Annotated in this window: 65 protein-coding genes, 1 tRNA gene and 3 pseudogenes (1 of these 69 running past the window's edge); 15 read left to right on the forward strand and 54 right to left on the reverse strand. The window is 36.0% G+C overall.

Translation table 11 applies throughout. The annotated features are described in order from the left end of the window. Window positions 1–43: 43 nt before the first annotated feature. The 3 genes from CP355_RS01650 to CP355_RS01660 are packed head-to-tail and all read right to left on the reverse strand — an operon-like array spanning window position 44 to window position 2374. Window positions 44–949 carry an RluA family pseudouridine synthase gene (locus CP355_RS01650; RefSeq protein WP_098043754.1) on the reverse strand — a complete coding sequence of 302 codons (906 nt, stop codon included), beginning with the start codon at window positions 947–949 and terminating at the stop codon, window positions 44–46. Further along, window positions 933–1745 carry an NAD kinase gene (locus CP355_RS01655; RefSeq protein WP_025005485.1) on the reverse strand — a complete coding sequence of 271 codons (813 nt, stop codon included), beginning with the start codon at window positions 1743–1745 and terminating at the stop codon, window positions 933–935. The genes CP355_RS01650 and CP355_RS01655 overlap by 17 nt, the downstream gene beginning before the upstream one ends. Beyond that, the gene (locus tag CP355_RS01660) at window positions 1742–2374 is read right to left on the reverse strand and encodes a GTP pyrophosphokinase family protein (RefSeq protein ID WP_056945575.1); all 633 of its coding nucleotides are present in this window, start codon (window positions 2372–2374) and stop codon (window positions 1742–1744) included. Before CP355_RS01660 ends, CP355_RS01655 begins: the two co-directional genes overlap by 4 nt. Before the next feature lie 122 nt (window positions 2375–2496). On the opposite strand from CP355_RS01660, the gene CP355_RS01665 reads away from it, so the two are divergent. Both CP355_RS01665 and CP355_RS01670 read left to right on the forward strand, forming a co-directional pair. Beyond that, window positions 2497–3105 carry a CYTH domain-containing protein gene (locus CP355_RS01665; protein WP_098043755.1) on the forward strand — a complete coding sequence of 203 codons (609 nt, stop codon included), beginning with the start codon at window positions 2497–2499 and terminating at the stop codon, window positions 3103–3105. 85 nt (window positions 3106–3190) lie between these two features. Further along, a complete protein-coding gene (locus tag CP355_RS01670; RefSeq protein ID WP_087175626.1) occupies window positions 3191–3808 on the forward strand; it encodes a DsbA family protein in 618 nt (205 codons plus the stop codon). Window positions 3809–3816: 8 nt separating this feature from the next. On the opposite strand, the gene CP355_RS01675 is transcribed toward CP355_RS01670, so the two are convergent. From CP355_RS01675 to CP355_RS01700, 6 genes are all read right to left on the reverse strand, one after another. Then, entirely contained in the window at window positions 3817–4665 is an 849-nt protein-coding gene (locus CP355_RS01675) for a competence protein CoiA (protein ID WP_098043756.1), read from the reverse strand. A 76-nt stretch (window positions 4666–4741) separates the two neighbouring features. After that, the gene (locus tag CP355_RS01680; RefSeq protein WP_098043757.1) at window positions 4742–5482 is read right to left on the reverse strand and encodes an adaptor protein MecA; all 741 of its coding nucleotides are present in this window, start codon (window positions 5480–5482) and stop codon (window positions 4742–4744) included. Window positions 5483–5573: 91 nt separating this feature from the next. Beyond that, window positions 5574–5972: a transcriptional regulator Spx gene (gene spx / locus CP355_RS01685; protein ID WP_012211591.1), complete on the reverse strand. Its 399-nt coding sequence runs from the start codon at window positions 5970–5972 to the stop codon at window positions 5574–5576. Window positions 5973–6202: 230 nt separating this feature from the next. Then, window positions 6203–7936, reverse strand: coding sequence for a phosphoenolpyruvate--protein phosphotransferase (gene ptsP, locus CP355_RS01690; protein WP_098043758.1), 1734 nt, complete (start codon window positions 7934–7936; stop codon window positions 6203–6205). After that, window positions 7936–8202, reverse strand: a complete 267-nt coding sequence (locus CP355_RS01695) for a phosphocarrier protein HPr (protein WP_005718606.1) — start codon at window positions 8200–8202, stop codon at window positions 7936–7938. The genes ptsP and CP355_RS01695 overlap by 1 nt, the downstream gene beginning before the upstream one ends. A gap of 113 nt (window positions 8203–8315) precedes the next feature. Continuing rightward, window positions 8316–8498, reverse strand: coding sequence for a hypothetical protein (locus CP355_RS01700; protein ID WP_014919161.1), 183 nt, complete (start codon window positions 8496–8498; stop codon window positions 8316–8318). Between the two features lie 191 nt (window positions 8499–8689). On the opposite strand from CP355_RS01700, the gene CP355_RS01705 reads away from it, so the two are divergent. Together CP355_RS01705 and CP355_RS01710 are read left to right on the forward strand one after the other, a co-directional pair. Further along, window positions 8690–10876 (forward strand): ATP-dependent Clp protease ATP-binding subunit, encoded by a 2187-nt coding sequence (locus tag CP355_RS01705; protein WP_087175622.1) that lies wholly within the window; start codon window positions 8690–8692, stop codon window positions 10874–10876. A 146-nt stretch (window positions 10877–11022) separates the two neighbouring features. Beyond that, window positions 11023–11304, forward strand: a complete 282-nt coding sequence (locus CP355_RS01710) for a DUF1827 family protein (RefSeq protein WP_014563970.1) — start codon at window positions 11023–11025, stop codon at window positions 11302–11304. Window positions 11305–11369: 65 nt separating this feature from the next. Here the strand turns inward: CP355_RS01710 and CP355_RS01715 are convergent, their stop codons facing one another. Continuing rightward, complete coding sequence (locus tag CP355_RS01715) at window positions 11370–12941, reverse strand: peptide chain release factor 3 (RefSeq protein ID WP_098043759.1); 1572 nt, start codon at window positions 12939–12941, stop codon at window positions 11370–11372. Beyond that, window positions 12941–13813 (reverse strand): hemolysin family protein, encoded by an 873-nt coding sequence (locus CP355_RS01720; protein WP_098043760.1) that lies wholly within the window; start codon window positions 13811–13813, stop codon window positions 12941–12943. The genes CP355_RS01715 and CP355_RS01720 overlap by 1 nt, the downstream gene beginning before the upstream one ends. A gap of 106 nt (window positions 13814–13919) precedes the next feature. On the opposite strand from CP355_RS01720, the gene CP355_RS01725 reads away from it, so the two are divergent. After that, a complete protein-coding gene (locus CP355_RS01725) occupies window positions 13920–14381 on the forward strand; it encodes a hypothetical protein (RefSeq protein WP_087175619.1) in 462 nt (153 codons plus the stop codon). Here CP355_RS01725 and CP355_RS01730 read toward each other — a convergent pair whose 3' ends face one another. Beyond that, the gene (locus tag CP355_RS01730; protein ID WP_087175618.1) at window positions 14382–14864 is read right to left on the reverse strand and encodes a hypothetical protein; all 483 of its coding nucleotides are present in this window, start codon (window positions 14862–14864) and stop codon (window positions 14382–14384) included. A 9-nt stretch (window positions 14865–14873) separates the two neighbouring features. After that, window positions 14874–15686, reverse strand: coding sequence for a recombination regulator RecX (gene recX / locus CP355_RS01735; protein ID WP_087175617.1), 813 nt, complete (start codon window positions 15684–15686; stop codon window positions 14874–14876). Between the two features lie 121 nt (window positions 15687–15807). On the opposite strand from recX, the gene rlmD reads away from it, so the two are divergent. Continuing rightward, window positions 15808–17190 (forward strand): 23S rRNA (uracil(1939)-C(5))-methyltransferase RlmD, encoded by a 1383-nt coding sequence (rlmD, locus tag CP355_RS01740; RefSeq protein ID WP_098036854.1) that lies wholly within the window; start codon window positions 15808–15810, stop codon window positions 17188–17190. Window positions 17191–17596: 406 nt separating this feature from the next. Here the strand turns inward: rlmD and CP355_RS01745 are convergent, their stop codons facing one another. Continuing rightward, window positions 17597–18517, reverse strand: coding sequence for an alpha/beta hydrolase (locus CP355_RS01745; protein WP_087175615.1), 921 nt, complete (start codon window positions 18515–18517; stop codon window positions 17597–17599). Window positions 18518–18599: 82 nt separating this feature from the next. Between CP355_RS01745 and CP355_RS01750 the strand changes: the two genes are divergently transcribed. After that, complete coding sequence (locus CP355_RS01750) at window positions 18600–18884, forward strand: hypothetical protein (protein ID WP_098036844.1); 285 nt, start codon at window positions 18600–18602, stop codon at window positions 18882–18884. 37 nt (window positions 18885–18921) lie between these two features. Here CP355_RS01750 and CP355_RS01755 read toward each other — a convergent pair whose 3' ends face one another. From CP355_RS01755 to CP355_RS01790, 8 genes are all read right to left on the reverse strand, one after another. Beyond that, window positions 18922–20085 carry a hydroxymethylglutaryl-CoA synthase gene (locus tag CP355_RS01755; protein ID WP_098043761.1) on the reverse strand — a complete coding sequence of 388 codons (1164 nt, stop codon included), beginning with the start codon at window positions 20083–20085 and terminating at the stop codon, window positions 18922–18924. Next, window positions 20085–21296, reverse strand: coding sequence for a hydroxymethylglutaryl-CoA reductase, degradative (locus CP355_RS01760; RefSeq protein ID WP_098043762.1), 1212 nt, complete (start codon window positions 21294–21296; stop codon window positions 20085–20087). Before CP355_RS01760 ends, CP355_RS01755 begins: the two co-directional genes overlap by 1 nt. Then, window positions 21296–22456: a thiolase family protein gene (locus CP355_RS01765; protein WP_098043763.1), complete on the reverse strand. Its 1161-nt coding sequence runs from the start codon at window positions 22454–22456 to the stop codon at window positions 21296–21298. The genes CP355_RS01760 and CP355_RS01765 overlap by 1 nt, the downstream gene beginning before the upstream one ends. A gap of 107 nt (window positions 22457–22563) precedes the next feature. Beyond that, entirely contained in the window at window positions 22564–23463 is a 900-nt protein-coding gene (gene galU, locus CP355_RS01770) for a UTP--glucose-1-phosphate uridylyltransferase GalU (protein ID WP_025005470.1), read from the reverse strand. Window positions 23464–23525: 62 nt separating this feature from the next. After that, window positions 23526–24449 carry a YihY/virulence factor BrkB family protein gene (locus CP355_RS01775; protein ID WP_025005469.1) on the reverse strand — a complete coding sequence of 308 codons (924 nt, stop codon included), beginning with the start codon at window positions 24447–24449 and terminating at the stop codon, window positions 23526–23528. An 8-nt stretch (window positions 24450–24457) separates the two neighbouring features. Then, window positions 24458–25285: a type I methionyl aminopeptidase gene (gene map, locus CP355_RS01780; protein ID WP_003633294.1), complete on the reverse strand. Its 828-nt coding sequence runs from the start codon at window positions 25283–25285 to the stop codon at window positions 24458–24460. Between the two features lie 81 nt (window positions 25286–25366). Beyond that, window positions 25367–25885: a hypothetical protein gene (locus tag CP355_RS01785; protein ID WP_233186969.1), complete on the reverse strand. Its 519-nt coding sequence runs from the start codon at window positions 25883–25885 to the stop codon at window positions 25367–25369. A gap of 25 nt (window positions 25886–25910) precedes the next feature. Continuing rightward, window positions 25911–26267 (reverse strand): hypothetical protein, encoded by a 357-nt coding sequence (locus CP355_RS01790; RefSeq protein WP_098037111.1) that lies wholly within the window; start codon window positions 26265–26267, stop codon window positions 25911–25913. A gap of 204 nt (window positions 26268–26471) precedes the next feature. On the opposite strand from CP355_RS01790, the gene CP355_RS01795 reads away from it, so the two are divergent. Both CP355_RS01795 and CP355_RS01800 read left to right on the forward strand, forming a co-directional pair. Then, complete coding sequence (locus CP355_RS01795) at window positions 26472–26918, forward strand: flavodoxin (RefSeq protein ID WP_025005466.1); 447 nt, start codon at window positions 26472–26474, stop codon at window positions 26916–26918. Beyond that, window positions 26911–27450, forward strand: coding sequence for a GtrA family protein (locus CP355_RS01800; protein WP_087175940.1), 540 nt, complete (start codon window positions 26911–26913; stop codon window positions 27448–27450). The genes CP355_RS01795 and CP355_RS01800 overlap by 8 nt, the downstream gene beginning before the upstream one ends. A 24-nt stretch (window positions 27451–27474) precedes the next feature. Here CP355_RS01800 and wecB read toward each other — a convergent pair whose 3' ends face one another. Further along, window positions 27475–28617: a non-hydrolyzing UDP-N-acetylglucosamine 2-epimerase gene (gene wecB, locus CP355_RS01805; protein WP_098043764.1), complete on the reverse strand. Its 1143-nt coding sequence runs from the start codon at window positions 28615–28617 to the stop codon at window positions 27475–27477. A gap of 107 nt (window positions 28618–28724) precedes the next feature. On the opposite strand from wecB, the gene CP355_RS01810 reads away from it, so the two are divergent. Beyond that, window positions 28725–28913 carry a hypothetical protein gene (locus CP355_RS01810; RefSeq protein WP_025005464.1) on the forward strand — a complete coding sequence of 63 codons (189 nt, stop codon included), beginning with the start codon at window positions 28725–28727 and terminating at the stop codon, window positions 28911–28913. A 43-nt stretch (window positions 28914–28956) separates the two neighbouring features. Here CP355_RS01810 and CP355_RS01815 read toward each other — a convergent pair. The 4 genes from CP355_RS01815 to CP355_RS01830 all read right to left on the reverse strand — a co-directional run bounded on the left by CP355_RS01815 (window position 28957) and on the right by CP355_RS01830 (window position 32345). After that, window positions 28957–29029 (reverse strand) — tRNA-Arg (locus CP355_RS01815). A 51-nt stretch (window positions 29030–29080) separates the two neighbouring features. After that, a complete protein-coding gene (locus CP355_RS01820; RefSeq protein WP_025005463.1) occupies window positions 29081–30409 on the reverse strand; it encodes a PTS sugar transporter subunit IIC in 1329 nt (442 codons plus the stop codon). Beyond that, window positions 30406–31641: a DEAD/DEAH box helicase gene (locus CP355_RS01825; protein ID WP_098043765.1), complete on the reverse strand. Its 1236-nt coding sequence runs from the start codon at window positions 31639–31641 to the stop codon at window positions 30406–30408. The genes CP355_RS01820 and CP355_RS01825 overlap by 4 nt, the downstream gene beginning before the upstream one ends. Further along, window positions 31641–32345 (reverse strand): GH25 family lysozyme, encoded by a 705-nt coding sequence (locus CP355_RS01830; RefSeq protein WP_087175937.1) that lies wholly within the window; start codon window positions 32343–32345, stop codon window positions 31641–31643. Before CP355_RS01830 ends, CP355_RS01825 begins: the two co-directional genes overlap by 1 nt. Before the next feature lie 109 nt (window positions 32346–32454). Here CP355_RS01830 and CP355_RS01835 point away from each other — a divergent pair, with 109 nt between their 5' ends. After that, the gene (locus CP355_RS01835) at window positions 32455–33765 is read left to right on the forward strand and encodes an APC family permease (RefSeq protein WP_025005460.1); all 1311 of its coding nucleotides are present in this window, start codon (window positions 32455–32457) and stop codon (window positions 33763–33765) included. 17 nt (window positions 33766–33782) lie between these two features. Here the strand turns inward: CP355_RS01835 and hpt are convergent, their stop codons facing one another. The 8 genes from hpt to CP355_RS01875 form a co-directional block, all read right to left on the reverse strand. Beyond that, complete coding sequence (gene hpt, locus CP355_RS01840; protein ID WP_025005459.1) at window positions 33783–34352, reverse strand: hypoxanthine phosphoribosyltransferase; 570 nt, start codon at window positions 34350–34352, stop codon at window positions 33783–33785. Window positions 34353–34459: 107 nt separating this feature from the next. Then, entirely contained in the window at window positions 34460–35821 is a 1362-nt protein-coding gene (locus CP355_RS01845; RefSeq protein ID WP_087235415.1) for a hemolysin family protein, read from the reverse strand. Window positions 35822–35912: 91 nt separating this feature from the next. Then, on the reverse strand, window positions 35913–36569 hold the full coding sequence (locus tag CP355_RS01850; protein WP_087235416.1) for a nitroreductase: 657 nt from the start codon (window positions 36567–36569) through the stop codon (window positions 35913–35915). Window positions 36570–36642: 73 nt separating this feature from the next. After that, entirely contained in the window at window positions 36643–36909 is a 267-nt protein-coding gene (locus tag CP355_RS01855; RefSeq protein WP_025005456.1) for a hypothetical protein, read from the reverse strand. 126 nt (window positions 36910–37035) lie between these two features. Next, entirely contained in the window at window positions 37036–37518 is a 483-nt protein-coding gene (locus CP355_RS01860) for a PTS glucose transporter subunit IIA (RefSeq protein WP_025005455.1), read from the reverse strand. Window positions 37519–37537: 19 nt separating this feature from the next. After that, complete coding sequence (locus tag CP355_RS01865; protein ID WP_025005454.1) at window positions 37538–38035, reverse strand: hypothetical protein; 498 nt, start codon at window positions 38033–38035, stop codon at window positions 37538–37540. After that, on the reverse strand, window positions 38022–38831 hold the full coding sequence (locus CP355_RS01870) for a MurR/RpiR family transcriptional regulator (protein ID WP_087175934.1): 810 nt from the start codon (window positions 38829–38831) through the stop codon (window positions 38022–38024). Before CP355_RS01870 ends, CP355_RS01865 begins: the two co-directional genes overlap by 14 nt. A gap of 61 nt (window positions 38832–38892) precedes the next feature. Beyond that, complete coding sequence (locus CP355_RS01875; RefSeq protein WP_087175933.1) at window positions 38893–40773, reverse strand: alpha-glucoside-specific PTS transporter subunit IIBC; 1881 nt, start codon at window positions 40771–40773, stop codon at window positions 38893–38895. Between the two features lie 524 nt (window positions 40774–41297). On the opposite strand from CP355_RS01875, the gene CP355_RS01880 reads away from it, so the two are divergent. After that, window positions 41298–42104, forward strand: a complete 807-nt coding sequence (locus CP355_RS01880) for a Cof-type HAD-IIB family hydrolase (protein WP_087175932.1) — start codon at window positions 41298–41300, stop codon at window positions 42102–42104. Window positions 42105–42154: 50 nt separating this feature from the next. Here CP355_RS01880 and CP355_RS10455 read toward each other — a convergent pair whose 3' ends face one another. The 10 genes from CP355_RS10455 to CP355_RS01915 all read right to left on the reverse strand — a co-directional run bounded on the left by CP355_RS10455 (window position 42155) and on the right by CP355_RS01915 (window position 49549). After that, the gene (locus CP355_RS10455) at window positions 42155–42433 is read right to left on the reverse strand and encodes a CPBP family intramembrane glutamic endopeptidase (RefSeq protein ID WP_233185842.1); all 279 of its coding nucleotides are present in this window, start codon (window positions 42431–42433) and stop codon (window positions 42155–42157) included. Window positions 42434–42445: 12 nt separating this feature from the next. Further along, a complete protein-coding gene (locus tag CP355_RS01890; RefSeq protein ID WP_098043766.1) occupies window positions 42446–43276 on the reverse strand; it encodes a hypothetical protein in 831 nt (276 codons plus the stop codon). Between the two features lie 114 nt (window positions 43277–43390). Further along, the gene (locus tag CP355_RS10460) at window positions 43391–43600 is read right to left on the reverse strand and encodes a LytTR family transcriptional regulator DNA-binding domain-containing protein (protein WP_369823208.1); all 210 of its coding nucleotides are present in this window, start codon (window positions 43598–43600) and stop codon (window positions 43391–43393) included. Further along, window positions 43567–44169 (reverse strand): LytTR family DNA-binding domain-containing protein, encoded by a 603-nt coding sequence (locus CP355_RS01895; protein ID WP_233186970.1) that lies wholly within the window; start codon window positions 44167–44169, stop codon window positions 43567–43569. The genes CP355_RS10460 and CP355_RS01895 overlap by 34 nt, the downstream gene beginning before the upstream one ends. Window positions 44170–44177: 8 nt before the next feature. Then, window positions 44178–44339, reverse strand: coding sequence for a hypothetical protein (locus CP355_RS10465; protein WP_233186971.1), 162 nt, complete (start codon window positions 44337–44339; stop codon window positions 44178–44180). Window positions 44340–44411: 72 nt separating this feature from the next. Then, window positions 44412–44615, reverse strand: coding sequence for a hypothetical protein (locus CP355_RS10470; RefSeq protein ID WP_233185844.1), 204 nt, complete (start codon window positions 44613–44615; stop codon window positions 44412–44414). A 17-nt stretch (window positions 44616–44632) separates the two neighbouring features. Then, window positions 44633–45166: a hypothetical protein gene (locus CP355_RS10475; RefSeq protein WP_233185845.1), complete on the reverse strand. Its 534-nt coding sequence runs from the start codon at window positions 45164–45166 to the stop codon at window positions 44633–44635. Window positions 45167–45430: 264 nt separating this feature from the next. Next, entirely contained in the window at window positions 45431–45904 is a 474-nt protein-coding gene (locus CP355_RS10255) for a CPBP family intramembrane glutamic endopeptidase (protein ID WP_158227432.1), read from the reverse strand. A gap of 336 nt (window positions 45905–46240) precedes the next feature. Then, the gene (locus CP355_RS01910) at window positions 46241–47089 is read right to left on the reverse strand and encodes a patatin family protein (protein WP_098043768.1); all 849 of its coding nucleotides are present in this window, start codon (window positions 47087–47089) and stop codon (window positions 46241–46243) included. A 63-nt stretch (window positions 47090–47152) separates the two neighbouring features. Beyond that, window positions 47153–49549, reverse strand: coding sequence for a phosphoketolase family protein (locus tag CP355_RS01915; RefSeq protein ID WP_098043769.1), 2397 nt, complete (start codon window positions 49547–49549; stop codon window positions 47153–47155). A 296-nt stretch (window positions 49550–49845) separates the two neighbouring features. On the opposite strand from CP355_RS01915, the gene CP355_RS01920 reads away from it, so the two are divergent. The 3 genes and pseudogenes from CP355_RS01920 (at window position 49846) to CP355_RS01930 (ending at window position 51920) form a co-directional block, all read left to right on the forward strand. Continuing rightward, entirely contained in the window at window positions 49846–50610 is a 765-nt protein-coding gene (locus CP355_RS01920) for a DeoR/GlpR family DNA-binding transcription regulator (protein WP_098043770.1), read from the forward strand. 5 nt (window positions 50611–50615) lie between these two features. Continuing rightward, a pseudogene (locus CP355_RS01925) lies at window positions 50616–50968 on the forward strand (bacteriocin immunity protein). 133 nt (window positions 50969–51101) lie between these two features. After that, the gene (locus CP355_RS01930; RefSeq protein ID WP_087175926.1) at window positions 51102–51920 is read left to right on the forward strand and encodes a Cof-type HAD-IIB family hydrolase; all 819 of its coding nucleotides are present in this window, start codon (window positions 51102–51104) and stop codon (window positions 51918–51920) included. Between the two features lie 77 nt (window positions 51921–51997). On the opposite strand, the gene CP355_RS10345 is transcribed toward CP355_RS01930, so the two are convergent. The 9 genes and pseudogenes from CP355_RS10345 to CP355_RS01975 form a co-directional block, all read right to left on the reverse strand. Next, the gene (locus tag CP355_RS10345) at window positions 51998–52168 is read right to left on the reverse strand and encodes a hypothetical protein (protein WP_199161198.1); all 171 of its coding nucleotides are present in this window, start codon (window positions 52166–52168) and stop codon (window positions 51998–52000) included. A gap of 205 nt (window positions 52169–52373) precedes the next feature. After that, window positions 52374–52613, reverse strand: a complete 240-nt coding sequence (locus tag CP355_RS01940; protein WP_025005444.1) for a hypothetical protein — start codon at window positions 52611–52613, stop codon at window positions 52374–52376. Window positions 52614–52714: 101 nt separating this feature from the next. Further along, a complete protein-coding gene (locus tag CP355_RS01945; protein ID WP_025005443.1) occupies window positions 52715–53440 on the reverse strand; it encodes a GntR family transcriptional regulator in 726 nt (241 codons plus the stop codon). Further along, window positions 53440–54366 carry a nucleoside hydrolase gene (locus tag CP355_RS01950; RefSeq protein ID WP_087175924.1) on the reverse strand — a complete coding sequence of 309 codons (927 nt, stop codon included), beginning with the start codon at window positions 54364–54366 and terminating at the stop codon, window positions 53440–53442. Before CP355_RS01950 ends, CP355_RS01945 begins: the two co-directional genes overlap by 1 nt. A 119-nt stretch (window positions 54367–54485) precedes the next feature. Next, window positions 54486–55013, reverse strand: a pseudogene (locus CP355_RS01955) (potassium transporter Kup); the annotation flags it as partial. 9 nt (window positions 55014–55022) lie between these two features. Next, a pseudogene (locus tag CP355_RS01960) lies at window positions 55023–55792 on the reverse strand (IS982 family transposase). Between the two features lie 79 nt (window positions 55793–55871). Next, complete coding sequence (locus CP355_RS01965) at window positions 55872–56255, reverse strand: cupin domain-containing protein (RefSeq protein ID WP_061205015.1); 384 nt, start codon at window positions 56253–56255, stop codon at window positions 55872–55874. Continuing rightward, window positions 56255–57160: an ROK family protein gene (locus CP355_RS01970; protein WP_013682702.1), complete on the reverse strand. Its 906-nt coding sequence runs from the start codon at window positions 57158–57160 to the stop codon at window positions 56255–56257. Before CP355_RS01970 ends, CP355_RS01965 begins: the two co-directional genes overlap by 1 nt. A 114-nt stretch (window positions 57161–57274) precedes the next feature. Then, window positions 57275–57671, reverse strand: the end of a protein-coding gene (locus CP355_RS01975) for an MATE family efflux transporter (RefSeq protein ID WP_012845486.1). Its footprint extends 962 nt past the window's final position; the window shows 397 of its 1359 coding nt (coding positions 963–1359); its start codon lies beyond the right edge, outside the window; the stop codon is at window positions 57275–57277.

Consider the following 57671-nt stretch of genomic DNA (forward strand, 5'->3'; position numbering starts at 1 on the left):
GGTCCAGATGGACTTTTATTTTTATAAAGTGTTCAACTTGATTTTACAATCGGCGATTAACTAATTTTTGCCATAACTTCGACATGTCTTGTGGATCTTTGATTTCAATTACTCGCTTTTTTTCATTATCAAATGGATCAGGGAAAGCTAAATAAAAACAATTTAATGCTTGCCGGGAAAAATCGTCATCAATGCCATATAAGGGATCACCAAAAAGTGGATGGCCTAAATAAGCCATATGAACCCTTATCTGATGCGTTCTACCTGTTAACAGGCGTAATTCTACTAGACTAGCCCCTTTAACTTGGCTAAGCACACGATAACACGTCTGTGCTTTTTTTCCGCTTGCTACTACGGCTCTTTTTACACCGTCGCCTTCTTTACCGATCGGTTCATCAATTAATCCAGCTAACTCATCTTTCGCAAAATTCCCATGAACAATAGCGTGATACTTTTTAATAAACTGCTCTTTACCAATTTTGCTAAAACGAGCATGCGCAACAGCATTCTTTCCAACTAATACTAAACCAGAAGTATCTCGGTCCAAACGAGTAATCACATGAGGCTTTAAATCCTTTTCATTTTGACTCGAAAAATAGCCCATTAATCTATTTACAATAGCATCGTTATCTTCATATCTAGACGGGATTGATAAAACCCCAGCTGGTTTATTTAGCACAATATAATTTTTAGTCTCTAAAACTGGATCTACCGGATTATTAGATGGCTTCAAAAATTGATTTTTCTTTTCTTCACCACTAACAAAAATAACTTCATCCCCAGTCCGTAAATGAAAACTTAAATATCTTCGCTTATGATTTACCAAAATCATTCCGTGATGATGTCTTGCCTTAATCAAAGCCTGATGCGAGAAACCATTCTTTAACAAAAAAGAGCCCAATTTTTTGGGATCTTTTTCTTGTACAATTAATTTAAATAAACTTGTCATTACCCTCGTTATCCTTAATAAACGCATTTTGTACACGCGCCCAAAAATGGTGATGACCAAACTGATCAAACTGAATTGAGTGCTTAGAAATACGATATTCTATTTTTTTGGCATTTTTAACATCGATTCTTGCCCCATCCACAGTCATTACAAAATGATCAGCGTTAGGCACAATCGTAATCCATTGATCGGGTGCGATTACAATTGGCGCAGATAATGTTCTAAATACACGATTATTGATTGAAGCGATCTCTGTCATTTGCAAAGCTTTTAATCGCGGATGAATTACAGCCCCGCCCAGCGATTTGCTATAAGCGGTTGAGCCCGTTGGCGTAGAAACACATAAACCATCGCCTCTAAAATTTTCAAATATTTCATCATCAATATAAACATCTGCTTCAAGCGTATGTGATATTCTTTTAACCGCTGATTCATTTACAGCCAAATGATAACGAGTATCGCCCGACTCAGTTAACATTTTAATTTCAAGCAAGGGGTACTTAGCCGGTTGATCTTTGGTTAATAAAAGCGCATCAACCATTTTATCAATATCATAATTACGCCAATCAGTATAAAAACCTAAGTGTCCTGTGTGCACACCTATAAAACGTACTGAATCAACCTGATTCTCATAACGATGAAAAGCGTTGATTAAAGTACCATCTCCGCCGACTGTAATTACTACATCTGGATATTTAGCGTCAAAAATGACATTCTTCTTTTGCAATAGCTTCTTAAGATAGGCCACTGTCTCTAAAGTCTTATCATAGTTATTATGCGCTATTGTTACTTTCATGACTTTTCCTTGCCTTTATTTTTGGTAAAAATCTTTTGAGCTTCTTGGACCTCATCCTTAATAGAAGACATTTCTTCATCTAGCTTATACGCAGCTTCTGCGGTTGACTTAAGTCGTTTTGAAATATCCTCTGGATAAGCACCTTGGTATTTATAATTTAAAGTATGTTCAACAGTAGCCCAAAAATTCATTGCTAAAGTTCTAATCTGAATTTCCGCAATTAACTTTTTAGGTCCTTCTGGCAAGTAAACTGTATAGTTAATTACCATATGATATGAACGATAGCCTGAAGGTTTAGCATTTTGAATATAATCACGCTCTTCTACTACTTCCATATCATCACGTGAATGAATTAAGTCTACCACCTTATAAATATCGTCCACAAATTGTGTCACAATACGTATACCGGCAATATCTTGCATATCAGTTTCAATGACATCTGGGCTAATTACCCGTCTCGTCATTTTTTCTTTAATAGAATCTACTGTCTTCACCCTACCAATTACAAATTCAATTGGTGAATGTTCTCCCCTAGTTAAAAAGCCTTGTCTAAGGGAACGAAATTTAACCTTTAACTCGCGTACAGCTTCATTATAAGGCCACAAGAAGTTATCCCAATCTACTTCCATGAGAAAACATCCTTTCTTAGTAAACAAACACATTTTACCATGTTAAAGATTATAATCTGAACTGATTTAAATATTTTTTCCTAACTATTATAATAATTTATGGATTCGGAGGTTTTAAACTTATGAGCAAAAATCGAGAAATCGAAGCTAAAACACTTTTACATAAAGAAACTTATCAAAAAATAGTCAGTGATTTTCCTGTAAAAAGTGATTTTGTACAAGAGAATTATTATTTTGATACACCTGATAAATTATTAAAAAAGCACCATATTAGTTTGCGAATCAGAATTTATAGCGATCATGCCGAACAAACAATGAAAGTGCCTGATCCTAATCCAGTTCAAAAAAATTATCATGAAGTTATTGAAATTAACGATAATTTAACTCATGCGCAAGCTAAAGAATTGGTAGCAAAAAGGCACTTTACCTTTCACGGTAATATTGGTCAATACCTCAGTGCACATTTTGCTAAGGAACAAGACGCTCTTTCACTTTTCACCTGGAGCAAAACTAGACGTATCTTAATGAATGGACCACAAGATTGTGAATTAACATTAGATGCAACTTCTTATCCAGATGGCTATGAAGACTTTGAATTAGAAATCGAGAATGATGATCCAGTTTTAATAACTAATGTCCTAGCTAAGCTGGAAAGCGATTACAATTTTAAGCAGAATTCTAGCAATACTAACCAAAGTAAAATTGCTCGAGCAAGTATTCACAAAAAATAACATATACAAAATAAGGCATATTTTTTGTCACTTTTTTTGTTTCTTGCTAAAGTATCAATAGTAAATCACCAAAGGGGTCGAGAGTATGTTCGAGATTTTTCTATTCATTAATCCAATAGGAATTTACTGTTATGATACGGAAAAACAAATTCGCAACACCGTTGATGAACTTGGAATTGACGTTTGTTATCACTATATTCCTATTGCTAATGTTTGTTTAGTAAATGATGACGCTATTAGGCGTCGTAAGGATGCACAAAAGCTGCCAGACATCAGTACTTTTTCTAAAGCAACTTATGATGCGCTAGAAAATTACCATGCTATTAAACTTAAATATGGTAATAAAAAAGCACGTGAATTTTTATATGAACTGCAAAAGAATTTAAGTCATGATGCTTCAGCTTACAATCCTAAATTGTTAGAAAAAATTGCTACTAAGCTTAACATTAAAGCTAATACAATTAATGCAATCAAGAAAAGCAGTTATGTACGGAGTTCAATCGAGGAAGATCAAAAATTAGCTAATCAATGGAACATTAAAGCTACACCAACAATTGTTTTGTTCAATGAGGATAATGAACAAAATGGTGTCCTTCTAGAAGGTCCCGTTGCACATGAGGATTTAGTTAATTTGCTTCTACCTGATTATCAAAATTGCTTTTCAAATTTTATGCCGCAACAAAACCACTTACGCCTTATTTAATAGGCGTTTTATTTTTGCAAAAATTTAGTGACAGAATCTACTTCACCAGGATTACGCCAAGTACTAAACACTTCATCTGGCAGACTATCCACAGTTAGCCCCTTGCAATAAAGTAACTCGCCTATTTTTAATCCGAGCTTTGTTTTCTGTGCTAACTGTCTTCTTAAATATTTTTTTTGATTATTTATATTAATTGGATAGTCTCTTTTTATAGGCTTAAAATGCCAAAAGATCTTCATATCTAATTCATCTAAAGCAAAATATTTTACTTGGTAATGAAGATTATTCGTTACCGGTTCCTGTAAAACATTATATTTTAAGCAAAACACATTCTTTTTAGGATTAATTTCCAGATAATAATTTCCCCACAATTTATTCTTTCTAAAAAAGATCGACTGAGTATGTTTTAGTTTCTTCTTTAAATAATGCCTTTGTCCCACAATCCAAATATCGGTTACTCCTATTTCAGAATATAATAAATGTCGATGTCTAAATTCAGTATCACTTAGCGGTGCACATTGAACTTCAAAGGCTAATTTTTCTGAAGCTAAAACGTCTGCTCTTAGCTGACCATCAGCTAACGGTATCTCAACTTGCGCGTTGAATCCGGCCGCAGTAAGCGCGGCTTTCAACAGCATCTTAGATTGATGATGTTCCTCTTTTTCTCCCATCGCATTGCTATAACTAGTTAAATGCTTAAAAAAGGCTGCCTTTTGTTCTGAAATAATTAAAATTACTTTTTTATGACAGTGTGGACAACGATAATCATCTATATTTAAATTTTTTTGACCGGTATTAACCATATTCGCTTCACTAACGGCTAATACTATTTTTTTATTCAACATGGCTGCATACATATTTCTTCACCCATGTTTTATTACGTAAAAAAGAGACGTTTTTTTCTAACGTCTCTTTTTCTTTATAAAATCTTAATTATTGCTTTTGAAGAAAGTAATAGCGAATATAATCAAGAGCATCACGGTTCAACAAACATTTTCCAGTTTCCTTTACCGTCTTCATTTCTTTATCATCAATCTTGATTCCGTATTCATTAGCAATAGCCCAAGCATCAGCTGGCTTAAGTTCAGCATAATTTTCATCTAAAAATGCTAACTTCAAGTAGTATTTACCCCGTAAATAATACAAACTTGAAGCCAGATCACTTACTTTCAAACTATCCGCTAATTCAACTAGATTTCCTAACTCATCAAAGCTGTAGGAATGATGATTTTGGAATTTCCAATATTGAATATTAACTGCGTTCTCCTGATTAGATGATTCAAGCTTTTCTTCTTTTATTGGATCAAGTTCAGTATTTACATCATCTTTCGGATCAAGGTCAAAGAAACTTCTTCTTGAATCGGGCTCTGCCTGTGTTTGATTAGTCTCACTATTCATTGGCTCTATCATTTGACGGAGATTATCAGCATCGTCAGGCTTAATCTTGGTAATCATCAAGTCAAGACCGCCATTGTTAGGCATTACCTGAAAAGTTACAGGTACTCCTTGAGTAAAGGTATGATCAGTATCTACCTCTGAAAGAATGGAGTAGAAGAATTGCTGTATTTTTTGTTTATCCCCCAATAAATCTAAAACCTTCAATCCACGATGAGCTAATTCATTTTTATTAATTCTAACTCTTATTGTATTTTCATTGATATGATCTACTTGCACAGGATATCTCCTCCACGAATTATATAACCTATTGTAGCCTATTTTTTATCTAAAATAAAAGTGTTAGCATCATTACTAACACTCTTCCATATTATAAATCTGCAATTTTTTGGGCTTCAGCCAATTCTAATCGACGAACCTTACGTGGTAAGAAACGACGAATTTCGTCTTCATTATATCCTACTTGAAGTCGACGATCATCCATAATAATTGGTCTTCTTAACAAGCTTGGATTCTTTTCTACTAAATCAAGTAACTGATCAATTGATAAATCATCCAAATTTATTTTTAATTGTTGAAAAGCTCTTGAGCGGGTAGAAATGATTTCTTCAGTACCATTTTCAGTCATACGTAGAATTTTTAATATCTCTTTTTTAGTCAAAGGCTCCGAAAAAATGTTTCTTTCCTTAAATGGAATATCATGCTTTTCAAGCCAAGCTCGTGCCTTACGACATGAAGTACAACTAGGCGAAACATATAAATCTACCATAAAAATCACGCTCCTCAGAACAAATATTTGTATACGTTCTTAATCTTACTATTAGTATAACATACTAACTTCTTTTTTGTAAGTACTCATTTTATCTTTTATGTTAACTTCTCTTTATATTCTAAAGATAAAACGTGAATTATTTGTGAAGAAATTGTATGTTTTGTTTAAAATATTTAAATATGAAAAAAGAGACCTTTCGGTCTCTTTTCTCAATTCAAAATATGAATTTATTTGTCGATCTTCTTCATTAAGTCATTAACTAACTTTTCATTTTCTTCAGCAGTTTCTGAAACGAAGCATGCCTCGTTAGCCAATTCCTTAAGATCCTTAGTATCAAACTTCTTCATTAAGCTTCTGATACGTAAGATTGAAGTTGCACTCATTGAGTATTCATCAAGTCCCATTGAAAGTAAGATTGGGAACATGGTGTTATCACCGGCAGCTTCACCACACATACCACACCAGATACCATTTTCATGAGCAGAATCAATAGTGTGCTTAATCAAACGAAGTACTGATGGGTTATATGGTTGGTACAAGTATGATAGGTTATCGTTACCACGGTCAGCAGCCATAGTGTATTGGATCAAGTCGTTAGTACCAATTGAGAAGAAGTCAACTTCCTTAGCGAATTGATCTGCTAAAACAGCAGCTGCAGGAACTTCGATCATCATACCAACTTGCAAGTCGTCACCGATCTTAACGCCCTTTTCAACAAGCTTTTGCTTTTCATCATTTAAGATAGCCTTAGCTTGACGAAGTTCAGCCAATGTACCAATCATTGGGAACATAATACCAAGCTTACCGTATGCTGATGCACGAAGCAAAGCTCTTAATTGGGTACGGAAAATCTTTTCGTTCTTAAGTGAAAGACGAATAGCACGTACACCTAAGAATGGGTTCATTTCATCTGGCAAGTCCCAGTAATCTAGGTGCTTGTCACCACCAATATCCATTGTTCTGATGATAACTTGCTTGCCGTTCATGCCTTCGATAACTTTCTTGTAAGCTTCGAATTGATCATCTTCAGTTGGGAAGTTTGATGAATCCATGTACAAGAATTCAGTTCTGTACAAACCAACAGCTTCTGCACCGTTTTCATGTACACCTGGCATATCATTAGGAGTACCGATGTTGGCTGCAATAGTAAATTGCTTACCATCGACAGTTACTGAAGGTTCATCCTTCAATTTCTTCCATTCAGCCTTTTGCTTTAAGAAAGCTTCACCCTTCTTCTTGTAGTCAGCTACTTGATCATCACTAGGATCAATAATAGCTACACCATCAAGACCATCATCAATTAACATGTCGCCGTTCTTAACGTCCTTAGTAATTGAATCAGTACCAACTACGGCTGGTAATTCAAGTGAACGTGCCATGATTGCTGAGTGAGCAGTACGACCACCAATATCAGTAATAAAGCCCTTAACGTATTTCTTGTTAAGTTGTGCAGTATCACTTGGAGTCAAATCATGAGCAACAACGATTACTTCATGGTCAATTGAAGCTGGGTTTGGTAATTCCTTACCAAGTAAGTGAGCCATAATACGCTTAGAAACATCGCGTACATCGGCAGCACGTTCTTGCATGTAAGGATTATCAGTCATACTTTCAAAAATTTGGATGAACTTTTGTGCAGTTTCATCTAATGCAGCTTCTGCATTGATCTTTGAATCCTTAATTTCATTCTCAATGGCACCAGTAAATTCTGGATCATTCAAAATCATTAAGTGAGCTTCAAAAACTTGAGATTCTTCTTCACCCAAGCTCTTCTTGGCAACATCACGAACCTTTTCAACTTCAGTAGTTGAAGTCTTAATAGCATCCTTGTAACGAGCTACTTCAGCTTCAACATCATCAACTGAAGACTTTGAAAATGAAAGATCAGGCTCCACAAGAAGATATGCTGGAGCAATGGCAATACCATCACTAGCAGCAATTCCTTTTAAAGTCTTGGTCATTATTCAGCTAAACCTTCTTTTTTCATAGTGTCGGCAATTGCGTCCAATGCGTCTTTTTCATCGTCACCTTCAGCAGTGATAGTAACATCAGCATTTTGGCCAACACCAAGTGACATAACACCCATGATTGACTTCAAGTTTACTGACTTGCCGTTGTATTCCAAGTTAACATCTGAACCGAACTTTGAAGCAGCTTGTACTAAAAGAGTAGCTGGACGTGCATGAATACCTGTTTCTGCAATAATATGAAAATCGCGTTTTTCCATTATAAATATCTCCTTTAAATTGAAAAAATTAAACTGGTAATAAATACCCATTCAGGTATTAGATTATCATGTTTTTACAGTTTAGACAACAATAATGTAACAGTTTACATTATTCAATCGTCAGTGTTCGTAGCGGTATATACAATAGCACCGCCTCTTTCAGCTCTGCCGGTAATATATTGTCTTTTGCCATAATTTCTAATAGTTTTCTGTAAATCAAAGGCATCTTCAGGCTCTACCTTATATTCTTTAAGCTCTCCAGACACCAATTGATCTAAAATCTTTTGATAATCCAAAAATATCACCACACTTTTTAAATTTTATAATTTTTTCATTATTTATTCTACTATTTATGGTAATTTTTCAAAAATATTATTATTTTATGTGTTTCTTACATTAAGTAAGAAATGTAGAGCTTAGCACTTGACTACTAAGAGTGCTAATAATATAATTTTGTTACAACTTAAATGAAAGGCGGTCATGCATTTTGCTTTGTCAAAATTGTCATAAACGGCCAGCCTCCATTCACCTCTTTACTAAGGTAAATGGCCAAAGCCGAGAAATTGATTTATGTCAACAATGCTATCAAGAATTAAGAAATCAACAAGGAAATCTAGAAAATATGAATAATAACAATGAATTTTTTGGCGACTTTGATGATTTATTCAACGCTTTAAACGGAAATAACAACAATGCCGCAAATAATATGAACGGAAATAATCCAAGAATGCAAATGGGCGGAGGAAATGGTAACGGCAATCAAGGTGGTAAAAGTCTCCTTGACCAATACGGTACTGATTTAACTGCTCTTGCTAAAAAAGGAAAAATCGATCCAGTTATCGGCCGTGATAAAGAAATCGCTCGTGTAATTGAGATTTTAAATAGAAGAACTAAAAACAACCCTGTTTTAATCGGTGAAGCAGGTGTTGGTAAAACAGCCGTAGTTGAAGGATTAGCACAAGAAATCGTTGATGGTTCTGTCCCAGCTAAATTACAAAATAAAAGAATCATATCATTAAATGTAGTTTCACTTGTTCAAGGTACTGGAATTCGTGGTCAATTTGAACAACGGATGGAGCAATTAATCAAAGAATTACAACAAAGTGATGACATCATTTTATTCATTGATGAAATTCACGAAATTGTTGGTGCAGGTAACGCTGAAGGCGGTATGGATGCTGGTAACATCATCAAACCAGCCTTAGCTCGTGGTGAACTCCAATTAGTTGGTGCTACTACTATCAAGGAATACCGCGACATTGAAAAAGATTCTGCTTTAGCACGTAGATTCCAACCCGTTGAAGTAAAAGAACCTTCTATTGATGAAACTATTAGGATTCTGAAAGGTATTCAACAACGCTACGAAGATTACCACCACGTTCATTATACAGATGATGCAATTGAAGCAGCTGCTAAATTATCAGCTCGTTACATTCAAGACAGATTTTTACCTGACAAAGCCATTGACTTGTTAGATGAAGCTGGTTCAAGAATGAACTTAACTATTCCTTATATTGATAAGGATAAAATGCAAGAAAGAATCAATGCAGCTGAGCAACTAAAAGAAGAAGCCTTAAAGAATGAAGATTACGAAAAGGCAGCCTACTACCGCGACCAAATTGAAAAATACGAAAAAGTTAAAGATCAAAAGGTAGATCCAGACAAGTCTCCAGTTATCACCAACAAGATTATGAATAAGATTGTTGAAGAAAAGACTGGCATCCCTGTCGGCGATATTCAAAAGCAAGAAGAAAATCAATTGCAAAACTTAGCCAGTGACTTAAAGGCTCATATCATTGGTCAAGATAAGGCAGTTGAAAAAGTGGCTCGTGCAATTCGTCGTAATAGAATCGGCTTTAACAAATCAGGTCGTCCAATTGGTTCCTTCTTATTCGTAGGACCTACTGGTGTTGGTAAGACTGAGCTTGCCAAACAACTTGCTAAGCAAATGTTCGGTTCAGAAGATGCCATGATTCGTTTCGATATGTCTGAATACATGGAACAATATTCTGTATCTAAGTTGATTGGTTCAGCTCCTGGTTATGTTGGCTACGAAGAAGCTGGTCAATTGACTGAACAAGTTCGTCACAACCCATACAGCTTGATTTTGCTTGACGAAATTGAAAAAGCTCACCCAGACGTTTTGAACCTCTTCTTGCAAATCTTAGATGATGGTCGTTTGACTGATTCACAAGGTAGAACTGTTTCATTCAAAGATACAATCATCATCATGACTTCTAACGCAGGTCAAGGCATCAAGAATGCTAGCGTTGGTTTCGCTGCTGAAAATGAAGACGAAAGTAATGAATCAGCTAGAAACAACATGAGTCAATTCTTCAAGCCTGAATTCCTTAACCGTCTTGATGACGTCATTGAATTCAACGAATTGACTAAACCTGACTTACTTAAGATTGTTGACTTGATGCTTGCTAACACCAACAACATGGTTAAGGATCAAGGTTTGTACATTGATGTTACCGACGCAGCTAAAGATAAATTAGTTGAAGATGGATTCAACCCTGCTTTAGGTGCTCGTCCACTTCGTCGAACAATTCAAGAAGAAATCGAAGATAACGTTGCAGACTTCAAGCTTGATCACACTGATAGCAAGAATCTTAAGGCAGATGTTGTCGATAATAAGATCGTTATTAGCGATGAAAACACAGCTGAGTAATTACGCCAATTAATAATTCAAAAAAGATTCTGCGATTAATAATCAGCAGCATCTTTTTATTTAATTTAATAAAAATAAAAAGATGCTGCTTAATTTGATGTATACTAAATTTAAGTTATAAAAACTAAAAGAAACAGGTGAAATTCATGCATTTAATCGATGTAACTAACAACTATTCTAACTTGGTTCACAGTCAGCTCAATACTACCGATGCTAATTACGTTAAAGTATATTCATTAGGAAATACTTCAGTAATTTATACCGAAAGCAAAAATGCAATCGGCATTGCACTTGAAAACCATGATCGCCGTGTCCGTGAAGATGAAATTGAATTTGTCATCAAACGATTAATCAAAGATTACGATTCTTCATATACTTTAACCGTTGACAAGAGCCGTCACGTCATTGAAATTCACGTCGACAAGTAAATTAAATAAATTTAATCACAAAAATAAGCGTCTAGAGGATTTATTTCCTAGACGCTTATTTTTTATTAGAGCTTTTCCGTTAATTTAACATCCGGATACTTGTCGTGGAAGAATCGTTCTGCAAATTCATTCTCAAACAAGAACAATGGATTGCCATAACGGTCTTTTACTAGAAGATTACGGCTGTTAGACATACGAGGATCAAGTTGCTCTGGATCAATCCAACGCGCAACTCTATGTCCAATACTATTCATCTCAACTTCTGAATTATATTCATTCTTCATTCTGAATTGGAAGACTTCAAATTGCAATTGACCAACCGCACCTAAAATATATTCATCGGTTTGGTAATTACGGTAAAGCTGAATAGCACCTTCTTGAACCAACTGATTCATTCCCTTGTGGAATGACTTTTGCTTCATCACATTCTTAGCAGTTACCCGCATAAACAATTCTGGAGTAAATTCTGGAAGTGGTGGATAAACGATTTTACGTTTACCTGAATAAATACTGTCTCCAATTTGGAAGTTACCAGTATCGTACAAACCAACAATATCTCCAGCTACGGCATCTGAAACTTGCACACGTTCACTAGACATAAATTCAGTTGCATTATTCAAACGGATTGGCTTACCTGTTCTTGCTAAAGTAACATCCAATCCTTTTTTAAATTCACCACTACCAACACGGACAAATGCGATTCGATCACGGTGGTGAGGATTCATGTTAGCCTGAATCTTAAAGACAAAGCCTGAGAATTCCGGATCTTTTGGACTAAGTTCTTCATCCCCATTAACAGTATGACTTTCAGGAGCCGGTGCTAAATCAACGAAACTATTTAAGAATGTTTCTACACCAAAATTGGTTAAAGCTGAACCGAAGAAGACTGGAGTTTGATCACCCAAAGCAATTTTTTCAGGATCAAATTTATTACCAGCTTCTTTAACCAATTCAATTTCATCAAGAGTATCTTGGAATTGAGGATCTTGACTCAATGGTTCGCTATCAGGCAAAGTACCATCTTCATTCAATGGTAAGAAACGGTCTGCGCCATCTTTGCGGTACAATTCAACGCGATTATTAGCAATATCATACAAGCCTTTTAAAGTTTGACCAGAACCAATCGGCCAGTCCATTGCTACACCTTCAATGCCGAGCAAATCTTCAAGTTCAGCAATCAAATCAAGTGGTGGTCGACCATCACGGTCTAACTTGTTCATAAAAGTAAAAATCGGAATACCACGTTTTTTAACAACTTTAAATAGTTTCTTAGTTTGTGGTTCGATACCCTTTGCAGAGTCAATTACCATGACAGCAGCATCCACCGCCATTAAAGTACGATAGGTATCTTCTGAGAAATCTTGGTGTCCTGGTGTATCCAAGATATTGATTCTCTTGCCCTTGTACTCAAACTGCATAACGGAACTAGTAACTGAAATACCACGCTTTTTTTCAATTTCCATCCAGTCACTTGTAGCAAAGTTACCAGTTTTACGGGCTTTAACAGTACCAGCTTTTCTAATTACCCCACCAAATAACAGCATTTGTTCCGTAATTGTTGTCTTACCTGCATCTGGGTGAGAAATAATTGCAAATGTTCTTCTTTTCTTTACTTTCTCTGCTAACTCTTTATCCATTACTCTTTTTTATCTTCTTCCTTTTTTATTTCTTGTTTATCCTTTGTCAACAAAACCGTAAGTAAACGTGACCCTTTCATTCTTCTAGTAGTCAAAGTCATCCCGTCACCAATGTCAACGGTTAACTTTTCCCCTTTAGCTGGGATCATCTTCAAGGTATTAATGACATAACCTGCTACCGTATCTACATCTTCCATTTCAAGATGCGTACCAAATTGCTCATTAAAATCATCTAACGGCATTTTTCCATAGATAATATACTTATTGGGCGCAATTTGATTATACAAAATCTCTGTATGATCAACCTCGTCGTCGATATCCCCTACGATCTCTTCGACAAGGTCTTCAATAGTAGCCAAGCCAGTTACGCCACCATACTCATCTGTTAAAATAGCTAGTTGACGCTGCGTTTGCTGCATTTCCATCAACAGATCCCCTAATTCTGCTGTTTCTGGTGCAAATAAAGGTTCAGTCATTACATCTTGATAATCAAGATTTTCAAACCCCTTAATCTTAGCCTTACGCAATACCGTTCTGATATGAATTATGCCGACGATTTTATCCTTATCTCGTTTATATACTGGAATACGCGAATACGGCTTACGCAATATTTCATCAAGATTATCTTGAAAACTCACATCCGCATCTACCATAAACGCGTCTGTTCTTGGTACCATTACTTCGCGAGCCATTTTCCCCTGAAAGTCCAGAATTCTTTCAAGCATTGAGAACTCAGTATCATTAATTTTATGATTATCATGTAAATTGATAATTTCTTTTTCTAAATGATCTTTAGTTCCTTCTTCTGTCTCACCTGACAATCTATTTTTAAGGCGAACAAAAAGATTCTCCGCTCCAGGATCACTACTCATTTTTTTACTCTCTTTCTTAAAAAAGTTATCTAAATAAAGTTATTATAGCATAGAGCAATTAACAGTATGTTAAAATAGCAAATAAGACTAAAAGGAGGAAATCCTTATGAAAAAAAGCCACGTTTTATTGGTTTTTACTTTTTTATTACTTGTTCCATATATCTGTAGCTTACTAATTATCGGTATCGGCTATAATGCACTAGTTCTCCATTCGGCAGAAATTTACCGCACAATTATTGGTGCTTTAGTCGGTTCTATCATTATGTTTGCAGTTAAAGCTACGATTCAACGACCAGTTGATCTATTAGCTATGCAAACTAATGACGGTTTGTTAAAGCAGCTTTTGCGCTTTTTCAGTATTAGACGACGCTATTTCTTATTATTTGCAAATATCGTCTTAGATTTTATTTTATGCTTTGCCGCAACTTATTTAGTACGTGCCGTGTTAACACTAGATCAAATTGTAGGTAGTTCCATCGGTTTCGTCTTATTAATCATGTTCGTATCAACTTGTCTTGGCGCTTATGTTGAATACGATAATCTATCAATCGATCCACAACAACATTAATTATTCACTGACCTTTACGTAAAATGCTTGGGTCAGTTTTTTTGTATCTAAATCTAGATCCCAGACAATATATGGAGTATCGCTATCACCTAAGTTCTCATAAACCTTAACTCCATTGGCTACTACCTTTTTTACAAAATTAGGTACAGTGCTATTTAATGGCAAGTTAAAGTAAACTAAATTTTGATTTTCTTCTACTTCTTCATCTATTTCAGCCTTAGGTAATTCAAACTTCATTAAACCTGTTGGCACCTTATCAGCTTCCACATCAGTTACTACGCCATACCAGTACATAAAGCTATCTGGGCCTGAAACAATTAAGGCTGAACGCTTATTTTCTAGATTATTATCTGCTAAAAACTTTTGAAATACTTCATCATTTTCCATTTGTTGATTAGATTCCATAAAACTCTTTTGGGCATTCATCAAACTATCTGGGAAAGGACGGCCAACAAATAACTTCTTATCAATATTCTTTTTCATTTTTTCTCCTTAATATTCTGCTAAATCATCAAAATTAATTACTTCACCATTTAAAAATGCATCAATTTCACTAGTTGAAAAACCATGGCTGAAGAGATATTTCTTCATCCGAAACTTGCATTCACTTTCATCATAGCGACGAAAACGTTTATAGGCTTTGATGCCCTGCTTTTTTAAAGCTTGCATTTGCAAATCTTCATCATCTTCAAGATCTAAAGATGCAATTATTTCACTGCTAATTCCACCGTCAAAACCATGCATTAATAACTTAGTTTTCATCTTACGCTTTAATTCTCGCTGAGCCAGTTTACCTGCTTGATGAATCATCGATTTGATTACTCTTTGACCGACTTCAATCCAGTCTTCATCCATCACTTCGTCTAATTCTGTCTGACTGATTTCTGGATCAACACCTTTTTGCGTTAATTTACGTAGCAAACTTTTCGGTCCATCTGATCCGACACGTAAATCATTTTTAATAAATAATTTAGCATACTGACGATCATCTAAATAACCTAACTCATTTAACTGATTAACGGCACTATTAGCAGCTTCATCAGAAATTTCATGCTTTTTTAAATACTGCAAGACTTCAAAAATAGTTCGAGGTTCGTAACTCAAAAAATGTGCTGCTAGATCACTAGCTTTAGCAGCAGCATCAAATTGTCTGATTTTTTCAACTTGCTCATCATCAAGTTCTTTTCCTTTTAAAAGAACAAACTCAGCGACTGTTTTTTCACCAGCAGAAAAAGCATATTTACCATCTAGGAAAATATTATAGCGACCTGGGCGCTTTTGTGCACTAACTTTGGTTATGATCATTTTTTCACCTCGCATATTCCAAAATACATGCTAGCAAATTTTTTTAAATCTTGCTAAGAACTTTTACCAGGTAGTACAATTAAAAGCAATGTAATTAGTTTTTAGTAGAAAGAATAAGATGATGAATAAAAAATTTACAAATAAAAAACAACATCATGAAAAAGATGTAATTATCACAATTAAACGTTTGGGAATTAATGGCGAAGGAATCGGCTATTATAAAAAGAAGATTATCTTTATCCCAGGTGCTTTGCCAGATGAAGTAGTCGTAGCCAAAATTGTTAAGAGCTACCCTCACTATCTTCAAGGTGAACTTGTCCGCATTAAGGAAAAGAGTCCTGATCGAGTAGCTTTCCCAGAAGGCGTAGATCCAGAAATTGGTGGATTGGAACTAGCACATTTGTCTTATGAAAAGCAACTTGAATTCAAGCGTAATAATATGCTTGAATCACTTAGAAAGTACCATCCAAGAAACTATGCTAAATACAAGGTTAAGAAGACTATCCCTGCTCCTGATGAATGGCATTACCGCAATAAGGCACAATACCAAATCGAAAATGTTCACGGTAAAACTAAATTAGGTCTTTTTGCACCAAATTCTCACCGCTTGATCGATTTGCCTAAGATGCCTACGCAAAGTGAAGACACTCAAAAGACTGAACGTGAAATCAAAGTTTTAATTGAGAAGTTGCATGTCCCTGTTGCTAACTTCCGTCGTCATTTACCCGGCGTCAAAACTATCGTAGTGCGTCAATCTGAAGCTAGCAAAGAAATTCAAGTTACTTTGATCACCATTGGTCACAAGATCAAGAACTTAATCCCACTTGCTAAAGAAATCATGAAGCTGGATAATGTCGTCAGCGTTTACCAAAACGAAACTGAATGGCAAAATCCACAAGTTTGGGGCAACAAGACCGAAAAGCTTTTAGGTAAAAACCAAATTACTGAAGAAATCTTAGGCAAAAAATTCGCCTTGTCTCCGCGTGCCTTCTTCCAACTCAACCCGGTTCAAACTGTCAACCTTTATTCAGAAGCATTGAAATACTTAGACTTAACCCCAGATCAAACTTTGATCGATGCCTATAGTGGCGTTGGTACCTTAGGTATTTTGGCTGCTGATCGCGTCAAGCAAGTTATCGGAATCGAAACTATTCCTGAAGCCGTTAAAGATGCAGAGCACAATGTGGAACTCAATCACATCAAAAATGCAGATTACATCCAAGGCAGCGTAGAAAAGGTATTGCCTGAATTAAAGAACAGCGGCGTTTCAATCGATGCCTTAATCGTTGACCCACCTAGAACAGGCTTGGCTAAAAAATTAATCAAAACTCTTTTACAGGTAAAACCTGAAACTTTTGTTTACATTTCATGTAACCCATCTACTTTAGCTCAAGATTTAGTCTTATTAAGTGAAGTTTACGATGTCCGTGTAATCCAAAATGTGGATATGTTGCCACAAACTCCACGTTGTGAAGCAATCGCTAAATTAGTTTTAAGAAAATAAGATAAGAAAAACAACCTAGTTATCAGCTAGGTTGTTTTTGCATACAAAAAGCGACTGTCGGGCAATCCTTGTCTCTTAGCAGTCGCAATTCAAGTGGATGAGGTAGCTCATCAAATTGATAGTCACGATCTTCAACTGTTCGTTATGTATTAAAACAATGGCATCATCGTAACCAATATTAACATTCACTTGTTCGGGTCTTTACATAAAACGTAACTTTTAATGAATTGGAGTTTTGTAAACAGCCATTATTAGGGCTGATACCTCTACATATAGAGAATCTTTCAAGTTTCCAATAATAATACAATTCTGGAGATAAAAACTTACTTATATTTATACTTGTTAACTTAATTTCTACCTCTTCCACGTCACTAATTATATCCTGTTGTGTAACCGCTTGCAATAATTAATGAATATATTTTTTCAAAAAAGCTTTGATAACTTGTCGATATTTATTTTTGTACATTGGATAAGATAGAGCGTGCCCAGCTAACGGTGCAACCCATAAAAACTTAGGTGCATTAGTTGCCGCATAATTTTGATACACCATTTCGGTAGGCACAAAGTGGTCTTTTCCACCATGGATAAACAAAAACGGCCGCGTATTCTTCCGCAATTGTTTAACAGATGATGCTCGTTTTAAGAAAAAGCCATTCTCTATTCTATTAATACCACTCATGGTCTTGATCAAAGGTTTACGAATTACTTTAGGCAAACCAAATAAATTACCTGCTTGATAATCCACTTCTTCTTTTACACTGGAATATCCACAATCTTCAATAAATGCTTTTACCTGCTTAGGTAATTTTAAGCCGGAAACCATCATCGCAGTAGCACCGCCCATGCTTTGTCCCATCACGACGATCTGAGTATCATCCCCAGTATAGCCAATCGCTTTTTTAATCCAGCGTAAAATATCGTCTTTTTCTACCCAGCCATAGCCAATATATTCGCCTGAGCTGCGTCCATGTGCCCGCGCATCAGGCAACAAGACATTATATCCCAAATCATAAAACATCTTGGCAAAACCAGCCATGCTATCTCCGTCGCTCATAAAGCCATGCAATAAAATTGTCGTCTTCTTAGAATGATTATCAAGATAGTTAGCATATAAACTTATATTAGAATCTACTCTTAAAATCCATTCTTGTTTTTCAAATTCTTTGAACCCAAGCTTGTCACGATATAGCGCATCCCTACCGGATAATTCTTTAGATTCTGGCTTTTTCTTATAAGTGGTCATCGCGTATTTAAAAAAATAGTCGCTAATTGCTAACCACCCTAGTCCAGCCAAAGTCAAAGACGATAATATTATTTTTTTCTTCATTTTGATTCTTCCATGTTAATTTACTTTATTATTCATTCTATAATTAGTTAATAACTATTACTAATTTTAATTATACTTGAAAATGCGCTTAACAGATTTACTTCAATTAATTAACGATTTAAATATTAATACCACTTTTTATCTAAAAATAGACGATAAAGTTGTTCCTTGGGGCAAACTAACTCTGGTAGATGGCCACTGTCTGCTTTATCCAGGAGAAAAAGCAATGACTAAGGCTAAACTGATCCGCTTAGTAGGTCATATGCATAACCGCGGTATTCCTCTTTTAATAGCAGTTGACCAAGAAGAACATCACATTTTTGGATTACAAATCAAAGAAGACAACAATCAAATTGTTCTTATGTAAAAAGGCTACGATCATCATGATCATAGCCTTTTCCATTTTACTTAACTTTATATTGACGAATATTGCCTTTAGTACCTGCAAAATACCAAGTGCCTTTTTCATCATCACTAGTTAATTCTTCATTGTCTTCCGGATCTTCAAGCGCAGTATTAAACACATCTTCGTATTCAGGAATACTTAACTTTTGACGTCTTTCAAGCATCTTTTCATCGCTGGCTGCATTAATTTCTTTTTCATAGCCAGCTACAAGATTGCCACTGTAAAATTCACCCATGGCACCTGAGCCATATGAGAATAAACCAACTAATGAGCCAGCTGATAAATTACCGTATTCAAGCAAACTCAACAAGCTCATATAAAGAGAGGCAGTATAAATATTACCAACTCGACGTGATAATTGTTTAGAAGCAGCAAATGAATTTTGCAATTTTTCAGTAGTGGCTTCATCTTGATCAGCAACAGCAATTCGATTAGCCTTTAACCCCATCTTAGTGAATGGCAAGTGATAAATAATAGCATCAAAATCTTTTGTTTCCAAATTCTTTTGCTTTTTATAATCCGCAAAAGTTTTGCTAAAGAAATCTAAATAGACTTGTGTTGAATATTTACCATCAACCATTGCTAATTTAGAGTTATTTGGACGCCAAAAGTCATTAATGTCCTCGCTGTATGCACTGTGACCATCATTTAAAGCTAAAATAGCTGGATCAGCCTTAATCAGCATACTTACACTACCAGCACCTTGGGTTACTTCACCCGCAGTACCAATACCGTAACGTGCAATATCACTACCAATAACCATTGCAGTTTGGTCGGGATGAACTCTAACGAAATCACGTGCAATCATTAAGGCAGCGGTTAAGCCAAAACATGCCTCTTTTACTTCAAAAGTCCGCACTTCTGGTTTTAATTTAAGTGCTGTCTTAACAAAAAGTGAAGCTGATTTAGATTGATCGATCCCGCTTTCGGTACCAAAGACCAATAAACCAATCTTATCCTTATCAATCCGGTCAATGTACTTCATCGTTGCATTAATTCCCATTGAAACAGCATCCTGGGTTTGATCTGCAACGCTCATTTCACTTTGACCAATACCGATCAAAAACTTATTTGGATCTTCATTTCTTGCATGGGCTAAATCAACCATGTCTACATATTTGTTAGGAGTAAAAAGTCCAATCTTATCAATACCTACTTGCATTATTTTTCCTCTCTTATTTGCTTTAAAACAAGTTGTGCATAACTTTCAGAATAATCTTTTTGCTCAATTATTTGTGTTAATACCTGCTTCTTTTCATCATCACTGGCATCAAGTTCAGCGACGATATTACGTGCTTGCAGCTTCATATGTCCTGCTTGAATTCCTACAGTAGAAATCGCCAGTAGTGCTGCCAGATTATTAGCTAACCCAACACTGACAATAATTTCGGCTAACTTAGCACTGGTAATCTTCTTACCCAAAATAGCAAAACTCTGCTGTACATCTTTGCGAGCCTTAATAGAACCACCAACTACTCCAATAGCCATTGGCAAAGTTAATTCGCCAACTAGCTTGCCATCTTGCATAGTCCATTTAGACAAACTGCGATAATGTCCATCTTGGTTAGCTAAAACTGCAGTCGCACTTTCAATTGCGCGGTAATCATTTCCTGTAGCAATTAACACCGCATCAACGCCATTCATGATTCCTTTATTATTGGTTACTGCTCGATATGGATCTTCATAACCAATTTTGCTGAGCAAAGCAACACGTTCAGCTAATTTCCGGCCACCCATTGTTTTAGGATCAAGAGTAACTATAACCGTAGTCAACTGACTAGGATAATTTGATAAAATGGCAAATAATTTTTCTTCAACACCTGGGAATTGTTTTAATTTAGCTGCTAAAAATTCCAAGATAGAATTTGTCTTATTTGCTCCCATTGCTTCAGCGGGATCAACTAAAACTTTAAGATAGACTAAATCACCTTTTTGTTCAGCCTCAATTGATCTAGTTCCACCACCGTGACGAATTAAACTAGCAAATTCTGTATTAGCTAAATCGATCAAATCAGGAAATTGTTTTTTTAAGTTTACCAAAGAAAAGTCAGAATTTATCTTTAAAACGATTTGACCATAGATTCCTGTTCGCTTGCTAGTTGCCTTGACTCCACCATTTCGTGCAAAAATATGAGCACCATGATTAGCAGCTGCCACAACTGAAGGTTCTTCTACAGCCATAGGGACCATATACGATTGCTCATTTAGTAAAAGATTTTGCACTACTCCCAAAGGCAACCGTAATTGGCCCACAACATTTTCGCTTAATTTGTCTAAGCGGTTAAGAACCTGATCATCAATATCTTCTAAATTTATTCCTTCAGATTGTAAAATTTCTCGCCTTTGCTCAGGCTTTAATTGATAAAACTTCATTAAACATTCTCGATTTCATATGCGATTGCTTGACCACCGCCAATGCACAAAGTTACCAATGCACGCTGGCCTTGCTCCTTCTTTAAGCCACTAATTGCAGAACAAATTAATCTGGTTCCAGTTGCACCTAATGGATGTCCCAACGCAATGGCACCACCCATGATATTTAATTTATCATCAGGGATTTGCAAATCACGAGCTACTGCTACGCTTTGCGAAGCAAAGGCTTCGTTTAGTTCTACAATATCATAATCATTAATTGAACGTCCTGTTTTTTCAAGCAGCTTCTTCACGGCAAAATATGGTGTATATCCCATATAAGCAGGATCAAATCCAGCTTCCGCAAAAGCTCCTAGCTTAGCAATCGGCTTTAAGTTTAATTCCTTAACCTTGTCTTCTGTGGCTAATACCAACATACTTGCACCATCTGTTAATGGAGACGAATTACCGGCGGTTACGTCACCATCCTCTTTAAAGACCGGTTTTAATTGACTTAAGGCTTCCATAGAAGTATCTGGACGAATTGGCTCATCATGATCTAAAGTTTCACCATCAATTTCAATTGGCAAAATTTCGTTATCAAAAAAGCCATATTTCGTTGCTTCTGCCGCTTTTTTATGAGAACGAAGACTAAATTCATCCATCTCTTCACGGGTAACATGATATCTTTGTGCAACGTTTTCGGCGGTAATCCCCATATGTTGTCCAGAAAAAGCATCCATCAAACCATCATTTATCATAGTATTTACTAAATGGTCTGCAGGATTTTCTTTATTTTCTTTTTTAACCAAATATGGTGCACGGGTCATGCTTTCGCTACCACCAACTGCAACTAGATCTAAATCGCCCATTTCCATTTGACCTTGAGCTAAACGGACAGCCTTAAGGCTAGAGCCACAAACATCATTAATCGTTGCCGCAGTGGATTCTTCTTTCATCCCTGAATTAAGAGCAACCTGACGAGCCATATTTTCACCCAAGCCTGTACTCAAAACATTGCCCATAAAAAGTTCTTGGACCTTATCAGGATTAATATTTCCATCTTTTAACGCGCCCTTTAATGCCATTACGCCAAGATCAATTGCCGAAGCATCTTTAAAAAATCCACGATACTTGCCAAAAGGTGTTCTCTTGGCTGCTACAATATAAATATTTTTCATCACTTTTTCTCCATTTGTATTATTAACACTATGATCATAACAAAAAATATTAAAAAAAACATAAAAAGACTACGCTCTCGCGTAGTCTGTAAACAATTATCTGCTTTTTATTTATTATTCTTATCTTCAGCTTCAAATTGCTTAGATAGCTTCTTAATATATGCACGCAATTGATCCTTAATTTCAGGATGCTTTAGTCCATATTCAATAGAAGTTTCAAGATAGCCTTCTTTATTACCAACATCATGACGTTCACCCTTAAATACATGAGCAAACACGCGTTGTGTCTTATTCATCGTATCAATGGCATCTGTTAATTGGATTTCTCCGCCACGCCCTGGTTTTTGATGAGCCAAAATATCAAAAATTTCTGGTGTAAGCAAGTAACGTCCAATAATTGCATAATCACTTGGTGCCTTATCAATATCTGGCTTTTCTACAAAAGACTTAACGTTGATTAAACCAGGCATGATTTCATTTTCAGGTTCAATTACCCCATATTTAGAAACTTCTTCATGAGGCACTGGCATTACAGCAATAGTAGAAGCATGAGTCTTGTCATAACGATTAATCAATTGCTTAGTTAAAGGAATTTTGTCATCCATCAAATCATCCCCAAGCATTACTACAAATGGCTCATCTCCAACAAAGCTGCGAGCACGATAAATTGCATCCCCTAAGCCTGCTGGATGTGGTTGTCTAGTATAGTACAAATTGACACCTAAGTTGGTAATACCTTGGGTCAACTTAAGCAACTCGCTTTTACCCTTTTCTTCCAAGTCTTGTTCAAGTTCTGGATTAGAATCAAAATGATCTTCAATTGGTCGCTTATTTTTACCAATAACAATCAAAATATCTTCAATACCAGACTTCTTGGCTTCTTCTACGATAAATTGAATTGTTGGTTTATCAACAATTGGCAACATTTCTTTAGGTAAAGCCTTAGTTGCAGGTAAGAATCTAGTACCTAAACCGGCAGCTGGAATAACAGCTTTTCTTACTTTCATACAGACACTCTTTCTATTCTCTTAACTTTTAACAGTATCATAGCAAAATCGTGCTTTTAGAGCTACTTTTGTTTTCGCCTTTTATCTTGAATATAACTTGCAATCCTACCAGCAGAATACTCAAGCTCCCCTACTCGATTACGAATAATCGTTGCATTAACAGCAACGCCAAATAAAAACAATAGTGAAGCAATGTTCAACCACAACATAAAGATAATAAACGTACCGACAATGCCGTAGTTTTTCCAAGTAATTGGAAAGTTATGCAAATAAAAACTAAATAAAAATGATAACGCCATCCATCCAAATGAAGTGACAAATACCCCCGGCCAAATTACACGTTTCTTTAGTTTAATATTTGGCAAAACATAATTTAAGTAAAATACCGCCAAAATTATAATCAAGAAAATCACAGGATAACGATAGCTAAATATTTTACCAATTTCATGAACTGGTACTTTAAAAATTGCATCCATTAAATCTAGCAATTCTTGACCAAACGCCAATATTACACCAACTGCAGTAAAGATGATAATCATCAAAGTAGTAAAGATGACTGTGATCAACCTTGTCCACAAAAAATTAAGCATTGAAAGTTTTAATTCAACTTGGTGAACACCATACAGTCGGTTCTCACCTAATCTAATTGCATTAACTAAATTAGAAAAAGACCAAATCGCTAAAATAATACCAAATGAAATATAGCCAGTAGATGTCGTCTTCAATAAAGAATTGATGATCGGCATAATAAAACTAGATACTTGATCTGGAAAAATCAAATTTAAATATTTTGCAATAGGCGCTGTATCAATATGAAACAGAGGCAGGACATTTCCGATAATAATGATAATCGGAAAGATTGAAAACAAAATATAATATGCAATTACAATTGAACTATCAATAATCTCACCTTGCGACAAAATCGTTCGCAAAGTAAGAAAGAAATCACTTATTTTTGAATTAGATTTCTTTATCTCATTTTTCATTCAAGAACCTAATCATCCATCTCATCAAAGTGAGGGATGTATTTTTCTAAACCATCATATGGTTTTTGTAAAGTTAAGATCTTAGGACCATCTTTAGTAATAGCAAAAGTGTGTTCAAATTGAGCAGCATTTGAACCATCTGGAGTTGCGTAGTAAACCCAGTCATCGTTAGGGTCATCAACTGTTCTTTGGTCAATATGCCAATCGCCACCTGCTTCAACCATTGGTTCACAGGTAATAGTCATACCTTCACGAAGACGAATGCCGTGACCAGCCTTGCCCCAGTGTGGTACTTCTGGATCTTCGTGAATTGATGGTTGAATACCGTGACCAATTAATTCGCGGACATCGCCATAATGGTTTTCGTCTTCAACCCAATGTTGAATAGCGGCACCAATATCACCGATACGGTTACCTAAAACGGCTTGATCAATTCCTAAGTACATTGCCTTCTTAGTTACTTCGATTAATTTCTTATCAGCTTCTGAAATTTCGCCAACTGGATAAGTAGTGCATGAATCTGACTCGTAACCATTTAAGTTGCAAGTTACATCAACCTTAACGATGTCGCCTTCCTTTAAGATACGGTCTTTTCTTGGAGTTTGGTGAGCAATTTCATCGTTAACTGAGATACAAGTACCATACTTGTAGCCTTCAAAGCCTTGTTCTGAAAGACGACCACCACGACTCTTAACAAAGTCTTGGCAGAATTCTTCAATTTCCCAGGTTGAAATTCCTGGCTTAATTACATCACGCAAGCCTTCAAACATTGTTGCAAGAAGATGGCCTGAAGCTTGCATACCTTTAAGTTCTCTAATTGATTTAATTGTAATCAAAACAAATTCTCCTTTGATAAAACTTTTTTAGTTTCAGATACCACTATTATACCGTTTTACTAAATACTTTTAAAAGGCTAATCATTTTCGTCTTTCAAAGTATTGAGTGTGACGTAAATTTCTTTGGCGATTATAATCTCTGCCATTTAAGTGGAAATGCTCGCCATATACTAAAGAAACAATCTTATATTGTCCCGACTTTGTCTTGCCGAAGATCACATAATCGCTCCATGTGTCTCTAGCAAAGCTATCCTCAAAGCCTTCATTAAATTGAACTTCTTTATCCTGACCATTGACGTTTAATTGCGTAATAATCAAATTCTCGTCTAACTTGGCATATTTGACAACTTCAATATTATTAACAACGGTATCATCAATCGTTCCCTGTGAGATCTTCAATTTAATTTCCTTAACCATGGCTTGGTAGAAATATTTATCTAAATATTTTCTAAGTAAATGCAGACTATGATGGCGGTTGACATATTTTTCGCGTAAAAGCTGACTATATAAATACTGAGCTTGAATATAAGTCTCTGTAAAACTATCATCTAATTCATTATTTTTATTTTCCACTAATTTAATTTTGGTTAACCGCAACATTTTCTCGAACTTACTAATTGTTAAATTAGGTTGAAAAAGTGTATAGGCGTTGTCGCTTTAAATGGTACGCATAATGAATCTTGCGCAGCCAATAGCGGAATCTAGAAAAAAGCATTTCTAAATATACTAATCCTCCCAGAACTAGGAAAATTAGTAATATTACTCCCCAACTATGTAAATCAAAGAAATCCGCATCACTATCTGAATCTGATGACGACCAACCACCGCCGCCGGATGAAGAACCACCACCTGTTGAAGTACTGCCTCCACCCGTTGATCCCATCGAAGCATAGGTTGGCTGATTATAACAACTTTGCCCAACTACGATTGTCGCACTTAAGGCTAAAAACAAAATAATAAAAATTCTGAAAATTTTATGCATAAATTACCCTCTACTAAAAAAACTCTGTTATCTCTGATTTACTTTACCGTTTGTTTAATTAAAAATACAGAAAAAATTTTAAATCCTTAAATATAAGGCAAAATAATGAATTTCAATTTTAAAAATTTGATAAAACCAAACGATTTTACGATAGTTTCATGTATAATAAAATGTCGTATAATGCAGTGAAAGGTATGAAAAATCATGAAAGCAAGAATTGTCTACGCCAGTATGACTGGCAATGATGAAGACATGGCAGATATATTAGAAGAAGATCTTCAAGACTATGGCTTTGACGTTGAAACCAGCGATGTTGGTTTTACGGATGCTAACGATTACTTAGAAAGTGATCTCTGCATTTTCATTACTTACACTTATGGTGAAGGTGCAATGACCGATGAAATTGCAGACTTTTATGAAGAATTAAAGGCTTTAGATTTAAGTGGTAAATATTTTGCTGTCATGGGTTCTGGAGATAAGACCTATGGTAAACACTTCTGTGAAAATGTTTTTGACTATGAAAAGGCATTTAAAGAATGTGGTGCTACTGAGATTACTAAGCCAGTCACTATTGAAAATGCGCCTGACGATGAAGCAATTGATCTAATCGACCAAGCTGCAAAGGAAATGGCTGATAAGCTACATGACTAAAAATAAAAAAGAAGTTACTGCTGTCGATCAAGCTCAAATTCGACAATTAGGGCAAAAAATACTTAAAAGACACCGTAATCTTTGGGTATACATGATTTTTGGCTTTGTAGCTGCCTTAATTAACACTTTAGTCTTTATGGTGCTTCACTCTTGGTGGCACAGCGTAATGGTGATTTCTAACACCATTGCTTTTATTGTGTCCAACCTGGCATCATTTTACTTTAACCAAAAAGCCGTTTTTATTAATAATGTCGATCATGATCACAGCACATGGCATAAATTAATAGTTTTCTTTACCTATCGTGTAATTAGTCTAATTCCAGATACTTTAATTATGCTGGTAGGATTATCTTGGCTTCATTTAAACGCCTTACTTGTTAAGATCATTGACCAAGTATTAGTTGGTGTATTCAATTATTTAACTACCAGATCAGTCTTTCAAAAGCAAGAACATACCATGATTGAACGAGCTAAGATGCGGATTCAAGAACAAAAAAATAAACGAGATAATAAAAAAAGTAGCAAAAATTAAATTTTGCTACTTTTTGTTTTGCTCTTATTCAAAATCTTTTGGCTTCTTTACTTTATCTTTATTGAAATAGTAATAAATCGCATCCATAATGCGATCACTGGCATGACCGTCGCCATATGGATTCTTAGCATTCGCCATCTTGTCATATGCTTCTTTATTTTCTAAAAGTTCCAGCATACTCTCTCTAACTGAGTCGACTTGCGTGCCCACAAGCTTCAAAGTACCAGCCTTCACGCCTTCGGGACGTTCAGTTGTATCACGCAAAACAAGTACTGGCTTGCCCAAACTTGGAGCTTCTTCTTGCACGCCGCCTGAATCAGTCATGATAAAGTAGCTGCGTTTTGCTAAATTGTGGAAATCAACCACATCAAGCGGTTCGATCAAATGAATTCGAGGATCACCGCCTAAAACTTCGTTAGCAACTTCTTGCACACGTGGAGACAAGTGCACTGGATAAATAATTTCCACATCAGGATGCGAATCAATTACCTGACGCATCACCTTGAAGACGCGGCGCATAGGTTCGCCTTGATTTTCACGTCTGTGCATAGTCACTAAGATCACCTTGTTGCCTGGCGTAATTTTATCCATAACGGCATGATGGTAATCTTTTTGCACAGTTTGTTCTAATGCATCAATTGCGGTATTACCAGTTACAAAAATATTGTCTGCTTTATGATTTTCTTTAATCAAATTGCTCTTAGATAATTCAGTTGGAGCAAAATATAAATCAGCCAAATCGTCGGTCATTTGGCGATTCATTTCTTCAGGAAATGGCGAATACTTATTCCAAGTTCTAAGCCCCGCTTCAACATGTCCCAATGTAATTTGTTGATAAAAGGTAGCAAGTCCTGCCGCAAAACTAGTCGTTGTATCACCGTGAACCAGCACAACATCTGGCTTTTCTTCTTTGATAACCTTTGACAAATCGATCATAACTTTCGAAGTAATATCTTCCAAAGTTTGATTCTTGTGCATAATATTAAAGTCGTAATCAGGTTTAATTTTAAAAATATCAAGTACCTGATCTAGCATTTCTCTATGTTGTGCACTGACTACAGTCACTTCATCAAAGCGCTCATCTTTTTTTAGTTTTAAAACAAGCGGTGCCATTTTTATCGCTTCAGGTCTTGTACCAAAGACAGTCATTACTTTAATCTTCTTCATAAAATTCCCTCCGATAAACTTATTTAACTATAACTGATTTATTCCTATCTTGCATCTTAATTCTGTGTTTTAATTGAAGATGTACTTACAGAAAGTTGGATATATTTATGAATTCTAGTTTAATTTTTTTAATTACTACGGCTCTATTTATTATCATTGGCAGTTTCTGCTTAGTATTTGGATTGGACAAGGCTAAGCCTGCTAAACTTAGACGACGCTTGCTTTACTCTGCTCTAATCTGCGTCTTTATCGTCTGGGGCCTGATTACTTACATTATGCTCAATCCATTAGGTTAATATTTACAAAAAAAGCCATCTGCATCACAGATGGCTTTTTTGATGACCCCGGTGAGATTCGAACTCACCTCTACGGTTTAGGAGACCATTGTTCTATCCAGATGAACTACGGGGTCAAACCTAAGATTAACTTTACCAAAAAATAAGGTAATAGTTAATCTTTTTTTCTAAAATTGTGTGGTAAAAAATGTTTTAGGATTATTGGTATCTGCAATTTTATCTGCCGCAATAACAAAAGGTGTCCAAATTGCTAAAGATATCAACATATCGACGATGCTTAAAACAATCGCACGCCAGTCATAATTGCAGGCTAAAAAAGGACCAATAATCGGCGGCATAATACTTGGCACCGCCACTTGTACCGGATTGACTAACCCCATCACGCTCACCCAATAAGAAAACGCAACATTAACTATTGGCGCTAATACAAATGGAATTAAATAAACTGGATTTAAAACAACAGGCAATCCCAATAAGATTGGTTCTCCAATATTGAAAATACCTGGTGCAAGCGCAATTTTAGCTACCGTACGATAATCACTGCGTTTAGAGAACATTAAAATTGCAACGATTAACATTAATGTACCACCGGCACCACCAAACCAGGCAAAAACATCAAAAGATCCACGGCCCCAAAGATATGGTGAAACATGTCCATTACGTACAGCCGTAATATTGCTATTTTGGGCGGTTAGCCAGATTGAATCTAAAATTGGTGATAAAACTCCCAAGCCGTTGATTCCGAAAAACCAAAATACCTGCACCAACATTGTTACTAACAACACTGTACCAAAGCCCTGGCCCCATTTAACCAATGGCATTTGAATACTGGTTAATAGCCAATCACCAAAATACTGCCCGGTCAGAACTTGAAATACATAGTTAATTCCACCGACACTAAAGATCGCAATTATCGCAGGAATCATCGAGTCAAAGGCCGCTTGTTCAGCATGTGGCAAATTAGCTGATAAATGAATCATAATTCTTGCTTTATAACAGGCCCAATAAATAAAGAACCCAGCCGAGCCAAATAAAATCGCAGTAAATAATCCTGTTGTTGAAAATTGGCTGATATCAAAAGCATCCCTAATCAAAATACTATCGCCATGAAATTTAATTTTTGCAAAACTGGCGATACTTAAAGCAAAGGATGAAAGCGAAACAATAGCCGCCGCTAACCTATTTCCTTCAAAAGCTTTAGCTAACTGGTATCCTAATGCCAACGCAAAGAAAAATGCAAAAAGAGAAAAGGTCCCTCGCCACACCAAATTGCTAATGGACACAAAAGGCTGCATTGCAAAAGCGAATGCATTCCAACCTAAATGAACTTTAGCAGCTTCAACTAAGCTTTTAATCAAAACAGCTAGCGATCCAGCAATAGTGATTGGCATCAAAGAAACAAAAGCATCCCTTAGCGCAACTAACCATCTTATCTGTCCTAAACGATTAGCTAGCGGCAATACATAATCTTCCAGCCATCTAACTAATCGATTCATTTTTTCACCTTCAGATAATGTGGATGATATCCCTTATTTTTCTTATTACGCTTCTTGTGCTTTTTCTGTTTTTTCTTAACTACCTGCTTAACTTCTGCAGCAGCTTCTTGCTTCTTTTCTTTCTTTTTCTTAGGTTTAGCAGTAGTCAAATGATACCCAGCAAAGTAAACTCGCTCTATCTGCAATTGATCGGCTAAAAGTTTCTTCAGATCACGAAAATCATGATCATCGCCTAAAGTGACCACATAACCAGTGGCATTCATTCTTCCAGTTCTACCTGCTCTATGCAAATAAGTATTTTGTTCACTTGGAATATCAAAATTGATAACGTAGGTCACACCTGGAATATCCAAACCACGCGCAGCAAGATCCGTTGCCAAAAGCAACTTTGTTTTTCCTGTAGCAAGATCATTTAAGGCCTTTTCACGACGCTGCTTACCAAATTCATTGGCTAATAATTCGAACTTAGTCTTGGTATGACCAAAAATACCGGCAAAACGCATCATGGTCTCATTAGAATCAAAGAAAAGAATACCTTTAAAATGATCTAATTTGGTCATTCTTTGTAAAAATTCAATCTTATGTTGATTATCAACTTGCAAAAAATAATGCTTGGTAGTTGAACTCTGCTGATTCCGCACATCAACTAAAAGAAAATTACGTGCAAATAATTCTTCTGCATCTCTAGTAATCTCTGAATCAGTAGCACCAAAAAGCAAAATTTGACTATCTGAACCTAAATTTTGACCTAATGCAGACAATAGCTCTAATTTAGCAAATTCCAAAATATCATCTGCTTCATCGATAATCAAAGTTTTAATTTGAGCTACCTTAATCCGACCACTAGAAAAGAAATCAAAGAATCTTCCTGGAGTAGCTACAATTACCTCAGGATGTTTTTTCTTTAAATTATCTTCTTGTCTCTTTCTATTACCAGCCCCTACTAAGGTTGCACCCTTTAAATCTAATGCATGCAAGTAAGGATTAATGGCATGCCGAATTTGAACAGCTAATTCGGTAGTCGGAGCCAAGATAACTACGCTATTAGCTTTACCTTTTTCCGTTCTTTCTAAGCTAGGCAAAGCGTAAGCCAAAGTCTTGCCTGTTCCTGTTTTAGCTAAGCCTATTAAGCTAGCTCCATTTTTGATTGCATCGTATGTTTGTTTTTGAATTATTGTTGGTTCGGTTTTATGCTCTTTGAGCAATATTTGTTTTATTTTTTCTTGATACATTATTGTGTTAATTGTCCATACTTCTGTTTATATTGACTAACGGTTCCGTTATACGCGTACATTGTAATGCCTTTTTCTAAGCCAGAAACATCCTTTACGCGTCCGTTAGTTGTATAACGCCAAAATGAATACTTTAATTTATTGGGCGCTTTTTTATCCGTCGACATAAATAACGTTGCTGAATCAAAGTAATGGCGATACTTTTGATCAAGCTCCACCATTACCGTTTTACCTCGTTGCTGCAACATCTGGGTAAATTTACTCATTGATTTCAAATACTTTTTGCTAAGTCCGGCTACCGGAATAATTAAAATAGGTAAGCTGCCTGTATTATTCCCTACTTGGTTAAAAAAGTAACGATAATGCTGCAAGGCAGTTGATTCATTACTATATGAGATTTCACTACCAAAAGCGAGCTGTGTACCCAAAATTTGATCTCGATAGGATAAATAATTTTCATCAAAATAAGATCTGCCTTGTGTTGCCTTCAAATAGACAAATGAAATGCCATTAGACTGTAACTTATGCAGATCTACATAATCTATGTCCTGATTCAGTTCGATCCCGATCGGACTAGAATTAGAATCCGGTGGCAGTGTTGTTTGCTTTTTAAAATTAAAAAAGCCAATCAAAAGAAATGCAATTGCTAAAATTAATAAAGTCAAGATTGCAGGTAAAGTATATTTATGATGATACCTTTTCATGACTTTTCCTCCCGCTAATATTTTAACCAAAAATGCGAATCATACCAACCCTTGATATTTCATGTGCTAAAATAATTTATATATTAACTTTTTTAAGGATGGTGAAAATGTGAAAAGACAAATTTCTTTTGGACAAGCTCTCGCCACAGTAATTGGTTCAGTTATCGGAGCCGGAGTTTTCTTTAAAATTGGAACAATTACGGCCCAAACTGGCAGTAGTTCAACCACAATTTTTGTATGGATATTAGCCGGAATAATTTCGATTGCGTCGGGACTAACAATTTCTGAAATTGCAGCGAGCTTAAAAATTAATGGTGCGATTAAATATTTGGATTATACCTATGGCCGCGTCTGGGGCTTTTTATTTGGCTGGGCACAAATGATTGTTTATTTCCCCGCACAAATTGGAGCATTGAGCTCGATTTTTGGTGTTCAATTTGTTTCACTATTTGGCATTAATGCCAAATATGCCAATCTAATAGCAATCTTTCTTGTATTATTTTTACTAGCTATTAACCTAATTGGCACAAAATTTTCCAGCAAAATGCAGTCAGTTATCACCATCTTAAAAGTGATTCCAATTGTTTTGATTATCATTTGGGGATTCTTCAATCAAAATAAAATTGCAGCTCCCATCTTTCCATTAACAGTTGGAAATAATATTTCTTTTCCTAATGCCATCAGTCAAGGATTACTATCTGCCCTTTTTGCTTTTGAAGGTTGGATCGTTGTCACCAACTTGGCCAATGAGGTCAAAAATCCTGAGAAAGATTTATCCCGTGCAATCATTTTGGGTTTGTCTGCCATTACTTTAATTTATGTTTTAATAAATTATACTTTTTTAACGGTCTTGCCAATTCATGACTTAGTAAACAATAATAATGCTGCCTTTGAGGCTTCGATGAAATTATTCGGTCAATTCGGCGGTAAATTAGTGACTATAGGTATTCTGATCTCCGTTTACGGTGCAGTTAATGCCTTCATGTTAACGGGGATGCGTACACCATATATTCTGGCTCAAGATAATCTTTTACCATTTTCAAATAAAATTGGTAAAGCTAACATTCACACTGGCGTGCCGGTCATGGGAGCATTGATTGTAGATGCAATTGCAATCGTGATGATTTTACTGGGTAACTTCACAGTCTTGACAGATATGCTGGTTTTCGTCATGTGGACCTTTAATACCATGTTAGCTATTGCCGTCATTATTTTAAGAAAACGTGAACCCGAATTACGGCGGCCATTTAAAGTTCCGTGGTACCCAATTATTCCAATCATTTCAATCCTAGGTGGTATCTTTATCGTAGTTTCCACTATTATTAATCAATTCATTTTATCAATCATCGGAATCGGATTAACTTTATTGGGCTTGCCAATCTACTTTTATATGCAAAAACAAAATAAGGAAGAACTTTAACGGTTCTTCCTTATTTTTTATTTATTCACATATTTTTGAATAACTTCAGGCTTTAATACTCCAACATAAGGGATGTTTCTGTACATGTTCAAGAAGTCCAAACCATAACCTACTACAAATTCATTACCAACTTTTGAACCGTAGTATTCAAGGTCAACGTCAACATTTCTGCGAGCTTCCTTATTAAGCATTGCACAACACTTAACGCTCTTCGCACCACGTTTTTTGATTAAATCCTTCATAAACTTCAAGGTCAAACCAGTATCGACAATATCTTCCACAATCAAGACGTCACGATCTTTAACATCTGTGGCTAAATCTGTCACGATCTTGACCTTACCAGTCGATTCAAAACCATCACCGTAACTAGAAACATCGATAAAATCTAATTGATGAGCGACATCCATCTGACGAGTCAAATCTGTTAAGAAATAAATAGCACCCTTTAAAGCACCAACTACTAATGGCTTCTTACCTGCATAATCTTCAGTTAGTTGCTTACCTAAACGGACACACATTTCATGAATGTCATCTTCAGAAAATAATTTATGATCAATAATATCGTTGATATTGTCGGCTTTAACCAATTTACCTACCCCTCAATCCAATTTATGTTTAAAACTCTTATTATTAAGAAATTATAACATCTTTGTACAAAAAAAGCGTCTTAAATGACGCTTCTTCTGAATAGTTTCTATTTCTTACTATTTTCTGTTTTTTCTTTGGCTTTACCTTTAGCATTAATTGGAGCCACGATAAACCAACGCATAAATCCTTGTTCAATACTATCAAGCGTAAATTTATAACCTTCTAGTTCAATCGTTTCACCCTTCTTAAGGTTAGGATAATGTTCCATCATATAACCACCAATAGTAATGATGTCACTATCTTGAAATGCCTTCAGATCTATATGGAAGTAACGTTCAAAGTCATACAAAGTAGTCTTACCAGAAACATGGACATTACCTTCTTTATCTTTGATGATGTAATCATCAGAAACATCATCAATTTCATCTTTTACAGAACCAAAGAGCTCTTCGTAAATATCCTTATCAGTAACAATACCACTTGTACCACCGTATTCATCAACAACCAAAACAATTGGAGTGTGCTTAGAAATCATCAAGTGCAAAATATATTGAATTGGCATTGATTCAGGAACAGTAATGATTGTTCTGATAATTCTAGTTACTGGAACACTGCTATCAACTTGGCTTTGTTGGACAATATCGTAAGCATAGACATATCCTACTACATCATCCTTATCATTATCCCTAACTACTGGAAAACGGCTGTAACCCTCTTCTAAGTATTTTTTAAGGGCATATTCGATAATATCAGTAGAATCAAGGACTGATAAACGTGTTCTATCAGTCATGATATCTTTAGCTACTTTATCGTTTAATTCGAAAGCCCGTTCCATGTATGTGAGGTCTTCTTTATCAAGCGAACCACCATGCACCGCATTACGTGACAACTTAATAATTTCGGATTGAGAATAAACCTCATTTTCTTCATCAGCTGGGGCAAAACCCATTAATTTCAGAATTCCATTAGAACTAGTATTAAGCAGCCATACAAATGGATAAACAACCGTGTGGAAAATATGAAGTGGTGTAACAATTGCCATCATCATCTCTACAGGTTTATCAATAGCAATATTCTTAGGAACGACTTCAGTTAATACAACTTCCAAATAGGTTAAAAGAATCACACCCAAAATCGCACTCACTGACTTAATAAGCGATTCACTCATTGGAGTTAAATGAAATGCATCCGCTAAAATAACAGCAAATGTATCAGCTGAGAACCAACCTAAAACTACTCCGACAAGAGTAGTACCTACTTGTGTGGTTGAAAGATACTCATTCAAATTATGCGTCATGTGAAGCGCACGTTGTAGTTTCTTTTTATTGCCCTGACCCTTAGCCAGCATATCTTCAAGTTTACTAGGTCTGGTTTGTACTAAAGCAAACTCTGCAGCAACAAAGAATGCAGCAACAACAAAAATTAACAAAGTTGCAACTAAATTAGTTGCGATCTGAGCTGGACTCAAAGCATTATCACCTTTTTTATAACTTAATTACTAAAACCTATTTTACCATTTATTAACTATAATAGTTCAGTTTTGCACAAGTGAAATTGGTTTATTTTGTTAACTTATAAATTTTGTCAAAATGCACACGTGCTGGAATAAATTTCGGATCATTAATTTCCGCATTTTTATCGATATAACCGATTGCAATAGCCATACCGACTGCTTCATCTTCAGGAATCTTAGCGTATTTTCTAACAAGATCTGGATAAGAAACCATTGAGTGAGCTGGCATAATCCCCAATCCGCGGTTAATAGCTAAAAGCATGATACTCTGTGCAAAAATACCCAAATCAAATACTGACCAAGCTGGTGATTTCTTAGGTACTGTTAAGAAAATAATAGCTGGGGCATTAAACATTGTTTTGTTAGCATGTGAAAATAATTGCAACTTGTTTCTAAAGAAGAAACTTTGAGATGCACCCATAGTAACCATGTTTCTACTTGGGAAAACATCCCAATCAAGTGACAACATTGAAGCAAAATCTTCATCTGGCTTAATATCATTATCATTATTTTCAATTGAAGCTTGTTTAAATTTCTCTAAGGCATCCCCTACTAACACATATGCTCTCCAAGGCTGTGAATTAAGCAATGATGGTGATTGTTGTGCCTTTTTAATTATTTCGGCAATCGCATTTTCAGGAACTTTTCTATTAGTAAATTTCCGAGTTACATGTTCTTTTTGAAAAACTTCTTTAAAATCCATTGTTATTCTACCCTTCTAAAAAATTACTCTGTTTCATTCATGCATATTATAGTTTAACCGGTCTAGGTTATCTTTACTCTTTTTTGCCCTCAGCTTTTTTTCTTTGAGCTTCAATTTCTTTTAAGTGGGCACTCATTGCTAAATCATTTTTCCTCATAGCTATAAAAGCAGTAATGGTCAGCTCTAATCCGCCTACACAGATTAGTAGCAAACCAACTGGAAATAAATATAATGCTCCTTTAGGAATAAACGAGGCTTTAATTACCCAACACAAAATTCCAATCAGCATCAAAATAATTCCTATAAGCACCGCTTTTGTATTTGGTCGATATCTTTTCATTATTTCTCCTCATCTTTTCTCTGCTTCTATCTTAACAAAAAAATCCTAGCTTCACCTTAGAAGCTAGGATTTAAAACTACTTTTTTATTAGTCTTATTAAGATTTTATTTGAGAGAGGGAAAATGACTAATTAAATTCAATAGTTTGTACTTTTTGGGAATGCTTAACAGCACCCTTTTCAATTGGAGTAACTGACTTTACAAGATCCATGTTGGTATAAACTACGATACAACTGTCATCGTAGCCTTTGTCAGTGATCATTTGGAAATCCATTGTGGCTAAAGGCTGACCCTTTTCAACTTTATCGCCTTGGTTAACACTAACTGTAAATGGAGCACCTTTTAATTCAACTGTATCAAGACCTAAGTGAATTAAGATTTCTAATCCATTATTTGTCTTGATTCCAATGGCGTGTTTAGTTGGAAAGAGTGTAGAAATAGTACCGTCAACTGGTGCATAAATTTGATTATCTTGTGGTTTAATTGCAAAACCATCACCCAGCATCTTGGTTGAGAAAACATCATCTTTTACATCAGTAATTGGCATAATGTCGCCATCAACCACTGCATCTACTTCCATACCTTTATTCTTCTTGAAGAAATTAAACATAATTTAAACCTCTAGATTTCTAAAATTCAAGTAACAATATCAACATAAAGCATAGTACCGATAAAACGGCCGCTACCAGTGAGATAGCAATTACTACTGGACTAATATTATCTTGTGTCTTTTTTAAAGTTTTGGCTTTATACATTCCCAAGATGGCTAAAACACCACAGAGCAAGTTGCCAACCAAAATTTGACCAATGAGTTGACTTACCATCAAAAAGCGATAAGTTTGTCGATTAATCAAAAATTGCTTTTTATTTAGCAGCAAATAGTAGCCGAGAACAAAGTCAACGATTGCAATAATAGTAACGATTGCCACAGCTGGCTGCTTAATAACGATCATTTTGATCGATTGATCCGACGCACCGCTACGTAACGCTATCAATGCCCAGAATAACAGCGGAGCAATGAATAGGATGTACGAATACCAAGTAAGAATCTTTTTAGTATCCAAATTCATGCTTCTGGTCATTCGATCAAAAAAGTTTTCAACTTTTTGTTTACTAATTGCCCACATTGACTTCTATATCCTCTCCTTGGCTCTGTTGCCAAGCCACATATTCACTAACAAGCAAATCAATCAAATAATATGCTGGAGTAAAGGCTACTTTGCCACTCTTATAATCGGCATCATCAGTAAAGGCAATTGTTGGGAAATAAATATTATGCTGAACAATTGAAGCTAATTTATTCTGTTTCATATTAGTAAATGAAACATATCTAAATTTATCATTTACCAATTCAAGCTTGGTAATTTCCTCATTAATTGTCTCATTATCACCCGTAAATGAAATTACGAATAAGATATCGCCTTTTTTAGCAAAGCGGCTAACCGCCTTTAATTCATCAAGAGCTGACGGTAAAACTGTTGCATGCTTGCCAACTATAAATAGTTCGTGAGCTAGATACTGTGCAATCAGCTCCTGCTGCCAACCAGTTGAATAGATGTAGACTGTACTAGCATCGTCTAGATCATGATATAAGCTATCAAAATCACGTTGCTTAAAATACTTCAAAACGTCATCATTTACTCGACTGAGTTCTCTTGCAAAATTATTTTCAATTTTGATTGGCTTTTGCTTTGATTCAGCCAATTCTGCTAAATCAAATTTCAATTCGCTGTAGCCAGTTAAGCCTAACTTTTTACATAAACGAAATATTGCTGATTCAGATACATAGAGCTTCTTCGCTAATCTTGCAAGGCTTAACTTACTACAGTCTTTCGGATTATTTAAAACAAATTGAATTATCTGTTTTTCAGAATCGTTTAGTTTATTACTATTTTCATAGACCATCGATCTTAAATTTGCCATATTTACCTGTGTCCTTATCAATATATAATTTATATATTAATAATACCACAAGCGCTTACAGTTATAATAATTGTTTCATCTGATCAACAACTTGATCGGCATCCAATCCAACAACAATGTCAATTTCGTTGTTGTCCTTGTGTTGAACTTCATATGAATCTGCGATCTTCTTGAATTCAGAATCTGGAGCAACTTTCTTAGTGTCAAAGACGTGAGTTCTTACTCTAGTTGAGCAAGCAATTACATCCTTAATGTTTTCGCCACCACCAAGAAGGTCAACGATACCTGTAGCTCTCTCAATGTATGGATTATCTTGTTCAGTTGAAACCTTAGCGTCACTGCCGCTTTGTTGCATCAATTGAGTCATTTCGTCCAAAACTTGAGGAACGTCAAGACCAACAATAACTTGTAATGCTTTACCGTGGTGAACAACGTTAACGGCCTTGTTGGCCTTAAATTGTGAGTCTGGAGCAACCTTGCTTGGATCAGCAACAGATACACGTAATCTAGTAGCACATGATGACAATTCAGTAATGTTTGAAGCACCACCTAATAAGTCAAGGTATGCAGTAGCTCTTGCGATGTAAGGGTCGTTTGCATCCTTACCTGCTGCTTTAGCAGCCATCTTTTGCTTGTATTCTTTCTTGTTGATAAGTTTAACGTCTTCATCATCAGCTTCACGACCTGGAGTGATGTAGTTAAACTTCTCAATCATGATCTTAAATACGAAGTAAGTAATAATACCGAAGATAATACCAACGATAAATTGCATTACATATGTATGCCAGTGGTTTTCCCAAAGTGGTAACCAGTTCATTGATGCAATACCAATGGCACCGTCTGACATGAAACCTCTTAAACCAAAGGCCCACATTACAGTGTTCATAGTAGCTGACAATACTGAGTAAATTACCCAAAGTACAGGAGCTGCGAACAAGTAAGTAAAGTCGATAGGTTCAGTAATACCAGCTAATACTGAGGTTAAAGCAGCTGGGATAAGCAAAGCTGAAGTTTGCTTCTTCTTGTTCTTCTTAGCAGTTGCGTAGAAGGCAAGACAGATAAATGGTACTAAGAATACCTTTTCGTTACCGTAAAGTTGGAATCCTTCAACTGAAGCGATTTGTGAAAGTGGTTTAGTACTTGCAGCGTATTCAGCAAGGTGTTTCAACCAGTATGGTTGCAAACCGCCGGCAACAACGGCTGGACCGAATTGGAATGGAATGTATACCAAGTGGTGAAGACCAGTAGGAATCAATACACGGTTCAAGAATTGGTAAATCCAAACACCGATAAATCCACTATCTACGATGAAGTGTTGCATGCTGGTGATACCCAATTGAACTTTTGGCCAGCCCCAGCAAGTAATGAGTGCTAAAGGAATCATTACAAAGAATGCTAAAGCGTAGACATAAGTTGAACCTTGGAAAGTACCAAGCCAGTCAGGCAACTTCTTGTCGAAGTACTTGTTGTGTAACCATACAACGATCAAAGCAACAACCAAGGCACCTAAGATACTAGTGTCAAGAGTCTTGATACCAGCAATGTTAGTTAAACCGTGGTTAGTAGCGTTAGCAACAATTTGAATCTTGTCAAAGTTAGGAATGCCAAATGCTGCACCCCAGTGGGTAAGCATTGCACCGATGAAGTAGTTGTAAGTCAAGTAAGCAATAACTGCTTCCATGGCTGCTCTACCTCTAGCCTTATTAGCTAAACCGATAGGCAAACCTACAGTAAACAAAATACCCTCTTGGTTGAAGACTGTCCAACCACCAGCTGAAATTGTGTCCCAAACTGAGTTCCATGCCGTCCCTGGATTAGCAATTGAGCCAAACAGAGTTGGGTTATTGAATAAGCTTCCTAGAGCTACAACAATACCCGCAAACGAGAACAGCATAACTGGGACGAACATTGCGGCCCCAAACCGCTGAAACTTTTGCATCATAATAATTTACCCCTGAAAGAAAGAATCAAACTAAATCAATTGTTTCTTGTATTACACCTAATCTATTTCACCAAATCTAACTAGTTGCAAGGTGCTCATACAACTAGATCTTATCTAAATATTTCTCCTCTAGATAATTGATTAAGATAGAAAATCTAAGTGATATCAAATTCAGATTTATCTCTATCTCAGCAGCTAGCTTACATTCTTATTTATACCATAGTTTTTCTTTTGTGTAAGCGTTTTTAAAAAAGCTGAAAAGCTGTTTCAAGGTATTAAAATAATATTTCATCGCCTGAAATATATTTCAGATATCTTTTTAGCATATTTAATCAAATGAAATATTTTTGTGCCTTTTATAGCGTATGTTCAAGTAAAAAGTTTACATGCCAATTTAGTGTGTCAAGAAATATGCTGTTTATTTTATTATTTATATATATATTAAATGTATGCAAAATATTTCATTTTCATACGCTTCATGTTTAGGTATAATGAAAGCGATTACCAAAAATAAGGAGCTCTTTATGGCAATTAAATTTATTGCATTAGATACAGATGGAACTTTGCTTGATTCAAACGGTAAAATCTTACCTAGCACGAAAGAAGCAGTTAAAAAAGCATTAGATCAAGGAATTAAAGTCGCATTATGCTCTGGTCGTCCTATCGCAGGTTTAAAACATTTTATGGATGAATTAGGCATAGTTGGGCCTGATCAATATGCAATCACTCTAAATGGTGCAATTACTATAACTGCAGATGGTCAAGTTATGACTGAAGATTTGGTTTCAAACAAGTTTTATCGCAAAATGTACGATTTCGGTAAGAAACATCACATTCCATTCAATGTCGTATCTCCTGATTCAAAGATCATTACTGGAGATCATGACGTTGATTTGATGATCTACACACAAGCTTACGAAAATTCTGCTACATTATATATTCGCCAGCCGGATGAATTGCCTGCTGATTTTGAAATAGCTAAGGGATGCTTTGTAGGCAAAGAACAATTAATTGATCAATGGGAAGAAAAAATTAGCCAAGAATTTGAAAAGGATTTATATGTAGTTCGCGCTGATTCATGTTTTCTTGAATTATTGCATCCTGGCGTCAGCAAAGGTAACGGCTTAAAGGAATTAACTGAAAAATTAGGAATTAAGCCAGATGAAGTAATGGCAATTGGTGATGAGCGTAACGACTTAACGATGTTTGAATTTGCAGGAACAGCGGTCTGCATGGGTAACGGCAGTCCAGTCGCTAAAGAACACGCTGATTATGTTACTGCTTCAAATGATGAAGATGGTATTAGTACGGCTTTTGAAAAATTCTTATAAACGAAAAAACAGGACTTAGCATATGCTAAATCCTGTTTTTTTATATTATTCTAGCCTAACAAGCGCTCAATATTTTCATCTATGACTAATTTTCTCTTGCCCGTCATAATCCAAATCGCAATAGCTACTGGAACTACAATTGAAACAAGCGAGCTGACCCCATCACTAAGAGTACCTGACCAAACCTGCGCTTTAATTCCACCATTAACTGCATAATTCAAAAAATCAACGCCAAAGTGATACAGCATCGGTAACCACAATTTGCCAGTATATAAATATAGGATAGCTAGAACTAAGCCCAACGCTGCGGCATAGATTGGTCGCCGCAAAATCCTGACCGCCTAAATTAGTAAAATGCACAAGCCAAAGACAACCGCACTAACAATCACAGTGATCTGAACTCGATATTTACTATTAGCAAAGCCAACTATCAAAGCTAAGATCGTCAAATAGCGGTTGGTTTCTTTAAAGACACCTGCTTCTAAGGCTCTACAAAACGATGCCCAAGTTGGTTTCAACGGACCAAAATCTGGTTTGAATAAGATCTCTACTAGATTATTTTCTTTTCCGCAAAACTCTGCCCAGAAGGCAAAGACAATACAGAATAGAAGTAATAAGATAAATGTCACATTCGACCAGTTACTAGACTTCTGCCATTTTAAATCAGGATTGAAGCTAAAGCCCCAACATTTTGCAATCAGCATTGCTGCTAAAAATGCAGCTACTCCAGCCATCAAACCGGAAGAAATCAAGACGTTAATCCCTTGCGGCTTTAATTCAATCGCTGTCGATGACAAGAGCACCGTGTCAAAGTAGCAAGCTGCAATTAAGCGGCCCAACCAATTTTGCATTTGCCCTATCGCTACCACTGCGACTGGTAAGTCCATTACTAGCAAAATAAGTCCAAATAAAACGATAATGCCCAATTTAAAACTGACATAACACAAAATATTGTGAAAAAGTATGTACCACGTCACTGATAAAATTGCAGGCATGATTATAATTGCTAACCAGCGAGTGACTGCTGACTTCTTTTTTAACCAATTAAAAGCTAAAACCAGCACTGGTAAAATACTAACCACAATACATAGTCCTGCTGTAGCTAGATGTACTTTAACAATATTGAAAATTGCCATCCCCACCAAAGCAGGATGACGATAGCTATTTCCCATCTGAAGTAAATATTCCACTTTCTTAAGTTCATTTTCTTTCTCCTTTATCTCAAGATTATTATCTAGCTTTCTAGTAAAGGCAGAAATATAACTTCAAATCCGGTTAATTTTTAGTCAAATTCGGTAACTATTTTGTTTCAAATTATAAGTGTTTATCATACCTTTCATCACATAGGTAAAGCGACGAGAAAACTTGATTACATCCCCATTAGGAAAGCCAATCTCATTTTTCTTTAAATTGATTTGTGCAATATTTTTCGGATTTACCAAATATGATTGTGATACTTTCTTTAAAAACTCATTTTGCTGATCAATGTTCTTAATATCGCCTGCAAAGCAGTGCCATCATTACGCACCAAACACAGCTTGTGTGGTGCCCTGGTTGTTGAAATATAATAGATATCATCAATATTAACGTTGCGAATGATCCTGCCTAAACGATAAGAAAACGTCATCTTCTTGCTAAAATTAGCCTTAGCTAAATTATTTACAGCATCCCGTACCGTCTCATTCAATCGCTGCTGCAAATCAGAATTACTTTTGTTGATATAGTCAATCGACCCGATACGCCGTTGATAGGTCAACTCCATGTATTCGTCATAAGCAGTTACAAAAACAATTTGTGCTCGCTGATCTAACTTTTTAATTTCTTCAGCTAGATCCACACCGTTTATATCGTCCTGGTTATCGCCTAATTCAATATCTAAAAAATAGATTCCGCCGTCTAAGTGATGTTCATTTAGATAGTTCAAGACCTCATTTGCATTTTGAGCAGTCGTACCGATTTCAAGTTCAACTTCTTCGGGCTGCATCATTGCCGCAATTCCCAATTTCAAAGCTAAATTACTTGCTTGCGCAAGATCATCATCACAAATAATCACTTTATATTTCATTTCTATTCCTAGTCAATTACCATAGTAAAATTAAACCAATTATCTTTTTCACTATATTCAATAAACATGTTGTCATATTGATCATTTATTGCTTGAACATTAGCTAATTGCTCGCTTTCTTCAATAGCATTATCAAAGGCGATGCCAATAATCCGCACTAAATCAAACAATTTCACGTTTTTAGGTAAAACTTTAATCTCTTTTTCGCATTCAAAAGAATACTTGATTCCTAATTCATTAGCTTAGGCTAGTTTATTCACAACCAAACTTTTAAGTGCATCATTATGTAAGTGATTCAAATTTTTAAAATGCCAACTATTTTCATCATTAATCTGTTTTTCCGTATATTGTGCCAATTCTTGAACTAATTTTTGATCATGATTATTCACAGCTACTGTCCGCATCGTTGCTAGTAAATTCAAATAATCATGCTTAAATCTGCGCAAACGATCTTCACTATCTTCTAAATCATGTAAATAGAGCTTAAAGTTCGCTGTTCCTGCTTTTTTAACAATTTTTTCTGTAGCTGTACACTTGCAATATAGACCGCCACAATAAATAGAGACTGCATTCCCATGATCAAAATCCCAAAAATTTCAGCTGGTAATTTGATTTCTGGCACTCGCATAATATTGACAATTAATGCGCAAGCATAAAGATAGACTACTAGCCAGTCAGCAATCCGGCGATTTTCATTAGTTAAAAATTGATGAATCTGATAACGCCATTTTTTCAAAATTAGATACAAAATAGTTAAAACTACCGGATAAAACAAGAAAGCAAAAATTATTGGCAAATAGGAAAAAACATAATTGCTCATTAAATAAGTTAAGATTAAAATCGAGTGAATTAAGGTAATTGCTGCAACAGTTAACAACTTACCTGCTCGTTTGTAAAAGTAACAGTAATAAAGAGCAATAGTTGTAACAGGACTGATAATATTGCTCCATTCTGGGATATACTCTGCAATTACTTGATTGCAAATAAAAACGACCAATGCAAATATTAAATCTCGCTTTTTAAATTTGACATTAGTAATAGCGTAAAAAAGTATTAGCTCTAGTACTACAAGAACTACCGCTCCTGTGTAATAACCTAGATCGTATGATGAAATATTTATTTTCCTTTTCCTCCTACTATTTATTACTCTTCACTTTAGCATTATTTGCAAAGGTATAATTGTACTGATTCAAATTCGGTTATTTTTCAATCAAATTTGGGCAAAAAATAATCACTACCGAAATGATAGTGATTATTAATTCTATTTATTTGTTTGCACATAATGCCGATTAAACAACCAAAGACAAATTATTGCCAAGATCATTAATGGCAAAACTGCTAAGAAGACTTTGACAAGTGAAATGTTATGCGAGCCTGTATTAGAAGTAAGAATCACAGGTTTAAAGTCGATGAAGAAGTGTAATACCATACACCAAACGATATTATTCGATAATAAGCGCAAATATATCAAAATTATTCCGGTAGTAAAAGCGAAGATGACTTGGCCAACAGTAGATTGTAACGGTTGGTGCGTTAAGTTAATTAAGTGCATACAGCCAAATAAGATTGAACTGATCAACCCAGCTATCAAGAACCGATTCTTGTTGTGATAAAAGAAGCTTAATAAGCTATTAAAAAGCAAGCCGCGAAACAGCAATTCTTCGATTACCCCTGCCATCAACGCTATCACAAACATCGAAATAATTTTATTGATCGCCATATGAGTAATTTGCATAATAGGCGCCAGCAGAATCGAAATGATATATGGCACACCCACTATCAATAAAATCCAGCTCCAAATTTTTTGTGCTTTTCCAGACTGCATTCTTGTTTGTAATACTTTAGTGGTACGACACAAATGCAGCAATAACGATGCTAAAACTAGGGTTAATACAATTATCAATAAATCCTTGATATACCATAGCCTTGATAAATGCGATACTAGCGGCCATAACGCATATATTACCGTTAACACCACAAAGCTGACTAGCATCTTCCAGCTATTTCTTTTCCTTGCATTCTCATCATCTAAATCTACATAGCTGCTTAAAGCTAATTCATTTCCCTATTTCTAATTATTCAAATAATTAATTAAGCCTGGCAAAACTTTTTCTGCCTCTTGCCGTCCCACATAATAGACACGCTTAATTTCATTCTTGTCTTGCTCAAGCGTTCCAATATTTAATGCCTCTGGCGGTCTAATGACGAAATTTTCTCCAGTATTTTCATCCGCTTCAATATTATCTAACACGGCGTTATAGTCTTCCGCTCTTGTAGCCAATTTATCAAGCACAGCTGGATACTCACGCAATAATACCCTTTCAACCGGAAAAAGCTTGCTTTGCTTCTTTCTGTACTCCTTAGGCTGCGTTGTAATCACGATCTTTTTATCAAAATTATTTTTCTTCAAAAAGCCATATGGAATCGAGTCTGAAACGCCGCCATCAAAGTAATAATGACCGCCAATAGCTACAGGATGGGCAAAAAATGGAATGGATGATGATGCTCTGATCCATTCTAAATCTACATACCCCGCATCCCTCAACTTATGGTAAACCGGCTCACCTGTTGCGGCATCCGTTGCCACGCACCAAAAGTCCATTGGATTAGCCATAAAAGTCTTTTTATCAAACACATCTAACTTATCTGGTAAAACGTGATAACAAAAGTTAGCGGCATATAAATTGCCTGATCTGCGCCATGACTTCCAACTAGCGTAATACGGCTTACCCGTAAAACGCAGATTATAACGCAATACTCGTCCGATCTGCTCTGACTTCATATTAACGCCAAACGCTGCACCCGCCGAAACGCCAATTGCACTATCAAAACTTATATTATTTTCCATTAAGACGTCGAGCACACCCGCGGTGAAAAGTCCACGCATGGCTCCGCCTTCTAGTACTAAACCTGATTTCATATCTACCCCTACAAAAAAGACCTATGTTTTTCGACATAGGTCTAATTTATTCTTATTTAGAAATTACTTCAAGCCCTTCCATTTCCATTCGGTAACTTCTGGCATATCCTTACCATTATCACGAATGTATTGGTGGTGCTTTTCAAGTAAATCATCCATGTGACTAATGAAGTCAGCGTTCTTACCCTTTAACTTAGCAACGCCTTCAACAGCGTCCTTTGCAAGGTCGAATCTGTCAAGGTGATTCAAGACACGCATGTCAAATGGAGTGGTAATGTCACCATTTTCTTCGTAGCAGTGGATGTGAACGTTGTAACGCTTACGGTCGAACCAGATTGATTGCATCATGCTCTTGTAGCCATGCCATGCAAAGATTACTGGAACATCCTTTGGGAATAAGCGGTCAAATTCTTCATCAGAAATAGCATTCTTGTTGTCCTTTGGTGACATTAACTTCATCACGTCGACAACGTTGATGTAACGGATCTTAAGATCTGGGAACTTGTCGTGCAAAATGTCAATGGCTGCCAAAGTTTCGATAGTTGGTTCAGTTTCAGTTGAAGCAAAGACAACATCTGGCTTTGCACCCTTATCAGTTGAAGCCCAGTCAATGTAGCCTAAGCCCTTGTCAACCAACTTTTGAGCTTCTTCAATTGAGAACCATTGCGGACGAGGTTGCTTTGAAGTTACCAAAACGTTGATGCATTCACGATCCTTAAAGGCCCTGTCACCAACAGCAAGCAAAGTGTTAGTATCTGATGGCAAGTATTCATGAATCAAATCTGGACGATTCTTTTCGTATAAGTGAGTCAAAATACCTGGATCTTGGTGAGTGTAACCGTTGTGGTCTTGTTGGAACACAGTTGAGGTAGCAACAAAGTTAAGTGATGGGTAATCATGACGCCAGTATTGTTCCTTAGCTTTTCTAAGCCACTTCATGTGTTGTGTAAGCATTGAGTCTACTACACGACCAAATGCTTCGTAAGTTGCGAAAAAGCCATGACGACCAGTTAATACGTAGCCTTCAAGGAAGCCTTCATCTTGGTGTTCTGATAATTGTGAATCGATCACACGACCACTTGGAGCCATGTTTTCATCATTTGGTTCGTGGATTTCTGGTTCCCATTGACGCTTTTGGTTATCCAAAAGTTGGAACAAACGGTTTGACTTAGATTCATCAGGACCAAAGCCGCGGAAAGTGGTTGGGTTAAGCTTAGCAACTTCATCTAAGTATTTAGCCCATTCAACCATGTCTTGAGCTTCCATTGAACCTGGCTTGTCAAACTTAAGAGCAAAGTCGCGGTAGTCTGGCAAGTTCAAGCGCTTAGGATCCTTACCACCATTAGTGATTGGGTTCATTGCCATACGGTGGTCGCCTTCAGCAGTGTTTTCAGTAACAATTTCCTTAGGTGAACCATCTTCGTTGAATAATTCTTCAGGCTTGTAGCTTTCAAGCCAATCAGTCAACATGTCGGCATGCTTCATATCACCTTGTGAGACAGGAATTGGAATTTGGTGTGCTCTAAATGAGTTTTCAATTGGGTTACCATCAAGATCCTTCTTTGGACCAGTCCAACCCTTTGGGCATTGGAAGATGATCAATGGCCAGTGTGGCAAACTTGCATCGTTATTTTCACGAGCATGCTCTTGAATGGCCTTGATTTCTTCGATTACTTCGTCCATGGTCTTAGCCATTTCTTCGTGGACTTGCATTGGATCCTTTTCACCATCGAAACGGCCACCCTTAAATACTGAAACAAAGTGTGGATCCCAACCCATACCGCGGAAGTATTCAGTCAATTCTTGATCGCTCATTCTTGAAACAATAGTTGGGTTAGAAATCTTGAAGCCATTGATTTGAAGGATCGGTAAAACAGCACCATCTTTAATTGGGTTGATGAACTTGTCACTGAACCAACTTGCTGCAAGCGGGCCAGTTTCAGCTTCACCGTCACCGATTTCAACAGCAGCAATTACATCTGGATTATCTAAAACTGCACCAACACCGTGAGATAAAGCGTATCCTAATTCCCCACCTTCATGGATTGAACCTGGAGTTTCAGGAGCAGCGTGAGAAGCAACACCGCCTGGGAAACTGAAACGCTTGAATAATTTAGCCATACCTTTTTCATCTTGGGTAATTTCTGGATAACGTTCAGTATATGAACCATCAAGGTATGAGTTTGAAACCATTACTTGGCCACCGTGACCTGAGCCTTCAATGTAGAACATATCCAAGTCATATTTCTTAAGTACACGGTTCAAGTGTGCATAAATAAAGTTTTGTGGAGCAATAGTACCCCAGTGACCAATAGGCTTTGGCTTTACGTCTTCAGCAATCAACTTATGCTTTAACAATGGATTCTTCATTAAGAAGAGTTGTCCAACAGATAAGTAATTTGCAGCACGCCAGTAAGCATCGACGCTCTTTAAGTATTCTTTTGAATCGTAATTCGTCATTTTTCCTCCTTTGAGCAAGTTTAAGCGCTCTGTTTTGTAATCCTTTTCTTTATACCTATATCATACCAATTACTGATGAAAAGTCAATCATTTTTATAATTGGATCCTACCAATTTAAATAAGTCTTTAGATTTAAATCAGAATAGCCTTATCCTTGAACTAATCAGTTTTTTATAATGAAATATAAGTGTTTATGTTTTGATATACTTAAAAGTACTGATAAATAAATGCAAAATGCTGATCAAACAAATACGGCTACCTGTAAAAATGCTAGACTAATTCATGGAGAGAGAAAAATGACTCAAGAAGAACGATTAATTCAAATCAAAAAGCTATTGAAAGAAAAACATCAGCTTTCAACTAGAATAATTGCCCAATATTTTAATGTATCTTTTGATACTGCACGTCGTGATGTAATTCATTTAACGACAACTGGACAGGCAATCCGAGTACACGGCGGGCTGATGGAGGTCAATCAAAATAGCGTACCTGATTTTTTAACTAGAAATGAAGTTCAATCACCAATTAAATTGAAAATGGCAAAAAAAGCTAAACGATTCGTTCATCCTGGTCAATGTGATTTTATTGGTTCTTCAACAATTCTAAAACAACTTTGTCCCATGCTTAACGGTATCGATATGCAAGTAGTTACTAATTCAATCGACAATGCTTTAAGCATGTTAACAACCGAAGTCCCTTCTGTTAGATTGCTAGGCGGATTAATCAACAAGTCGCAGCGCTACATTTACTCAAAAGTCGCTCTTGAAACAATTTGTAAGATTCATTTCAATACAGCTTTCATTGGCGCTTCTCGTATTAGACCAGATGGTGTATATGCGCCAAAAATGGAAGACGCAGAAGTTGTACGTACGGCAATTGCACGCGCTAATCAAGTTGTTTTAGTAGCAGAAAAATATAAATTCACTAACGATTCATCTTCTCCATATATGTCTGCTCCATTGGACAAGGTGGATGTCTTAATAACAGATACTCCTTTAACCAATGAGCAGAGAAGTTGGTTTAATCCTAAAACACAAATCCTACCGGTTTTAAAGGAGTGATTATGATGTTCGGCATTTTTAAACATAACTCAGATACCAAAGAGGTCTATCAAGATTTAAAAAATTTCTATAATAGTTTTTTCAGCAATATTTATAATGAAATGAATATTGGACGCTATCGTCCTATTCGCGATGCTATTGGACTGGTTATTAACAAATTCGATAGTAATGACCATCCACTTGAATATACAAGTAAGTTAGTAATGTATATTCAAGCCAAGGTAGCATTGAATCATTTACATTTAACCCCTGATCAAGAAAAATAATGAAAAACTTAATAGAAAAAACAAAATATTTAAATCTTTCTTACGTTTATTTAAGTCCAATTGATTCAGCAGAACAATTTGTTAAGATCTAAAGTGAACAGTGTATCTGCTCTAGATCAAAAAAATGAACTCCAAAAAGCCGGGTAAAACATTTACTCGGCTTTTTGCTTTATAATAGTAAATAAATAGAAAAGATATAGATTTTATAAAAAGAGGACAAATTACATGAGCAAATTGCCTTTTAAAGTTATTGCCGTAGACATGGATGGTACATTCATGCGTGATAATCAAACTTTTGATCATAAAAGATTTGACCGAATTTTAGATCAAATTCATGAAAATAAAGCCCACTTTATTGTTTCAAGTGGTCGACCATATTCTCGTTTGAGAAAAGATTTCACTGGATTTTTAGATAGAATTGACATGATTGCCGACAATGGCTCACTTCTTATTCAAGATGACAACATTATCAGCACTCACCTATTAACTCACAAAACTACAATGGAATTACTAGAATTTATTCAAATTCATTATCCTGAGAGTTCCGTCATCGTCACTGGCATCAATAGCTCATATACAACGATGGATGCATCCCCTGCCTTTAAGCAAACAATGAACTTCTACTATCCTGATCGTGTGGAAGTACCCGACTTAATGACCGCCGTAAGTCCTCATGATCAAATTACTAAACTAACTTTGAGTTATCGATATGATTTTTCAGCAGAATTAGAAAAGGAATTCAATGCCCACCACGCAGAAAAAATCCACTGTACTTCAAGTGGATTCGGGCTAATGGATATCGTTCCTTATAGCGTCAACAAGGGTATCGCGTTAAAATACTTTTTACGTTACTTCGATGCTAAGCCTAGTGAATTAATTGCGTTTGGCGATGGCATGAACGACAAAGAAATGCTGGAACTCGCCGACTATAGCTATGCTATGGAAAATGCTGAACCTGCACTTAAAAAAGTCGCTAAATATATTGCACCAAGCAATAATGATGATGGTGTTTTGCAAGTGCTAGATAAATATTTGAATGAGTAAAAAGAAAATAGGACTTTCACAATAAAAGTCCTATTTTTTCTTCGCACTTATGCACCTTTTAACTATCTAATAATACATTATTTTGGCAAATTAGACAATTCTACTCTATTATATGCACCATTTTTTCTACTTTCTGGATGGGGATCTAATCCGATGATAGTAATATCTCTTCGATTAGGGCCGTAAACCCAAAACATTCGCCGAGCTTCACTATTATTATTTTCTAAATAAGACTGCCAAACTTTCATGCCGTATCTAGCTGATAAAGAAGATATTTCATGAGTACGTAATCCAGGATATTAAGGATCTTCAGATAGCGATTTTAATGCTTTTCCCCATTTTTTGTATAAAACTGTATCTTTTTTACTAATTGAACCATTCCGATAACTTACCTGTAATTCCTGCCATAATTCAGCCATCTGGGGAATACCCATTTTGATTTTAAACCGCATTCTAAAAATCTGATAAGTCTACTGGAGCAGACACTTTTCCTTTCTCAAAGTTTGCAATAGATTCATCCATTACTTCCAGAGCCTTATTTGAAACATCTTTTGGCTTAACCAATTCTCTAGGTTCTAAAACTAAACATCCATTATCATATTCCTTAACATCATAATATTTAAATTTAGATTTACGTAATGTTATTCTCTTTTTACTATCTGTATGAGCAATGTAATTATTAACGACTTGCATAATTAAGCCCTCTCTTTCCGTGGGATTTCCCACTGATATTATATCATATTTACGCTAGTCAAAAAAAAGCAGTCATTAAATGGCTGCTTCATATAATATTTCTATTTCCCCAAATTAACAAAAGTATTAAAATTCATGTAGTGATAATGAACTCGCATGTTTGACACTTCAAACGGCGTTCCATCATCTAAAAAGAAAATACCTTCCATAACACCAACTGGCTCATTTTCTTTTAAATGCATCTGCTTTTGATCTTCAGCATTCGAAGGCTCAACTGTAATATTCAAAAATGCCTTAGTTACAGTTTTGCTTTGTTCATCTTCCAAATAATTAAATAAAGAGCTCTGCAACGTTTCAGGCTTCAATTCCGGCATAATTTTAATAGGTAAATAACCTGTTTCAATCAAAAATGGCTGTTCATCGAGTAAACGCAGGCGCTTGAATTCATAAACAAAAGCATTTTCATTTAAAAATAAGTCTTCCGCAATTTCTTTGGTAGCTTTAATCACCTGAAAATCTAACAGTTTTATTTGCTGCTTTTTACCAGGCACCTTAAAACTATCAGTGATTCCCAAGTTCGAGCCGTCATAACGAAACATCGCCTGATTTTTCAAATACAGTGGATTAATAAACGTGCCACTACCTCGCTTTTTAAAAACGATCCCTTGTTGGGCCAATAATTCTAGGGCTCGTTTCATCGATGAACGACTAACGTCATAATGCTTAGCTAAACTACGCTCATCGGGAATCCGCATCCCATTATATTTATTATTTAAAATATTTTGTTTAATATCCTGCATTACTGTCCGATAAACATAATCTGCCATTATTCTCTTCCTTGATCAGAATTTTTAATACTATCAATAAACCACTTTGAAAATTGCTCTAGATCTACATCTGTTGCAATTTCTGCATTAGCATGTTCTTGATCCATAAAGTTAATTACACTTGCACCATATGTAAATTGACCGCGCAATTCAATCTCTACGTTAGCCTTTTTCAAGGTAAACATTTCTGGATGAAGCAAAATGCCCACAGCCGTTGGATCATAAATCTTAATACGAGGATCACCATCTGGCTCATGAATATGTGAAAATAGTGAGTAAAGCATGTTGCCGACTTCACCACATTCCTTTACCTTGCTCATTTGATCTTGGGTTAAATGAGCCTTATTGCCGATTTCAAGCGGCGCCACCTTAATTGGTAAACCGCTGTGGAAAACAACTTGAGCAGCTTCAGGATCTCCCGCAATATTGTATTCAGCAAGTGGACTGTGATTGCCGCGACCGATGTTACCGCCCATGATGACGATTTGATCAATATTTTTCTTTACTTCAGGATATTGTTTAAAAAGCAAAGCATAGTCAGTTAACGGTCCAATTCCAAGTAAAGTAACTTTTTCAGGACTATTCTTAATTTCTTCAGCCATCACAGTTGCAGCAAGGCCTGGCTTAACCAAACTGCGATCTGCTTCTTCAAAATCAAAGCCAGCGATACCAGTTTTACCATGTACTGATGCGGCACTAATCATTGGTGCAACTAATGGTTGATTAGCCCCCACTACTACGGGAACCTTGGTGTGCAAAAACTTTTCTAAATTCAAAGTATTTTGCAAAGTATATTCAAGTTGAACATTTCCCCAGGTTGGCACGATCATTCTGACATCAAGTTCTTTAGCAAAAAGGCTGATCGTCATTGCTGCAATATCGTCAATTCCTGGATCTGTACTAATAATTAAAGGTTTCTTATTCATAAATTCTACCTCTTCTAAGCGTATTAAGTATATTTATAATAACAAAAAACCGACCAAATAAAAAAGTGGTTCGATCTAATCTAACTGAAAAAAGCCTAGCTTGGCTAGACTTTTTTCAGTTACTTTTTAGTTTGTTTCTTAGGTTTAATTCGCTTAATATAGCTTTCTTGATGCTTGCCTAAGATCAATGGTACTCGTTCTACCACTGTATCTGCATACTCTAAACCAAACCAAGAAGCTGGGTTAGAAGATAGATTTTGCAGCCAGACTCTAGCCTCGACCATAAACTTCTCATAACCAGTCAATTTAGTTAATGGACTAATTGCATCATTAACAATGACGAAGGAGAAGTCACCTACATCTCTACCAGGAGTAGTAGTGAATCTTTGTAGTTGAGCCTCAATAGTACCATCTGCAATCAATTCATGAACAATTTGCCGTAAGTAGACGTTAACGCTAGTTTGCTTTCTAAAACCTAGATAAAGCTGAACGTTGATTACGTTCTTAGTACCGTACGTATTTACTGCATATTCTGCGGTATATGGTTCGTTTGTTACATTGACAGTAACAAACCAATAGGCTTTAGCACGTTTAGGTCTTTTATCCAAAATTGAATAAAGTATCTCACGCTTAATGAACTTATTATACGCGTGGTGCTAGTTAAATCGTTCTAGACAATATGCCATATTATAGGTCAAAATGGCTATTTCTAGCCGCTGTTGAAAGCCTGCTAGATTCCTTGCTCGGTTGTTTTCAGTATTGTAATAGCTAAGCAAGAAAAAGTCGCTTTCAATCGTTCTCCTAATTGCCATTAATTAGTGATCGTTATGCTTTTTAGAGCCTTTCATATTTTTGCGATATGGCGTCCAAAGCACATATCCCATACGCTCGTCTCTTTGGCATCATGTACCGACGCCTTAGTAACTGCGTAATCAAGCAGATAGCCATCATCACTCACTATCGCGTGGACCTTGAAGCCATAATAGTAGACTTTTTTGGTGGCTTTATAGCCAATATCGGCTATGCCACGGAAAATTTTAACGCGATAATTGCGAACAGGCTGACAAACTGGAACAGGAAAACTGTCAATAATCAAAAATTCTCCAGCAACCCTTACTTCTTTATTCCAAGCTTGACGGATACAGCGAATTAAAGGCAGGAGCATCCGAGCTCGCCGATTAAAGCGAGAATGAGACAAGCCAACAAAGAATTTACAAAATCTTCGTTGAGACTCAATCCCAATTTCAGTTTGCCAAATGAGCATCGCTAAGATAGAGCTGTCAGAAAGCTTGGTACGATCAACATTTTTGCGATGTTTAAGCTTATCGGGAGCATAGAGTTTATACAGAGAGCGGCAGATTACATTTAAGCGACTAAAACTAACTTGTAAATGGTGAGAGAAACGATTAAGCTTGAGGTAGTTCAATTAGATCAGACTCTTTTCTATTAATCTAAGTTACAGCTTGAGTCTAATCCGATTGGACTTTTTTGATAACTAAAACGATTTAACTAGCACCACGCGTTTGCAGATCAGTAAAACTAGTTGGATCATTGATAGCAATAATCTCCTCACTGATTTGCGGATACAGCCTGCAGACTACACTATACGGAAAAATTATTGATAGAGCTAAATCTTGTTCTCCAGAACGATTTCTAATCGAATGTATTTCCTGAGAATTAACAATAAAGATTTTTCCAGGCTTAGTGTTATATTTTTTACCGCTAATTTGAAAATTATCGATGTTTCCTCTTATCGTATAGCTAAGTTCAATCCCACGATGCCAATGCGGAGCAATATAAAACGGAATTTTATTGTCATGAAAAACGAAATACCATACGTTTAACGGATCGGTAGGAATTACTACTTCGTGAAGATTCTTTTCAGACATTATAGTTTTTCACCATTAACGTGTAGCAACAAGTTGTATAAAGCTCCAAATAAATTTGCATCATTCTTAAATTTAGCTTCAACAATCTTAGGACGAGTCAAAGTCATCTTGTACATTGGCATTTGATCCAAAAATTGATCATATGCACGATTGATTTCTTCAACTAGAATCGGTTGCGCTGAGATTCCACCACCAATCGCAATTGTTGTCAAATCTACTACTGATTGGATATTAACAATGATGCCAACCACATCCCAGCAATAGGAACGTAGTATTTTCAAAGCTTGCTCATTGCCCGAATTGATAGCTTCAAAAGCAGCTAAGCCATCAGTTTCATCCTCATTGCCGATCGCTTTAATGACCTGGCTAACCATGCGAACTGCCGAGCCCATAGTTCCAGCAATATCATCAAAACCCATTTCTTTGGCCATCTTTAAAACCATGAAGCTCAATTCACCGGCTTGGAAGTGAGCACCATTTAATAAGCGACCATTCACAATTATTCCGCCACCTACTCCTGAACCAAGAGTAATAGCAGCACAATTTTGCAAGTCCTTCAAATTTCCTAGCCAATTTTCAGCCAAAACACTAGCCTTGCCATCATTTATTACTGCGACTGGAATGTTGAGATCCTTATATATTTCTGAAAAATCAATCCCATCAAGAAATGGCAATGCGCCACCGAAATGAATCTTCGTGTATTCAATTTTACCTGGTGCACAAAAAGCTAGACCCTTGATATCTTTTTCAGCGTAATTTTTAACTACTTGATCAACTGTCGTCAAGAACTTTTCTTTTTCATGTGGTGATTTTGTTTTGCCCTTTTCAATAATATTGCCGGCATTGTCTAACAAAGCATATTTTAAGTTAGTCCCACCAATATCAATACTTAGATAATTTTTCATCTCATATGTATTCGCTTTCATTATCATTACCACAATTGTACTCAAAGCTCAAAAAGCAAACAAGCCAAATATTGATCATAATTTGGCTTGTTTGACATTATTTAGTTTAAAATTTTACGCTTCTTTTCTAGTTTGTTGGCTGATTAAAGCAAAATCAAGATGACGATAAGCATTCAATAAAACTATGGTACTTAAGAACCAAGTAGCCGGATAAATCCAGTTGGCCATCCGAATATCCTGGAAAAATGGCTTGGTACCTAATAAAACTGCTAACCTTACTACAACCCAGCAAAGCATCATTGCTAACATTGGGATCGTCGCTTTCCCTGCACCACGCATTACTGAAGCAATTAAATGCGTAATCGCAACCAAGAAAAAGAAGAAACCACAAACTCTTGCACGCCCAACACCAAAGGCGACGACCGAAGGCGTCGGATCAAATAGCGCGATCAGTTGCGGCGCAAAGGTAAATACGCTTAAGCCGATTATTTCCGCAATCAGCACTGCCAAA

This window comes from Lactobacillus sp. UMNPBX4 (assembly GCF_002554115.1).
In the GTDB taxonomy this organism is placed as follows: Bacteria; Bacillota; Bacilli; order Lactobacillales; family Lactobacillaceae; genus Lactobacillus; species Lactobacillus gallinarum.

Bases quoted from the DNA above. Each gene is read 5' to 3' on its own strand.
- CP355_RS01650 (WP_098043754.1), bottom strand. From the start codon at position 949: ATGACAAGTTTATTTAAATTAATTGTACAAGAAAAAGATCCCAAAAAA.
- CP355_RS01870 (WP_087175934.1), bottom strand. From the start codon at position 38,831: ATGGCAAATTTAAGATCGATGGTCTATGAAAATAGTAATAAACTAAAC.
- CP355_RS01930 (WP_087175926.1), top strand. From the start codon at position 51,102: ATGAGCAAATTGCCTTTTAAAGTTATTGCCGTAGACATGGATGGTACA.
- CP355_RS01860 (WP_025005455.1), bottom strand. From the start codon at position 37,518: ATGTTTAATTTCTTCAAGAAGAATAAAGGTATGGAAGTAGATGCAGTG.
- CP355_RS01730 (WP_087175618.1), bottom strand. From the start codon at position 14,864: ATGAAAAAGAATATTGATAAGAAGTTATTTGTTGGCCGTCCTTTCCCA.
- CP355_RS01910 (WP_098043768.1), bottom strand. From the start codon at position 47,089: ATGAAATCAGGTTTAGTACTAGAAGGCGGAGCCATGCGTGGACTTTTC.
- CP355_RS01800 (WP_087175940.1), top strand. From the start codon at position 26,911: ATGACTAAAAATAAAAAAGAAGTTACTGCTGTCGATCAAGCTCAAATT.
- CP355_RS01655 (WP_025005485.1), bottom strand. From the start codon at position 1,745: ATGAAAGTAACAATAGCGCATAATAACTATGATAAGACTTTAGAGACA.
- CP355_RS01765 (WP_098043763.1), bottom strand. From the start codon at position 22,456: ATGAAAAATATTTATATTGTAGCAGCCAAGAGAACACCTTTTGGCAAG.
- CP355_RS01720 (WP_098043760.1), bottom strand. From the start codon at position 13,813: ATGAGTAGTGATCCTGGAGCGGAGAATCTTTTTGTTCGCCTTAAAAAT.
- recX (WP_087175617.1), bottom strand. From the start codon at position 15,686: ATGATCATAACCAAAGTTAGTGCACAAAAGCGCCCAGGTCGCTATAAT.
- CP355_RS10255 (WP_158227432.1), bottom strand. From the start codon at position 45,904: ATGCAAATTACTCATATGGCGATCAATAAAATTATTTCGATGTTTGTG.
- CP355_RS01945 (WP_025005443.1), bottom strand. From the start codon at position 53,440: ATGGCAGATTATGTTTATCGGACAGTAATGCAGGATATTAAACAAAAT.
- CP355_RS01810 (WP_025005464.1), top strand. From the start codon at position 28,725: ATGAATTCTAGTTTAATTTTTTTAATTACTACGGCTCTATTTATTATC.
- CP355_RS01715 (WP_098043759.1), bottom strand. From the start codon at position 12,941: ATGGATAAAGAGTTAGCAGAGAAAGTAAAGAAAAGAAGAACATTTGCA.
- CP355_RS01855 (WP_025005456.1), bottom strand. From the start codon at position 36,909: ATGAAAAGATATCGACCAAATACAAAAGCGGTGCTTATAGGAATTATT.
- CP355_RS01895 (WP_233186970.1), bottom strand. From the start codon at position 44,169: ATGAAATATAAAGTGATTATTTGTGATGATGATCTTGCGCAAGCAAGT.
- ptsP (WP_098043758.1), bottom strand. From the start codon at position 7,936: ATGACCAAGACTTTAAAAGGAATTGCTGCTAGTGATGGTATTGCCATT.
- CP355_RS01710 (WP_014563970.1), top strand. From the start codon at position 11,023: ATGCATTTAATCGATGTAACTAACAACTATTCTAACTTGGTTCACAGT.
- CP355_RS01675 (WP_098043756.1), bottom strand. From the start codon at position 4,665: ATGTATGCAGCCATGTTGAATAAAAAAATAGTATTAGCCGTTAGTGAA.
- spx (WP_012211591.1), bottom strand. From the start codon at position 5,972: ATGGTAGATTTATATGTTTCGCCTAGTTGTACTTCATGTCGTAAGGCA.
- CP355_RS01775 (WP_025005469.1), bottom strand. From the start codon at position 24,449: ATGAAAAATGAGATAAAGAAATCTAATTCAAAAATAAGTGATTTCTTT.
- CP355_RS01665 (WP_098043755.1), top strand. From the start codon at position 2,497: ATGAGCAAAAATCGAGAAATCGAAGCTAAAACACTTTTACATAAAGAA.
- CP355_RS01795 (WP_025005466.1), top strand. From the start codon at position 26,472: ATGAAAGCAAGAATTGTCTACGCCAGTATGACTGGCAATGATGAAGAC.
- CP355_RS01825 (WP_098043765.1), bottom strand. From the start codon at position 31,641: ATGTATCAAGAAAAAATAAAACAAATATTGCTCAAAGAGCATAAAACC.
- CP355_RS10345 (WP_199161198.1), bottom strand. From the start codon at position 52,168: ATGAAAGTTTGGCAGTCTTATTTAGAAAATAATAATAGTGAAGCTCGG.
- CP355_RS01820 (WP_025005463.1), bottom strand. From the start codon at position 30,409: ATGAATCGATTAGTTAGATGGCTGGAAGATTATGTATTGCCGCTAGCT.
- CP355_RS01785 (WP_233186969.1), bottom strand. From the start codon at position 25,885: ATGTTGCGGTTAACCAAAATTAAATTAGTGGAAAATAAAAATAATGAA.
- CP355_RS01970 (WP_013682702.1), bottom strand. From the start codon at position 57,160: ATGAAAAATTATCTAAGTATTGATATTGGTGGGACTAACTTAAAATAT.
- CP355_RS01890 (WP_098043766.1), bottom strand. From the start codon at position 43,276: ATGGGAAATAGCTATCGTCATCCTGCTTTGGTGGGGATGGCAATTTTC.
- CP355_RS01865 (WP_025005454.1), bottom strand. From the start codon at position 38,035: ATGTGGGCAATTAGTAAACAAAAAGTTGAAAACTTTTTTGATCGAATG.
- CP355_RS01920 (WP_098043770.1), top strand. From the start codon at position 49,846: ATGACTCAAGAAGAACGATTAATTCAAATCAAAAAGCTATTGAAAGAA.
- CP355_RS01950 (WP_087175924.1), bottom strand. From the start codon at position 54,366: ATGAATAAGAAACCTTTAATTATTAGTACAGATCCAGGAATTGACGAT.
- CP355_RS01725 (WP_087175619.1), top strand. From the start codon at position 13,920: ATGAAAAAAAGCCACGTTTTATTGGTTTTTACTTTTTTATTACTTGTT.
- CP355_RS01880 (WP_087175932.1), top strand. From the start codon at position 41,298: ATGGCAATTAAATTTATTGCATTAGATACAGATGGAACTTTGCTTGAT.
- CP355_RS01830 (WP_087175937.1), bottom strand. From the start codon at position 32,345: ATGAAAAGGTATCATCATAAATATACTTTACCTGCAATCTTGACTTTA.
- CP355_RS01750 (WP_098036844.1), top strand. From the start codon at position 18,600: ATGCGCTTAACAGATTTACTTCAATTAATTAACGATTTAAATATTAAT.
- CP355_RS01755 (WP_098043761.1), bottom strand. From the start codon at position 20,085: ATGCAAGTAGGTATTGATAAGATTGGACTTTTTACTCCTAACAAATAT.
- CP355_RS01660 (WP_056945575.1), bottom strand. From the start codon at position 2,374: ATGGAAGTAGATTGGGATAACTTCTTGTGGCCTTATAATGAAGCTGTA.
- CP355_RS01790 (WP_098037111.1), bottom strand. From the start codon at position 26,267: ATGCATAAAATTTTCAGAATTTTTATTATTTTGTTTTTAGCCTTAAGT.
- CP355_RS01940 (WP_025005444.1), bottom strand. From the start codon at position 52,613: ATGCAAGTCGTTAATAATTACATTGCTCATACAGATAGTAAAAAGAGA.
- wecB (WP_098043764.1), bottom strand. From the start codon at position 28,617: ATGAAGAAGATTAAAGTAATGACTGTCTTTGGTACAAGACCTGAAGCG.
- CP355_RS01745 (WP_087175615.1), bottom strand. From the start codon at position 18,517: ATGAAGAAAAAAATAATATTATCGTCTTTGACTTTGGCTGGACTAGGG.
- CP355_RS01670 (WP_087175626.1), top strand. From the start codon at position 3,191: ATGTTCGAGATTTTTCTATTCATTAATCCAATAGGAATTTACTGTTAT.
- CP355_RS01850 (WP_087235416.1), bottom strand. From the start codon at position 36,569: ATGGATTTTAAAGAAGTTTTTCAAAAAGAACATGTAACTCGGAAATTT.
- CP355_RS01915 (WP_098043769.1), bottom strand. From the start codon at position 49,549: ATGACGAATTACGATTCAAAAGAATACTTAAAGAGCGTCGATGCTTAC.
- CP355_RS01965 (WP_061205015.1), bottom strand. From the start codon at position 56,255: ATGTCTGAAAAGAATCTTCACGAAGTAGTAATTCCTACCGATCCGTTA.
- rlmD (WP_098036854.1), top strand. From the start codon at position 15,808: ATGAATAAAAAATTTACAAATAAAAAACAACATCATGAAAAAGATGTA.
- CP355_RS01695 (WP_005718606.1), bottom strand. From the start codon at position 8,202: ATGGAAAAACGCGATTTTCATATTATTGCAGAAACAGGTATTCATGCA.
- galU (WP_025005470.1), bottom strand. From the start codon at position 23,463: ATGAAAGTAAGAAAAGCTGTTATTCCAGCTGCCGGTTTAGGTACTAGA.
- CP355_RS01760 (WP_098043762.1), bottom strand. From the start codon at position 21,296: ATGAAGTTTTATCAATTAAAGCCTGAGCAAAGGCGAGAAATTTTACAA.
- CP355_RS01875 (WP_087175933.1), bottom strand. From the start codon at position 40,773: ATGATGCAAAAGTTTCAGCGGTTTGGGGCCGCAATGTTCGTCCCAGTT.